A 54,837-nucleotide genomic window follows, 5' to 3' on the forward strand; every position below is an offset into this window, starting at 1 on the left:
CGAAATTCAAACGCCCCTTATTCTTTGTTGAACAGGGAAAGGCCGAGAATGTCAGCCGGCAAGAGGTCGCTAGTAAATTGAATCCGCTGAAACTTGGCCCCCAAGCTACGGGCAATGGCCCGCGCCAATGTCGTCTTGCCCACCCCCGGCACATCCTCCAGCAGGACATGGCCTTCTGCCACCAGGGCCGTCACCACTGTCTGCACCACCTGGGACTTGCCCTGGAACACCGATTCGACATTGGCAATGAACTTGCCAATCTGCTGCTGCAAAGTTTGCCATCGCTCCGCCGGGATCCTCCCTCCCGCCGCCAGGGTACCCCCACCTGCCATAAACCCTCCTCCAAGGGGCCTATTCCACCATATAAGCCCGATCCTGCCCCCCGCCCAGAGCAGGATCCCACAAAACTCCGGCGGAAAACCGGAGTATCATAGACCTGATCCCTGCAGCTAAGGATGGGTATTTTGGAACTGTCCTGTAAAAGCGAGTACGCGCTCCTGGCGCTGTTGGAATTGGCCCAGCACTACCGCGATGGGCGGGTGTTGCAGATCAAGGAAATTGCAGCCCATCAGTCCATTCCCGACCGCTACTTGGAGCAATTGCTAGCCACCCTGCGCCGCCAGGGGCTGGTGCGCAGCCAGCGGGGGGCCAAAGGAGGGTACTTTCTAGCGCGGCCACCTTGGCAGATCTCCCTGTTGGACATCATTCAGGCCATTGAGGGAGAAGAGCTCACCCGTCCCCGCGACTGGCCTGGCGGCGATCTCACCCCCGAGCGTCAGGTGCTCCTGCAAGCTTGGCAAGAGGCCCAAGCAGCAGCAGTGGGCATTCTCCAAAAAACCACCCTGCAGGATCTTTGCGACCGGCAGGCCCAACGGCAACAGGCCAGGCTGATGTACTACATCTAAGCTACAGCCAGTAAAGGCCAACGCGGACAGGAAGGGCCGGGATTTTGACTCCATTTTGGGTTATTCTGGAGCGCGATGCTTCTCATTGAATCCCTACTCTGCCCATGACCTTGCGCTCCCCCCGCTCCCCGGCTGTCGAGACCTTTTCTGTAGAAGACTTTGCCCAGGCTCTAGCGGCACAAAGCCTTGACTTCCGACCGGGCCAGGTGGTGCGAGGTCGTATCTTCCAGTACCAGAGCGACGGCATTTGGGTGGATATTGGCGCCAAGTCGCCAGCCTTTTTGCCCCTCAAAGAAGCGGGGATCGGCTCGGAGGAAGACCTGAGCCAGCTGTTTCCCCTCAAAAGCGAGGCCGAGTTTCTTATCTTGAAAGAAGACGCCGCAGGGCAGATCCTCCTCTCGGCACGGCGGCTGCAGCTGAGGCGGCTTTGGGAGGACCTAGCGGAAAAGCAGGCTAGAGGCGAGGTGGTCACGGCGCCGGTGATCGGCATCAACAAAGGTGGGGTGGTGGTAGATGTGCAGGGCCTGCGCGGCTTTATCCCCCGCTCCCATCTTCTCCAACGCGGATCTCTGGAAGAGCTGGTGGGTCAATTGCTCACCGCCAGCTTGCTGGAAGTCAACCCTGCTGCCAAGAAGCTGGTGCTCTCCGAGCGAGTAGCGCGACAAGCAGAGAGCTTGGGGATCTACACCACTGGCCAGGTGGTGCGGGGCAAGGTCAGCGCCCTGAAGCCCTTTGGCGTTTTCGTGGAACTGGAGGAGGGGGGCAGCGGGCTGTTGCCCATCAAGCAGGTCAGCCAAAGCTTTGTTGCCTCTCTCTCCGACTTGTTTCAGCCAGGGCAGCCCATCAAAGCAGTAGTCATTGATGTGGATGAGGCCAAAGGGCGGATAGCGCTCTCCCTGCGGGTGCTGGAAAGATACCCTGGCGAGGCGTTGGAGCAACTGTCTACCCTTATCGAAGAGGCTGAAGAGCGGGCCCGCAAGCTGAAGGGAAGGATTACCCCCGATGGCAAGGTCATCTAGGCTTGCCAGGCAAGTTAGCTGGCCTCTCCGCCAAGCTGGGCCTCCTCCAGGGTGGGAGGGGCTGGCTATCTCCTTAACCAATCCAAAAGGGTTTTCCCCCCCAACCCCAGGCTGAGCAAAATGGAAGTGGTCAGTAGCCCTGCAGCGACGCAGAGCAGGGATCCCAGGCTGCAGAGGATCCCATCTTCTTCCAGGAGGCCGAAGGCGGTGACGAAGACCCCCATCGCAGGCAGGGTGTTGGTGCCGGGCAGGGGAATGATCATGGAAATGCCCATCAGGCCAATCCAGGTGCCTAGCCAGACCTGGCCGAGGCGACTGGTGCAGACTTGTTTCCAACGGGGGCGGGCCACTTGCTCAATGCGCTGCAACCATGGGATCCCAGCCTGCACCCACTTTTGCAATTGCTTCCGTTCAATGGAGGTCCGCAGCACCCACGGCGGCAGCCAGGGAGTGGCTCGCCCTGCCAGCATTTGGAGAGCTAGCAGCAGAATAACCGCGCCAAAGGGAGTGGAATAGCCAGGAGCCGGCAGAGGCAAAGCCGAGGGAAAGGACAGCACCGCCAAAAACAAGCCAAAGCTGCGCTCACCCGCCAGTTTTAGAATCTCTTCAATGCAGATGGCTGCTTCTAGGGATCCCTCTACTTGGAGCTCAGACTGCTCCGGGCTGTCGGCAAGGCCAGCCAAGCGGGCCAGCTCTTGGGATAAACGCGCCATAGGAGGCACAGAGTTGGGGTAGGAAAAGTTGACCAACGCCAGCCTACTGCAAATTCTGGGTTTGTTGGATATCTTGACTCTTGAGGAAGGGGGTGATTTGGGAGAGGGGAAATGAGCGGCCAGGCCCCTGGTAAGCGGTTGGAGAAGGCGGTGGGCAGCCGTGGCCTTGCCCAAGGACCAAAGCGTTTGCTAGCGCAGGGGATGGCTGGGCTGGTGCTGGGATCCCTACTGCTGGGGAGGAGTAGCCCAACCTTTGCTGAAGCCCAACTGGAAGTGGGCACCTCCGCTACCTTGCCTCCCCAGCCAGAGCCGACCTTACCTCCTCCGCCCCAGGGAGTTCGCCAAATCTCCGAGAAAACCGATCCGGAGGAAACTGCCGACATGCCTCTTTCCCTGCTGGCTGAACAGGTGCTAGAGGCAGTTTGCGAAGGGCAAATTGATGCCCGACGAGCCTTGACCCTCATGCCGGATCTGAGCAAGTCCCACATCCTCGCTGCCTGTCCAAAGCGGCTGTCCCCCAGAAGCTGAAAAGGGAAACCAAGCCAAGCCTAAACGGGAAAAGGGAGGGGAATTTTGCCCTGTCTAAGAGGTCATTTGCTCGCCGGATGCTGCCGAGCACTGGGAACAACTTACCCACAAACAGCGCCACTGCTTTGCGCCCCATAGCCCAGATTTCCCCTGCCGACGACCAGCCCGTTTTACAACTGGGCTAGCTAATTGGGGTGGAGAGCCAGCTACGCCTATTGCCCAGGCTAGCTAGCGTAAATTCTAGAGTGGCCCCCTTCCCTTCAAAAGTCCAAACCTTGCTTTCAAAGCGAGCAAAGCTCTGTGTTCTGGAAAACAGACAAGTGTCACACCAGCAAGCAATAATGAGGGCAAGCACAAGGAGTTCGACGGAGCCAAGTCTTATGAAGCCGGGTCCTATAAACTCCCAGCAAGCGCGTTCATTTATCGCCTAGAGTTCCGTTGTTTCTTATTATCTTCCACTTGCTATCGGCTTGCTCAGGGTACATTCGACTGCGAAGTAGTCTTCCAGCCACTGCTGCCTTTGCCAAAACAGATCAAGCTTTATTATGACGTAAGAGGAGCTAGAACCATAACTGAAACTCCAACAGATTCCGATGGATATGAGATGACTTATCACTACGTCACTCTCACAACTCCTCAAGTAGCAATAATAGCTTGGGAAGCTTACAGTGAGGCCGAGGCTCAGCAACTGGCAGAAAAGATTCAATCATTCCTGATGAGTGCAGAGAGTCAGATCTCGGTGGCCAGCGATAGTTTTGACTTAGGGGATTTGCTTGTTTCGATTACGTGTTCTCTTGTTATACTAGCAGTATTTACAGGGATAATAGTGGCTGGGCTAACGAGGCATCGACCGACCTTTGACCGCTTCCTAGACCAGATCCTGGAGGAATACCTCACTCCCTTTGGGATAAGGGGAGAGAAAACTTATTCCTTCAGAGATGTATAGCAGGTTGTGGTTAGGAAGTCAACAAGTTCCGAGGGCAGTATCTTTTTTTCAGTAGAGGTGGAGTTGCACTCGGGAGAGACTTTGTTGCGCCTGAGTTTTGGTTCTGATGGTAGTAAGGCAATGGTGGAAGCGGAACAATTGGGCCATCTTTTGGGGTGTCCGGTAAAGCTGCCGGAGGCAACGCCTTAGGCTCAACCTATCCTGATAGCTCCTTCCAGCCAACAAGGGAAGGCAAGGTTGGCCAAAGCTGAGACAATAACACCTGTCCACGCGCTCAAAGGGATCCCCTGTGCTGCCGCGGGCTGCTCTGTGGATTTTGGGGTTGGGCCTGCTTCTGCGCTGCTGGGTGGCTGCTCTGTTGCCGCCGGGCTTTGACGAAGCCTACTACTACCTCTACACTCGCCATCTGGACTGGAGCTATTTTGACCATCCACCGCTGGTGGCCTGGACCACAGGCCTGGGACCTCTTCTGACGGGGCAGGTGTCGGCTTTTTCAATTCGATTGGGATCCCTGCTGGTTTACAGCGGCTCTTCCCTATTGCTTTACCTCACAGCGGTACGGCTCTTTTCAGTGCAGGCAGGGCTGATCACTCTAGCAACCATCAGCATCGCGCCCATTTTCTGGATTGGGTTTGGGGTGCTGACCCTGCCGGATAGCCCGCTGATGCTTTTTACGGCAGCAACCCTGTGGGTGGCTGCCCAGGAGTTTTTTCCAGCTCCCTTGGCGGAGGGGAAATTGGGAGCCTATGGGGCAGCTCGCTACCGACCGGGGCCGCGGCTAGCCCTGATGGGGCTATTGGTGGGGCTGGCCTGCCTGGGCAAATACCACGGCCTGGCGGTGGGGTTTGGCCTGGTGCTCTTTTGTCTGCTCAGCTCAGCCCACCGCTGCGCCCTCCGGTCGGGATGGGCGCTCTTGGCAGTGCTGGGGTTCTTGGCGGCCTTCAGCCCGGTGCTGATCTGGAACGCCCAGCAGGATTGGGTCTCCTTTCGCTTCCAGGGGGGGCGAGCGGTGCCGGAGACTGGCTACCGCCTGCAGGATCTGGGGCTGACGGTGCTGGCGGAAATTTTTTATCTTTTCCCAACCTTGGGGATCCCTTTGCTGGGGCTGAGCTTGGCTGAGGGCGGGCGGGTGGGGTTGGCGCTTTTTCAGGGAAGACGCCTCACGGATCGAGAGCTGAAGCATCTTTTGATCTTGGCCTGTGGGCTGCCGCTGGTGCTGGCTTTTACCTTGATGGGGGGCTATCGGCCCATTTTGCCCACCTGGCCGATGCCGGGGTTCTGGGTGCTGAGCTTGCTTTTGGGATCCCGTTGGGAAAGGTGGCCAGAGGCAAGGCGGCTCTTGGCAGGAACGGCGGTGGCGGTGAGCCTGTTGGTGGGGGTGGGGCTGGCCCATGTGCGCTACGGGCTGCTGCAAGCGCCTGGCGGTCTGGGCCTGTGGCCGGTGGAACGGGATCCCTCGACTCAGTTGATTGACATCGAACAGTTGCGGCGGCCATTTCAGGCGGATCCCCGCTTGGCCCAGGCTCTGGCGGAGGCGGATTTCATTTTCACGAACGCTTACTTTTTGGGCGGCCAGATTGGCATGGCCTTGGCACCGCTGACGGAGAAGCCCATCACTTGCCTGGATGAGGATCTGCGCGGCTTTGCCTTTTGGTCACAACCTGAAGATTGGCTGGGGCAGGATGGCCTGCTGATTACCTCCAAACTGTTTCAGCCAAGAGCAGGGATCCCGGCCGCCTACGGCACCTACTTTGAACAAATTGAGCCAGTGGCAGAGATTCCCCTGCGGCGGGCGGGGGCAGTGGCCCAAACCTTTCAGGTGTACCTGGCTCGGCGGATGCGCCAACCCTATCCTCGTCCCTACTCCCGCCGGCGCTGAGGGCTACGGCTTTTTCTGCCCACTAACGCACCCCCCCAGGAACTGCCAAGGGCAGATGGGCCGAGCTTCTGGGCTTGGCTAGCCTAATAGTCTATTGCTTCAAAAGTTGGCGAGGAACTCATGCAGACCATCATCATGACGGTGGGCACCTCTCTGCTTACCAACCTAGACAAAGACCTGCAGCCGCAGCGCCCTTGGGTCGGCCAAAAAACCATCGGCGATCCAGAACGGGCCTTGGCCTGGATGAAAAAAACAGACTTGGAACTAATCAGCGCCGAAACCAACACCTACTACCGGCTGGATCCCACTCCGCAGGATGTCTTGATTTTGCTGTACTCCGAAACCCCTGAAGGACTGGAGTGTGCCCAGATTTTGCAGCTCTTTTTTGAAAAAGCGCTGGGCCAGCAGCAGGTTTCCCTGCTGCCCCTCCCCGGCATCAACTACGAGCTAGAGGGATCCTCGCTGGAGCGGATGGCCAAGCTGTTGCAACAGTTGGCCGAGAGCGCCAAGGGGATCGTCACCTTTGCCGCCACCGGGGGGTTTAAAGCCCAGGCCATGGTCATGGCCGTGGTGGGCAGCCAATTGGGGATCCCGGTTTGCTACATCCACGAGCAATACAAATCTTTGGTGTATTTGCCTTACTTACAGCCGCAAGTTCAGCCGCGGATCCCGCGGGCGAGCTTGCCGGATTCCGGCCGGGATCGCTCCCAGGTCATCCAATTGCGCAGCGACAGCAGCCATCACCGTCCTCGCAGTTGGGTCAAGGTGGAAAAACTCCTGCGCGACCTGCCCTGGGTAGATCTGGTTCGCTACGACCCAAGCGCCTACGCTGCCCCCAAAAACGGCGTCAAGGCCGCCAACCGCAAAACCGCAGACGGCCGCCACATTTTGTGGATCCATCTCCACGAAAGCCAGGACACCCACCTTGCCGTTAGGGTAGAGACCACCGGCTATACTCCCGAACACCTAGAGCAGGCCGCTGCCGAGCTGCGGGAGCGCCTCGGTCGCCTCCTCTAGCTTTTGCTCAACTGCTGGGCCACGAGTTGCACGATGGCCTGAGCCGCACCCGGCTTGCCCCCCAGACGCCGCAATTCCGCCTGCATCTGTTGACGCCGCTCGGGATCAGTCAACAGGGCCCGCATCTGTTCGGCTACCTGGGCCGGGCGCAAGTGTCCTCGCAGCTCCGGCACCACCTCACGTCCTGCCCAGAGGTTTGGCCAAGCCAGGTAACCCAGCCACCGCAGGGCAATTCTGTTGATAAGGCGGGCCAGCCAGGGGCCCAGACCGGGCAGGCGAGCCAACAGGCCAGGGATCCCACCCCAGGCACGCATCGCCTCCAGCTTGTTGGTGGGGATCGCCACCACCATTGGCACCCCCAAGTAAGCCAGCTCGGCAGTGTTGGCGCCGACTGTAGTTAGACACAGGTCGCAATTGGCCAGCACCGAATAGGCGGGGAAGCTGGTCCACAGGTGTACCGTGGTGCCAAAGGGGGTGACGAAGTGGGATCCCAGATTGGTTTGCTCCAGAGTGGCCGAGGTGCCGTAAATCACGGCCATATCGGGGTTGAGCTTGGGATGGGCATAGGCCGCCAGCGATTGTGGCGTCTGGCCGGGAGCCACTGGGATGACGAAGCGGACGTTGGGCAGCAACTGGCGCAACTCATCCGCCACCGCCAGCACCAGCGGCACCCCCAGGGAGAGCTTGGCCGGCTTGGAGCCGGGGAGCAGCCCCACCTGGTAGTGGGTGCGGTTGCTCTCGCTAAGACGTTGCCAGCCGCGCGGCAGCAAAGCTTCGTCGGCGGAGCAGTTCTCCACCTTTGCTGGCGCCGTTTGCTCCTCGAGGGGATCGGAGGAGAGGTGGCCCATTTGCGTCAGAGAGGAAAACCCGGACATGGCCTGAGGGGTAGAAGGCTGGGCGGGAAGGGATCGGCTGCTGAGCCAGCCGGCAAGGGGCACGCCCGGCAAGTAGACAGCACTGGCCACGCCATCGGCCATCAGATCCCCGACCACGTGCATTTTGGCAGCCCAGCAGTGGCCTAGGAGGCGTCCCCCGTCGTAGCGGCGTTTGATCTCCTCTGTGCGCACAGCAAAAGCGTCTACCCAGGGTTGCCAGCGGGGTCGCTGCTCCGCATACACCACCAGGCGGTAGCGCAGACGACGGGCAATCCAGACGGCAAAAAACTGATCCCCTCCTAGAAACAGCACCACCCCCCGCTTGGCCCAATCCCAGGCTTCTTCGGTCTGACCCGTGAGCAGAAAAGCCAGAAAAAAATCCGGATCCTGCACCCGATCGACCTGGATAAATTCCTCCGCTATCTTCATCTCTTGTCCAGAGGCATGCGGACAAGGAGAGAGCACCAGAGAAAGACGGGCCTGGGGCAGTTGCTGGCGCAATTCTAGGACGACTGGCCGCACCCAGGTAAGCAGCTCGCCGGGACCGTTGGAGAGGATGAGAATGTCGTAGAGAGGCTGGCCGCCGTTCACTGAGACGCTCAGGGGGCAAGAACTTTGCCGCTATTGTACAGTTTGCCTTTGGGCGCCAGGAGGCTAGCGGGATCTTGCCCTACTGCGAGGGAGCTTCGCCAGCCCTTTCCCTTGCCCAGGGTTTGTCCAACTGACTTTGCAACCACCCTTGGATATCCCGCAAACTTTCTGGGGAAACCTCGTGGCCCATTGCGTACTCGCGATAGGTCAAGCTTAGGGGCAAAGAGGTAAAGTAGTCGCGGATCTGGCGGCCAAAAGCCACCGGCAAGACGGCATCGGCGGTGCCGTGAACCACCAGGATACTGAGGTGCTGCAGCCGGGCGGGCTCTACCGCCTCAGCTAGGATCTCTGGCGAAAGGCGACCGCTAATTGCCACCACCCCGGCCAGCTTTTCAGGCTGGGTGAGAGCCAGATACAAGCTCATAATTGCCCCCTGGCTAAACCCCAGCAAGTACACCTGCGCCGGATCCAAACCCAGACTCGGGATCCCCTGATCCAGAAAGTGGCTTAAAAGCTCCCGGCTGCGGCGGGCTTGCTCCGGATCCCCCACCAGCCCTTCCGGCGTCCAGGCCATTTCAAACCAGGCAAAGCCGCCCGCCCCCCAGGGAAGCGGCGCCCTTAGGCTAATTACCGCTAGGCGGGGATCCAAGTAAGGGGCCAACTGGAGGAGATCCCCCTCGTGGCTGCCGATCCCGTGCAGCATCACCAGCACCGGCGCCTTTCCAGGCCCAGCTTGGCGGGGGGGTTGAAAGCGGTAGGCAAGGGGCAGAGAGGAAGACACTGCACTCCTCTGGAAGAGGGACGCCTATTGCGGGCCTAGACCCACTCCCGGGGCTGGCGCAGCACTTCGTAGAGCTTGGCTTCCCAGCTATTGGGCGGGGGCTCGTAGCCGTATTCCCAGCGCACCAACGGCGGCAACGACATTAGGATCGACTCGGTGCGGCCCTGGGTCTGCAGCCCAAAGAGCGTGCCCCGGTCGTAGACTAGGTTAAACTCCACATAGCGCCCGCGCCGGTAGAGCTGGAACTGTCGCTCCCGCTCCCCCCATTCCATCCCCTGCCGCCGCTCTACAATCGGCACATAGGCCGGCAAGAACGCCTCAGCACACCCTCGCACCAGCTCAAAAAGATGTTCCCAACTGCGGGATCCCACCCGCACCTGGAGTGGCGGCGGCTCAGAGGCAAGCTGTTCGGGATCCGCTTCTGCCTCCCCCTCAGGACGGTAGAGGAGCCCCGGCCGGTCGTCTTGATAATCAAAGAAAATGCCACCAACGCCGCGGGCTTCACCCCGATGGGGCAAGAAGAAGTAGCGGTCGCACCAGATCTTAAAAGCGGGGTAGTAGGCCGGATCCAGCCGGTCGCAGGCCGCCTTGATGGTGCGGTGAAAATGGGTTGCATCCTCCTCAAACAAGTAGTAGGGGGTGAGATCCATGCCGCCGCCAAACCACCACACCGGCCCCGCCTCGAAATAGCGGTAGTTGAGGTGAACTGTTGGCACATAAGGGTTGCGGGGGTGCAACACCATGGAAGTGCCGGTGGCGTAGAAGGAATGACCTGCTGTCTCTGGACGCTGCTTGAGGATCGAGGGGGGCAGCTGGGATCCGAACACCTCGGAAAAATTAACCCCTCCTTGCTCGAACACCCCTCCCTGCTGGATAACCCGCGAGCGACCGCCGCCACCGCCAGGACGCTCCCAACTGTCCTCGCGAAACTTGGCTTTGCCGTCCAGGGCCTCTAGTCGAGCACAGATCTCATCCTGGAGTTGTCGCATAAACTGGCTTACTCGTTGACGAGCATCCCGCGGCGGTGCTGTCGGGCTTGCGGTCAGCATCATCGTCTTCCCGTCTCTCGAAATGGACGAAACAACTCCCCCCCAAGGGCAGACCCTCGTCTCAAGCCTTGCAGGCGCGGAGAACTCTTCTCAGCGCTCTAGGCCATCTCTAGATTACTCTAGTTTTAAGTGGGAACGACCGCGTGGGGGCGGAGCCTTGCCCACTTGTTCCGCTCCTCGCGAAAACTCTGGCAGGCCACCACATCCCACTCCATCTCGGTGCCGCCGTTGCGGATGTTGACGTTGATCTGGGGTCCTTGCGGCTCAAAATCCGGCGTCAGGGTGAGGTGGGGCTGTTGGTGCTGCGCTTCCACGGCGTGATAGGTGGTGCAGCGATCTACATAGTAGCAGTGGATACAAATACACATCTGCTGCCTACCCGAAAGCGTTTGTGATCTCGACAATAGCATCCTGTCTGCGGAAAGACGGGGGATCCGGCCTGTTCAACCAAGTTCCTGAGACATTTCTTAGGAAAAAGAGGCATTTCCCCTTCTCTCGTCTAAAATCTCAGGATACTCATCCACCCATGAGGCTAAGGCTTGGTTTCTGGTCAGGATCAAGCCAAGCAGGCTATCCCGAGGAATTGCCATGAACACCCACACCCGCTACCGCTTTACCTGCACCCTCTCCTTTGGGGATATCTACGGCCAGATCATCGTTTGGCTAATCGTGGTCTTTGCCGGCCTGGGCGCTGCCCTCTCTTTGATGAACAGCCCCCTCTACGCCTTTCTCACCATCGCGCTGATCTTGGTCATCTCCCTGCCTTTTCTGCTCTTTGCCTTCGTGACGACGCTGCTCAACCACATCGAGTTTGTGGCTGTTCCACCGGAAGAAGAGGAAGAGCCCACTGCGGCAGCCAAGTCGCCGGTGGCCATCAGCTAGCAGCGGTCTAACCTGGCGGCCCCGGGGAGGAGCTGGGGGCGGGGACAGCAGCGCTTTCTCCTTAAGGGTTGTTTAAAGATTTGTCAAACTTTGTTATAGTTGGATCCAGCAGCCTCGCGGCCTGACCCCTTTGCCGTTGGCACTTCCTAGCTGAGGAAGGCGACAGGCGGTCTACGGCTAGCTCAAGAATGGCTGCAAGACCGTTGACGTGCAGGGGTAATGTGAGGTGATGGAAAATCACTCGATCCAGATCGACTACCGAGTGTACCGGTTGGCGCGGCTGTTGAGCGAATACCTCAATGTAGGGGAGTTAATTGCGGTTTCCGCCGGATCCCTGGAGGAGGAGCCGCTGGCTCCCGCCGAGTGCTCTGCCTGCTGAGCTGGATCTGGCGCCAACAAGCGGGATCCCGTAGGCTAGGTAACTTGTCTCCCGTTGTATCTCCTATGCGGATCCCTTCCTGGTGGCCACAGCTCAGCTTTCAGGTCTGGCTAATCTTCGTCGGTCGGTTGCTTTCCCAAACCGGAACCGGCTTTGCCCTCTTCTACGCCCCCCTCTTTTTCGTTGACCAGGTGGGGCTAAGGGCCACTCAAGTGGGGCTGGGGCTAGGCCTCATGGCTTTAAGTGGGGTGCTTGGCCGCATCCTTGGCGGCTCAATGGCTGACGGCGCTTGGGGCCGCCGCTCCACTTTGATCCTCTCGCTGGCCATTTCTGCTGCTGGCTCGTTTGGGTTTGCCCTCTCCCAAGGTTTCTACAGTTTTGCCCTAGCCAGTCTGGTAGCAGGGATGGGTCAAGGTTTGTACTGGCCACCAGTGGAGGCAATTGTAGCCGACCTAACCACGCGCGAGCAGCGCAACGAAGCCTATGCCCTCAACCGCCTGGGGGATAACTTGGGCCTCAGCCTCGGCGTGGCCATGGCCAGTGCCTTGGTAGCCCTAACGAAGAACTACCGCCTCTTGTTTGTGATCGACGGCCTCACCTACTTGATTTTTCTAGCCCTGCTCTGGTGTTGCGTTCAGGAAACTCGGGTCACTCAGTCGGCGGCAGAGCCCCTGTGGGCCGGCTGGAAAGCCGCCCTGAGGGATCGCTCCCTGGTGGTGTTTGCCCTGGCCAACCTTTTCTTCACCACCTACATTGCCCAGCTCAGCAGCAGCTTGCCCCTTTACTTGCGCAAGGGGGCTGGGATCCCTGAGGTACAGATTGGCCCGTTGTTTGCCCTGCACGGCGCCCTCATTGCCCTGCTGCAGCTGCCAGCAGCTCGTTGGCTCAATCGCTGGACGCGGGTCCGCGCCCTCCAGGGATCCGCTCTACTATGGGGGCTGGGTTTTGGGTTGGTTTGGCTTAGCAGCTTGGCAGCCCAGTGGGGAGCGATGCCAGCTAGGGGGATGGCGGCTTTGGCCTTGGCGGTGCTCTCGTTGGCCTTGGTGAGCTACAACCCCTCGGCGTCGGCGTTGGTGGCGGATCTGGCTCCAGCTCATCTGCGAGGGGTGTATTTGTCGGTCAACTCCCTCTGTTGGGCAGCCGGCTTTGCCCTTGGGCCACTAATCGGGGGGATGGCTCTGGATCTGCCGCCCCCCTGGGCAGGAGGGCTGTGGCTCCTCTGGGTGTCTACCGTCGGCCTGGTTTGGGGGATCCTCGGCCTCTTGGATGGCCTCCTACCCTGCAGGGTTAATGCAGCAACCGCCCCTCCCCCTGCCCAAGGCAGAGCCCTAGGGTAGGAGGCGGGATGGTTTGTTAAGCTGATGTTACCTTCAACCCTTGCAGCATGAGTCGTATTGGCATTCTTGGGGGTGGCTTTGGCGGGTTGTACACAGCCCTGGAGCTCATCCGCCGACCTTGGCCGGAGCCGCCGCAGATTACTCTGGTGGATCGGCAGGAGCGCTTTGTCTTTGCTCCGTTGCTCTACGAGCTGCTCACGGGCGAGCTGGAAGACTGGGAGGTAGCCCCCCGCTTTCAGGATCTGCTGCCGCCAGAGTCGGTGCAGTTTTGCCAGGGCTCTGTGCAGTCCATTGACCTGAAAGCCCGCCGCGTCCTGCTGAGAGAGGGGCAAAGCCTGGAGTACGACGCCTTGGTGCTGGCACTGGGAGGGGAGACCCCTCTAGAAGGCGTGCCGGGAGCAGCGGAGTTTGCCTTTCCCTTCCGCACCCTGGCCGACGCCCAACGGCTGCGGGCCCACCTGAAAACTCTAGAGGCGCGGGAGGCGGCTCAGCCGATAACTCTGGCCATTGTTGGGGCGGGAGCAAGCGGTGTGGAGCTAGCCTGCAAATTGGCAGACCGGCTGGGATCCCGAGGGCAGATCTGCCTTGTCGAGCTGGGATCCCAGATTTTGCCAGGGTTTACCCCCTCCACCCGGGAGGCAGCCCAGGCGGCGCTGGCTAGGCGGCAGGTGCGAGTGGAGCTGCAGACCAAGGTGCTTGGGATCGAGGCCGTGGAAGAAAACAGCGCCCCTCCCTTCCGCCTGCGGCTGCAGCGACGGGAAGCCCAAGAGATGGCCACCGCTCTCGTGGATGCGGTGCTGTGGACCGTCGGAACCCGACCGGCAGCAGTGATTGCCGACCTGGATCTGCCCAAAAGTGAGCGGGGGCGGTTGCAGGTTTTGCCCACCCTGCAAACTCCCACCTTTCCAGAAGTGTTTGCCCTGGGAGACGTAGCGGCGGTGGTGGATGCCGAAGGCCAGCCGGTGCCCGCCACCGCCCAAGCAGCTTTTCAACAGGCTGGCTATTGCGCTTGGAACCTGTGGGCCTTGCTCACCCAGGAGCGGCCCCTGCTGCCGTTCCGCTACTTCTCTCTGGGGGAAATGCTTAGCTTGGGGACGGATGCAGCGGTGCTTTCTGGTCTCGGCGGACTCACTCTAACCGGGCCCCTGGGCTACTTGGCGCGGCGAGCCGTCTACCTAGTGCGCCTACCTACCCTGGAGCACCAGCTCAAAGTGGGGTGGAACTGGATCACCCGCCCGCTCTGGCAGGCCCTAGGAGCCCTGTAGCTGGCGGGAGCGCTCGTAGGCTGCCCGCACTGCCCGCATCAAGGCCCCCCGCACTCCCCCCTCTTCCAGGGCCTGGAGCCCGGCGATGGTCGTTCCCCCCGGGCTGGTCACTTGATCCTTGAGGAGGGCGGGGTGGAGCTTCTCTTGCTGTAAAAGGGCAGCAGTGCCCACTAGGGTCTGCATGGCCAGTTGGGTGGCAAGGGGGCGCGGCAACCCCACCCCCACCCCCCCGTCAATTAACGCTTCCAGGATCACCGCTAAATACCCCGGCCCCGACCCCGAGAGAGCGGTCACCGCATCCATTTGGCTTTCGGCCACCGTCACCACCTCGCCCACGGCGCGAAACAGCTTCTCCACCTGCTCTACCTGGCCAGGCGTTACTCCTGGCCCGTAGCAAATAGCGGTGATCCCTGCTCCCACCAGCGCTGGCGTGTTGGGCATGGTGCGCACCACCCTCTGCTGGGGAAAAGCCTGCTGCAACTGCTGCAATGGGATCCCGGCCATAATAGAAACGACCAACTCTGTGGCCGCCGGCTGGCCTATCTCTGCCACCACCTGGGGGAAGACCTGAGGCTTGACGGCCAAAAATAAAATCTCAGACTCCCCCGCCTCAGAGGGATCTGCCAACAGCCGAATGCCCAGCTCCTGCTGTAGACTCTTGGCCCTGGCTGGGTCGGGCTCTCGCAACGCCAGCTGCTCTGGGGGATAAACTCCCGCTGCCACCCAACGCCGCAGCAGGGCGGATCCCATGGCTCCGCCCCCAATGACACATAATAGCGGTTGCTTCATGGTAACTAGTGCTGGCCTACCGCTTGCAGGTGTTCATAGCTGCTAGGCCAGAGGGGGGTGGGGTTTTGCAAAGGGCGCTGCAGCGGCTGCATAACTTGGCTACTAGGGGTAGAGATGGTTACCGTGCTGGGGGTGAATAAAAAAATATTCTCCCCAATCCGCTCCTGATGGCCGTCAATGGCATAGGTGCCGCCAGCAACAAAGTCCACAGAACGCTGGGCTTCGGCGGGATCCATCAGGCTTAGGTTCATGATTACCGTCTTGCGCTCACGCAGGTATTGGATAACCTGGGCCATCTCATCAAAGCTGCGTGGCTCCAGCACCACCACCTCGTTGGTAGGCTGGCTAATGCCAGGCAATCCAATGACGTTGCTTCCCATACCCCCTCCTGAGCGCTCCCGATGGGGCTGACTGCGCCGATGACCACGCGGCTCTTCCCGATGGAGAGGCCCTTCTCCAGCTTCTACTGAGCGCTGCCGCCGTCCCCGCAAGGAGGGCTCTGCTTCTTCCTCGCTAGGAGAAGAAGTAGCTCCTGGAGAACGGCGTCTTTCGTAGAGAAGTTGATAGTCGTCCTGCCCATCCATCTCAGATTCAGAGTACTCCTCCAGGTTATCCGCAGGATCATTTAAGCCTACAAAATCCCTTACCCTGCTCCAGATTCCACTGACATTCATCCCTTGCATCCTCACTACCTACCCTAAGTCTACGGAGAGCGCGGCACTTAAGCCTTAGAGCCTAAGCAGAGACCCAAGTTAAGAGGGCGTTGGCGCAGGAAGCTGCCAACCTGAGGGACTACCCCAAGCAACCCAGCTTTCTCCCTCCAAAGTGCCCTGTGGGGTTCACACAAATTTAATCACAACCCCAGGGCTTCACAATATATCTATCGCCGCTCAGCACCGGCAAACAAAGCGCGCCCCAGTCGAATGAAGTTAGAGCCTGCTGCCACTGCTAGCAGGTAGTCGTCGGACATACCCATTGAGAGAGTATGTAATTGCAGGCGCTCGTAGCCGCTTTGCCGAATGGACTCAGCCAGCTCAGCCAGCTTGCGAAACAGCTCCAAGGCAGCTTCTGCGCTAAGGCCCAGGGGTAGGATCGTCATCAGGCCCACAATTTCCACTTGCAGCAGTTGGTTGAGTTGAGGCAGGCTCTGGAGCAGGTCGGGGATAAGCCAGCCGAATTTGTTGGGATCAGGGGCTAATTTTACTTGCAGGCAGAGCTTGGGGGTAAGCTGAAGCTCCCCCGCTTTCTGGTCTATCAGCTTGGCCAGGCGCAGGCTATCGACGCTGTCAATCCAGGCAAATTGCTTGAGGGCCGGCTTTACTTTATTGGTCTGGAGGTGTCCAATCAGGTGCCAGACAATGTCGGTCAAGTCCTGCAGCTGCGCCTGTTTGCCGGCTGCCTCTTGCACTCGACTTTCGCCGAAGTGGCGGATGCCAGCTCGATAGGCGGCGCGGATGTGGTTGACGCTGTAGCCCTTGCTCACCGCCATGATCTCCACATGGCTGGGGATCTGGGCACGGATGGCCTGAATGCGGCGGTGGATAAGCTCTTCGTCAACAGGGGGCAGTGCCGGTTCAAGCACGCTGGAAGAAGGCAGAGCCATGGCTGGAGCCACCTAGGAAGCTAGCAGAAGATCTCGACCGAGAGGCCAGTCCTCATCTTGTCTAGGTCTAGACGCTTCTGGAGTGGAGGTCTAGAGCCTAGGGGCCAGGAGGCAGCCCTCCGGTAGCGGAAAGAGGGGTAACAGAGGCTCTTCTAGAGCTTAACCCAAGGCCGCAGCCAAGATTTGATAGGCCAGCTTGGCAACGGTAAAAGCGCTGCGGCGATCGGTTTCCTGCTCGCCGGTAACTGCCAGCTCCACCACATCGGCGCCAACAATCTGCCGCTGCTGCCCCAGAGCCCGGATGAGCTCCACTGTTTCCCACCAGCCCAGCCCCCCAGGCTCAGGGGTGCCCGTGGCCGGCACGACTGCGGGATCTAGGCCGTCCACATCCACCGTTAGGTACACTTGGGGGCCCAACGTGGCGATTACCTCGGGGATCCACTCCTGGGCTGGCCTGCCGTGCAGGCTGTGGGCAAAGAAGGTGTGCAGGCGGTGCTTGCGAATGGCCTGGCGGTCTTCGGCACAGAGGGAGCGGATCCCCACCTGGGTAAGGCGGCTGCCCACTTGCTCAACTACCCGCGCCATGGCCGAGGCGTGGGAGTAGCGGGATCCCTCATAGCTATCTCTGAGGTCACAGTGGGCATCAATCTGCAGCACGTGCAGCTCTGGGTAATGCACCAAGTGGGCGGCAATCAAGGGGCCAGTGATGGAGTGCTCGCCGCCAATAGAGAGCAAAAACCGTCCTGGCCTGACCCACTGGGCGGCGCAGCGCTGAATTTTGGCCATGGCCAGCTCGTGGCTGTCTAGCCCCTCGAACTCCACCGGCGGCGCCGTCCAGTAGCGGGAGATGGCTTCGCAGCAGTTGGGGCGGAGGGCCGGCTGGCAGTCCCTCACCTCGTCGTAGATCTCCACATAGGCCGAAGCCTCTAGCAGGGCTTGGGGGCCTTTGGCCGTACCTTTGCCGTAGGAGGTGGTAGCCTCGTAAGGGACGGGCAAGAGAATAGCCTGGGCCACCTCGGGATCCGACTCAGGCAGGCCCAAAAAAGGCAGGGGAGAGCGATACATAGCAAAAGAGCAGGCAGGGATCCCTATTGTAAAGGGTGTTGAAAGGGCGTACTCCAGGGCGGCGCGGAAAAGCCCGTAGGCAACTTTAGTTGCCAACCAACGCTGCAGCCTGCTAGATAATTATAGGTGCGGCTCGCAAGCCAGCTTCTTGGATGCCAACGAGCTGCCTAATTCTGGTGAAAAACCCGACGGGTGGCAAGCATCTGTGCGGGTCTTACGCGAGGGCTGCACCAAACGGCAAAGAGGTTCCAGCCTAATCTCCTTGGGGCTTTGCCTCAAGAAACTGTGGAGGGACAGCTTGACAATGTCTTTACGGGTCCGGTTGTGGACTGCGTAAGGATCCCCCCACCTTAGTCGGCTGGAGTACCAACGGTACTGCCTTAGCCAGGCCCCTTGACTTTCTCTTCCCCGTTCCGTCTTTTTGGACAAGCTGACCTGAGGCTCCTATGACCCCTGCTTCTCAAGCTGCTCTTTTTGACGCTCTTGCCCAGCGCCGTGCCCTCAAGATCATCAGCGGCCTACAAAACTTTGACCGCGAGTCCGTGCTGAAAATTACTCGTGCCGCCCAAGAGGGGGGGGCTACCTGGGTAGATATTGCTGCCAGTCCTGAGTTGGTGCAGGCGGTGCGGGCCCAAGTTGAGCTGCCCATCTGCGTGTCAGCAGTGAATCCGCAGCAATTGGCTGCTGCAGTGCAGGCAGGAGCTGACATGGCCGAAATCGGCAACTACGACAGCTTTTACCCTTCAGGCCGCGTCTTCTCTGCAGAAGAGGTTTTGGAGCTCACCCGTCAAACTCGCGCGCTCCTGCCCCGCACCCTTCTATCGGTTACTGTCCCCCACACGCTGCCCTTAGATCAGCAGGCGGAACTGGCGGAGAAACTGGAGGAGCTGGGGGCTGATTTCATCCAAACCGAGGGCAGCAGCAGTGCCGAACCGCGCCACGGCGGCTCGCTGGGCCTGATCGAGAAGGCTGCTCCCACGCTGGCTGCTGCTTACGAGATTAGCCGGGTGGTCTCGGTGCCGGTCATCTGCGCCTCCGGCCTCTCAACGGTAACGGTGCGCCTGGCCATTGCTGCCGGTGCCTCGGCGGTGGGGGTGGGCAAGGCCGTCAGTCGCCTCCAGGACGAGGTGGCCATGGTGGCCCAGGTGCGGGCCCTCCGAGAAGCCTTGGTCGGATTCCACCTACCTGCTCTGGTCTAACTGGCTTGCGGGCTAAGGTGGCAAGGGGCGCTAGGCGCCATTTCTCCAACGGGGAAGCCTACCCGCTAGGTAGTTAGCCAGGGGATCAAAGCTTCACAAAATTGTAGGGGGCCGTGAGGTTGTTGTAGCGAATGCGCAGGCGACCCTGAAAGGCGTGATCCAGCTCCTCCACTTTTTGGGCAAAGGCGGGCTCATCTTCCCAGTTGATGAGAAAGGCGCTGTTGTAGGCCATGTTCTTGGTCAGCAGCTCTCCTTCAACGCAGTCGCTAGCCAGGGGAGCAAGGGCAGCTGTAAAAGTCTGGGCAATGCGCCGGCGTCGCTGCTCCAAAAGTTGCTCCAAAGCCCGCCCAATTTCCACAACGGCCTCCAGTCCCAGCGGAGTGCCAGCCAGCTCATCACGGCGGGCTTTCAGGGCCGGGTTTTCTTCTAGCTCCAACTGCAGCTCCCGCTCGGGATCCCAGAAAACCTTCACCCCTACTTCCCGTTTGCCCTCCAGGCGCTGCAGCAGGACCAACAGATCGCTCAGGCGCGGTTTAACCAGATCCTGTTCTACCTGATCCCAACTACCCACCACCAGGCCAAACTGCAGCGGCAGCAGGGCGCGGTGACCTTCCTTGATAACGCTTTCCAAAACGGCCTCGTGGGCCAGCAAGTTGGCCCGGCTAGCCAGGTAGCGCTCCTGGCAGGCTTGGGAATAGAGGAAGGCTAGAGATCCCAGCACGTGAACCCGCACCGGCTGCTTGTCCAATCCCACCACCTTTAGGTGGCGCGGGCCGGGGGCAGCGACAATCCCGTAGAGGTAGAGGGCACTAGTAGGGTTGGGACTTACCGTTGGCATAGCTGCGGGCATCTCCAATGAGCCAGGTGAGGTTGGATTCTTCCGTGTCGATGGCCTTGCCATCCGAGGAAATGCAGTAGCGACCCATCACCATCTGGTGGCGCAACGTCACCCCTGCCGCAATCTGGGTGTAGTTGAAGATAAGGCTGCCCTCCAGCGTACACCCCTCGTTTAACACACAGCCGTAGCCAATGGCCGTGGGGCCGATGAGCTTCACCCCGTCTGCCAGGTAGGTACTGGCCCCGATGTATACCGGCGGCTCAATGTGGATGCGATCCCAGTTGGCGCGAATGTTGATCCCTGTCCAGACACCGGGCCGAATTTGGATCCCGGGTACCTTAACACCCTTGATCTCCCCGCGCAGCACCTTTTGCACAGCCAGCCAGTAATCGTGGGTACGGCCAATGTCCACCCACTGGAAGTCAGCTTTGATGCCGTAGAAGGGAGCGCCGACTTTTACCAAAGTAGGGAAGAGATCGCTGCCGATGTCGTAGGGGCGGCCGGGGGGAATATAGTCAAACACCTCTGGCTCAAAGACGTAGATGCCCGCGTTGATGGTGTTGCTAAGCGCCTCTTCCTGCCTTGGCTTTTCTTGGAAAGCAGTAACCCGACCTGTTTCATCAGTTACCACCACCCCATAGCTAGAGACCTGGCTGGGATCCACCTCCCGCAGCACTACTGTGGCCAGCGCCCCCTTAGACTTGTGGAAATTGACCACCTCGGTTAGGTTGAGGTCAACCAGAGCGTCGCCGCAGAGTACCACGAAGGTGCTATCGAAAAAGCCAGAGAAATCCTGGATCTTGCGCATACCGCCAGCAGATCCTAGAGGCTCGGCCACCGGCTGGCCGTTCTCAAAATGGCCCTCGAAGGAAAAGCCAATGTGTACTCCCCACTGCTGGCCATCGCGGAAGTAGTCCTCAATCTGGTGAGCAAGGTGGCTGGTGTTGATCATGATCTGGTCAAAGCCATGTTCCCGCAGCAGCTCCACCAAAAACTCCATAACAGGCTTGTGCAAAATGGGGATCATTGGCTTCGGCATCATGTAGGTGATGGGCCGTACCCGTGTCCCCTTGCCGGCCGCCAGGATCATGGCCTTCATGCCTTTGTCTCTCCTCTAGGCTTCTGTGTTTTTCACCCTACTAGGATTGACTTTACTAAATGAGGGGGAGACTAGCCCTTTAGCTCCTATTCTCACAAGGAGACGACGCTCCAGCTTAGACCTGCCCGGCAGCCCCACCGAAGCCGCCCAGATCCTCCCCTCTCCTTCGGGTAACACTCTGCGGCTAGCCCAATCGGGAAAAGACTTGGCTGCCCTGCAGTGCTGTTTGAGGAGAGCTGGAGCGGGAAGGAGCTTGTGCTTTCTCCCCTACAGAACAAATCCCCCAACAGGGGGAGCTCAGCTTCCGAAGCTGAAAAAGGGAGAGCAGAAGCTACTGAGGGGCAGTGGCCAGAGCTTTGGAAGGCTTCTTCTCTGGTTTCTCGGCTGCAACCTTGGCTAGGAGAGACCGTAAGCTCGGAAAAAGAAAGTGGTTTTCTTCAACGTATTGAGCACCAAATAGCCCTTTCTCTGCCCAGAAGAAGCGGTCGACAGTATGCTCATTGCGTCGAACCAGTATGAGTGCCGGCGGCTGAATAGAGTTTTCCTGAATGTATCTTCTAGCAGCAGTAACGGACTTCTCTTCACCGCTCTCTAGCTTATATTGAGGAATAAGATCTAAAATCTTGCGCCCTTCCAAGCGGCGACGGCTCTTGCGCTTTCTTTTCCTGACCAATGTAAACCTCCTAGGAAAGATTACGAAACAGTCGCAAAGAATATATCAGGTTTGCTTAAGAAAATCAATAGATCCTGCGGCTCTCGTTATCATCGTTAACAGAAACAAAAAGCTAGCACTTATCCTCAATTGATAAAGAAATGCCACTAGCAGAGCAGGTATCCAAGCTCTGCTATAGACACTCTCCACTTCAGAAGGTAAGCAGTTGGCTACCAATATGGCAAACTTAGCCCTGCCAAAAGGAATAATCCTTGGCCAACTCTGCCGAAATTCTACAACCAATTCTCTATTTCTACAAGATACTAGGCCTGCTCTCCTGGATTGGGCTAAACCCTTGGACAGAGGCCAGGCCTCTTGCTACCCTGTCTCCAGGTAGGACTGTGCCAGTGTCGACGACAGGGAATTTTGGCCATGAGGAAATTGGCGTTTCTAGTGGGTCTGGGACTCGGCCTGGTTGCCTTGCCGGTTTGGGCCCAGGGCTCCAAAGGCTCCACCCCGCTCCCCAGTCCTACTGCCGCGGCTACCCCGGCTAGAGGGACAACCCCCAACCCGCAGGCTTCTCCTTCTCTAACTGCAGATCAGGTCACTGATGCCCAGGTGGAGCAGCTGGTGCGCATTTTGTTGGAACTGGATCCTCTAATTCGCAAAGCTAGCGCCCAGTTGCGAGAAACCCAAGACGAGGCTGAGTATGAGAAGATTATGCAGCGTACTGAAGCCGAGGCCAGCCGCATTGTCGAGAAGCAAGGGCTAACGGTGGCTAAATACCGTGAGCTGATGACTTTGGCCAACGAGGATCCCACCTTAAATCAGCGAGTGCGGCTGCGCCTGCAAGAACTCATCCAGGAAAAAGGATCCTCTGCTTCCCCTCAGCCAGCTAACCCAACCCCTACACCCTAAGCTGACATGCTTCCTCCGCCTAAAAAAATCCAAGGTGAATCCCTGCGGGCTGGGTTGAACATTGCCCTGTTCTTCTTTTTGCTGCTGCTGGTTTCCTACTTGAGCCTCAACTTCCTGCTGGCTTTGGTGGACAAGCTCAGCTAGCAGACCCTCGAAGAAGCTCCTTCGCCTCAACTGGCCAAGAGCCCTTTGTCTTTGGAAGGGGGAAAGATACACTGGATTTACAAGGCTTAACGCCTTTTCTCAGGTGTTGCCCATGAGTCCTCTTTCTTGGCTGAGGCTGCCTTCTCAGTGGACAACTTTGCCAAGATCCGCTGGGCCCTATCGGGAGTCTCCTCCTGCCCGCCGAGATTCCGGCTGGGGGCGTTGGCTGCGGTATTGGTATTTGCGCCTGGTGCGCCTGCAATCTTCCCCTGAGGAAATTGCCCGGGGTCTAGCGGCAGGAGTTTTTGCCGGTTGTTTTCCCATCTTTGGTTTTCAAACCTTAGCTGCCCTGCTGCTAGCAGTGCCCCTGCGGGGCAACAAGCTGGTGGCGGCGGCAGGAACCTGGGTGAGCAACCCCCTCACCTACGTGCCCGTCTATGCTTTTAACTACCGGGTCGGGGAATGGCTGCTGGGATCCAGGACGGCCTTGGCCGCGGCGGAACTCGTGGCCGCCCAAAACTGGATGCAGTTGGGCTTGGAGGTGGCGGGCACGCTTTTTGTTGGCTGTGCATTTGTTGGGTTTTGGGGGGCCTTGGCCAGCTATTTTCTCGGCCTATGGCTAGTGCGCCGGATTCGCCAGCGGCGGAGAATGAGCCGCTTGGGGCAGAGTCTGTGAGGGGGCAGAAGGCCGCTAGGGGATCCCTGCCTACCCAAGCCTAGGGATTGTCAGAGAAGGGAAGGGTTTGACGATGGAAGAGATGCGATCGCTACTAACCAACCTGGGCCGCCACTCTCGGCGCTGGGGGAAACAGTTGGGATCCGCCCTCCAGACGGGCATGAGCCAGCTTGCCCAAGCTTCGCAGCCAATTGTGTTGCTTTCGCCACGGGAGCTGGAGAAAATGCGGCGGGCCTGTCGCTTGGCAGCGGATTTGCTTAAGCACCTAGAGCCGATGGTGCAGCCAGGAGTTACCACGCAAGAGCTTAACGACGAAGCAGAGCGCTGGACGCGGGCCCACGGGGCCAGGAGTGCCCCATTGGGCTACCACGGCTTCCCCAAATCCATCTGCACCAGTGTCAACCACGTCGTTTGTCACGGCATTCCCAGCCCTAAGCAGATCCTGCGCGAAGGGGACATTATTAATATCGACGTCACTCCAGTTTTGGATGGCTACCACGGCGATGCCTCCAAGACCTTCTTTGTTGGCAAGCCCTCCGAGCGAGCACGGCGCCTAGTGGAGGTGGCCGAGGAATGCCTGCGGCGGGGCATTGCTGCCGTAAGGCCAGGGGGCCGCGTGGGGGATATTGGGGCTGCCATTCAAGAGTACGCTGAGTCCCAGGGCTACAGTGTGGTGCGGGACTTTGTCGGTCATGGGATAGGACGGCAGTTCCACACTGCTCCCCAGATTCCCCACTACGGCGAGCGAGGGAAGGGGGAAAAGCTTCGTCCCGGCATGGTGTTTACCATCGAGCCAATGATCAACGAAGGCACTTGGGAGGTGAAGGTGCTAGCAGACGGGTGGACAGCTGTAACGGCAGATGGCAAGCTCTCCGCCCAGTTTGAGCATACTGTTGCTGTCACGGAAACCGGCGTGGAGATCCTGACGTTGCCTTCCTCTTAAGCTTTCTATGAAGAGTGTGAGCGTTGCGGATCCCCGCCTACGCCTCTCCTCTGAGAATCTGGTGCTGCTATTGGCAGCAGCAGTGGGCCTGGGCACGGGCCTAGGGGTGGTGGGGTTTCGTTACTTAATTGGCTGGTGTCGCTATCTGTTCCAAGATCTTCTAGTTGACCACCTTGCCAAGACGGCCCAACACCATGGCCTAGAGCAGCTGGGATCCTGGGTGCCAGCTTTAGCACCGATACTGGGAGGTTTATTGATTGGTGTGCTGAGGGTAGCTCTGCCCCTTCCCAACTCCAGCCTCCCCAGCTTGGTCAGCCCCAGCCGACCGTTCCTTCCTCAGCCCAGCTGGATCCCTCTCAAGCTGGTGTACGCTGCCATCTCCTTGGGGGCGGGAGCCTCCCTGGGGCCAGAGGCCCCCAGTGTAGAAAGCGGCGCCCTGCTGGGAGGCTTGCTGGGGCAAAACCTGCGCCTCTCGCGGGAGCGGGTGCAACTGTTGATGGCAGCAGGGGCGGCGGCGGGTCTGGCGGCGGGGTTTAATGCGCCAATTGCCGGGGTGTTTTTGGCACTGGAGCTGGCTTTGGCCCGCACGTTCACTACCTCTGCTGTCAGTGTGGTGGTGTTGGCGGCGGTGGTGTCGGCCTTAATTGCCCAGGTGGGGTTGGGGGCGCAGCCGGCTTTTCTCTTGCCCACCATTACGCAGCCAGCTTTTGTCCTGCCGGACTACGAGATCCACAGTCTCCTGGAGGTGCCTCTCTACTTGGGTTTGGGCCTTCTAGCCAGCTTAGTCTCCATCGCCTTCGGCTACGCGCTGGAATGGGGCAAGCACCTGTTCAGCAGCGGATCCCTGGCAGCTTGGCCGGCCTGGAGCAAGCCCACTTTGGGAGGCGCGATCCTAGGCTGTGCAAGCCTGGGGATCCCGTTGGCGTTGGGAGTGGGCTACGAGACTATTGAGTCGATTCTGCAAGGGGTGCCCTTTTCCCTCAGCCAGTTGGGCTTGCTGTTGCTGGGCAAGGTATTCCTCAGCGCGGTGAGCTTGGGCAGCGGCTTCGTCGGCGGCACCTTTGCCCCGGCTCTGTTTCTGGGGGCAGTGTTGGGGGCAGGCTATGGCCAGGTATTGGGACGGGTTTTGCCTGCTTTTGCCCTCTCTCCCCCTGCCGCCTATGCCATGGTGGGCATGGGGGCAGTATTGGCGGCTAGCGTGCGGGCTCCCCTGACGGCAATTCTCCTGCTGTTTGAGATGACGCGGGACTACCACATTGCCCTACCGGTGATGGCGGCGGTGGGTTTGAGCATTTGGCTAACGGAGCAATCGCACCCACCGGTTATCTACCCTTCCGCCCGACGCAGGCAGGAGCCCAAGGGCGTGACGGTGCAAGAGGTGATGCTGCCCCCTTCTCTGCTCCTGCCGCAGGATATGCCGCTACGGGAGGCGCTGGAGCGTTTGCTGCAACAAAAGTGCCACAGCGCTTTGGTGGTGGACGCCCAGGAGCGGCTGCGGGGCATTCTCACTCTAGAAGACCTGGAGCGAGCTCTGGCTCAGAGGGAGGCCAGGGAACTGGCGGAGCTGACGGTGGAGGAGGTTAGCCAAGCTCCTGTGCTCACCACCTTCCCCGATGAGACTGTGGCGGTGGCTGCCGAGCCAATGTACAAGTACGACTTGCGCCAGTTGCCGGTGGTCTCGCGGGAGGATCCGGAGCAGGTGGTTGGTCTCCTGGACCGGGAGCGGGTGTTGCTTTCCCAAGAGATTGAATCCGTGCGCCAAGTTCTCGAGCCGGAAGTTCCTGCTCCAGAGGGGGGCAACAACGGGATCCCTGCCTCTGCCGCGGCGCCGACAGACTAGGGATCAGCGCTGCCACCGAAAGGTGGAGGGGCATTCCCGACACTCCCCCAACTAAAGTCGAGGGCTTCTTCCGCAGTCCATAAGCAAACTCATCAAGCACTGTCAAGACGCCTCTACACGTTCCCTGCAGCAGCGTCTCCCGGAGGCTTGCCACCGGAAGCCTCAGCAGGACGAGGTTTCCACGACTGGGGCAGGCTTAGGTAGGCGGCGGGCGAATCTCCGCTGTACCACCGCTGGCCCTTTGGGGAAGTTAACAGATCTCCTGGAGCAGGCGGGCAATTGCCTTGCTGGCAGTAGGAAAAGCTGTTGCCCTTAAGTTGGCGGCCATTTGGGCAACCAGCTGGGGCTGGGCCAGCCAGGTTAGCGCCGTTTGCCGCAGCACCTCCAGATTGGCTTCCGATTCTCGCAGGACCACTCCCCCACCGCGTTCCACAAAGGCCAGAGCGTTGTAATACTGGTGGTCTTCGGCGGCAAAAGGATAGGGGATCAAAATGGCAGGGGTGGCAGTGGCCCACAACTCTGCCAGGCTGAGGGCGCCGGCCCGGCTAATGGCAAAGGTGGCCCGCTGCAACAAAGCGGCCACATCGGTGCGGAAGGGAAAGGGGTAGTAGCGGGGATGGGAAGGGATCCCGACCTCCCCCTCGCCAGTCAAATGCACAATCCAGGCCCCGGCCTCCAACCAGGTCGGGATGCAGGCGGCCACCAGGCGGTTGAGGCCCCGCGCTCCCTGGCTTCCCCCCATCACCAGAATCAGAGGATCCCCCTCCGGAATCGGCAGATCCGCGGGCAAGGGCTGAGGCTGATAGAACTCTGACCGTACCGGTGTGCCCACCACCTGGGTGACTACCCCCGGCAAGTGCTCCGCCGTTTCCGCCAGGCCCAAGGCCACTACCTGGCAAAACCTTCCCAGCCAGCGGGTTACCTTGCCCGGGATACGGTTAGACTCGTGCAGCAGCACCGGCACCCCCAGCGAGCGGGCTGCTAAGATGGCTGGGGCGGCAATGTAGCCGCCGGTGGTCAGGACAGCATCAAAGTGTCCTTCCTTAAGGATCCGCCGCACCTGCAGCGTTGCCCGTGCCAACTGAACCAGGGATCCCAGCTTCTGGAGAGGGGATCCCTGCCAGCCAGACAGGGTGACCCGATGCAGCGGATAGCAAGCGGGCACCAGCTTCCCCTCCAGCCGCTGGGGTACCCCCAGCCATTCGATTTGCCAAGTGGGTAACTGCTCAGCAACAGCCAGAGCAGGAAAAATATGCCCCCCTGTCCCGCTAGCTGCCACTAGTAGCCGCGGTGGTGAAGTGGGATCCCTCTTGTCTCTATTCACCGGACGAAGATGGGGAGTTGACACTCCCCAACTTTAGTCGGGGGATGCCTACGCAGTCCACAGTTGGACTCGCAAAGGCGCTGTCAAGACGCCCCTAGACGGTTCCTAGTTCCGCTTACTGACTGGCTTTCGGCACTGTCCAGGTTCTTCAGCGGGGTAGGTGCTAATAGTGGCGGTCGAAGGTTTTTCCGCCCCCCCCTCATCGCGCTAGCGGGACGGAGTCCTTTCGCGCTAGCGGGACGGAGGGTTACCAAGCTACTCTGCTGTGGTGTAGCCGACGTAGCGCAGGAGCGTGCCCCGCTGCCCCAAGATAAATCCTCGGTCAGGGCCAAAGAACTTAATGGAGTAGAAATTGGCGGGAATGTTGCTTAGCTTCTTGGCCTCCTCCCAGGTTTTGCCGCCATCGGGGCTGTGGAGGAGTGTAGCACCCCCTCCTACCACCCACAGGTCATGGTCGTTTTGGTAGGCTGCATCGAGATAGCCAAAGCTAAGGGCCCGTCCAGGTCGCAGCGGCTTAGACCATTCGCCAGAGGTAAAGTCATCTGTAAAGGCAATCTCTGCCCCCTGATTCAGTTTCCAGGCGCTGCCGTTAGGGCCAAAGCCCATGTTCTGGATACGGCGAGAGCTCTCCCGCAGATAGGGCTTCCAAGCGTGGGTTGCGGGCGTGTACAAGAAGTAGAAGCTGCCGCGTGAAGAAACGGCTAGGTACTCCCCTCCAGGACCGCGGGCGATGTTTTTAATTGCCCCAATTGGCTCCTCCACCTGCGCATGCCAGGTCTGCCCCCCGTCCTCTGTGCGGTAGATAGCTCCCACATTGGTTACCATTTCGGCAGCGCCAGCGCCCAGGGCATGGATGAGGAGTGGCTCTCCTGGCAGTTGGTTGCTCAGACGAATCAACGTCCAGTCGGATCCCTCATTCAAGGTGTGAAGCAGGATCTTTGGCTGCCCCACTATCCACCCCTCTGCCCCAGCAAAGCTAATTGATCTCAAGTAAGCCTCGGGCTCGAGGGCCGACAGCTTGCGCACCTGCCAGTGAAGGCCACCGTCTTGAGATTCCAGCAGCGTTGCCTTGTCACCTACCAGCCAGCCACGGGAGGGGTTAGTGCCAGTGAAGGCAATATCCAGCAGGATGTTCTGGGTGGGCACCTCCACCTGTTCCCAGGGCACCACCTTCATCTCTGGCATTCGCGCTGCCATCAGCAGGAGCGAGAAGGCAGCCAACAGCGCCAGTCTCAGGAGCTTCACCATTGTAACTATCACTCGACGAAGTAAAAACTCATTAAAAACAAAAACCCCAGTGCCAAGCCCAGGAAGATGAGTAGGTTTTTTTGCGCAGGGGTCATCACGTTGACCCCAAAGCCATAGCGCAGGTTTTCCTGAAAGCCGGAAGGCTTGCCCTTGGTACCCACCGCTTGGAACAGGCGCTTATCAGCTCGGCACACTGGACATCTCCAGTCAGGAGGCAGCTCCTCAAAGGGTACACCTGCCGGGATGTGATTGAGCTGATCCCCTTGGGTTGGCTCGTAAACATAGCCACAAGAGCGGCATTCATAGCGCTGGAGGCCTCGGGGATCGCCAAGCTGAGCCTCGACCTCATCTTCCGGCAGCTCGATTAGCTTGGGTACCCTGGGGGCTTCGGACTGGTTGGCAAGATGGGAGTGGGCGCCACTCATGGTCAAGGATGGATCTGCATCGTTCAACCCCTATTATGAAGGGATCCGTTACAAAAATCTACTTGCTTTCCCCAGAATACTTCTGTATTCGTCGAGCCAGTTGGAAACTGACGCGACACCCATCTCAACTGGCCAGGGGATCCCGTGCTATGTTTTAGCTACCCTATCTGCGTGGTGTGCCAGTGGGTGCCCTCTATGACCATGCCCCCTCGTCGACCTACCCTCAACCATCTGCTAGTTGTCAAGGATCGCCATGGGCCCAAAGCTTACTGGCTAACGGCTGAGCTCTATTCTCTGGGGCGGGATCCGAGCAACAGCATTCGCATTGACTCCCAGTACGTCTCCCGCCACCACGCCATCTTGGTGAAAACCGAATCTCCCACCTCTCTCGATGGGTTTACCTATCAAATTATCGATGGAGATATCCACGGCACGCCCAGCACCAACGGCCTCTACATTCGGGGGGAGCGGGTAGAGTTTTGGGATCTCGAAGATGGAGATGAAATCCAGTTTGGTAGCGACGCCACCGCCACCTATTTGCGGCAGGCTCAGGATTTGGACAGGATTCTCTCCACCTTTGAAAATACCCAGATCGTGGGCCTGTAAGAGCCGACTCATCAGGCAGGAGGGGAAGGCGGTGGCGGGGTCATTGACTCCTTGCAACGCAGCAGCTCTTGGATGAAAAGGCTGTTGGCCTGCTGGCGCGAACGGTGAGGGAGGCGCTGCCTGCCAACGTGGAATAGAGAGGCTGTTACTGGCTAGCAGGCGCTGCCCAGGTCTGCAAGCTGGCTTCAACTCCAGAGCAGGCGACCAAGAGGGGCCTACGGCTTGCTGCGCGAAAGAGGCCACCCTGCAAGCCCCCGCTGCTACTGGCACCCACACCAACCCATAGGCCAAGCGGGAAAGCGTCAGCCCTGTCTTTATCCAAAACCAGGTGTCAATCCGGCTTGGGAGTGGGAGGGGATGTGGACTCCGACGCGGCCAAGGGGATTTCCCTAGCTGGGGCTGCTACAGGCCAGACTAGAAGTTCGTGGCTAGGTTGCCAAAAGCCCTCCGTTTTAGCTGTGGGCTAGTTGACGTTTGGTGGAGTGCTTTGAAAACTGTTTGGCCAGAGGTGTGAAGAACACAAAGCATGCATCCTCCGGGGATCGCTGGAAATTTACAGCTCTAGGCTCCATGGCGGGGAGCGCTTGGGTAGTGTTTCAAGCGGAAAGGCGAAGAGATGTGATTCGGAAAACCTAACTCAGGTGATCTCAATCAGCACGAGCCTCTGTTCAAGAAGATAGGTTACAGTTAACCAAAGGGATAACAATTTTGACGAAAAAGACATCTTTTCCTTTCTAAGCTGACTTTTTGATAGGCTAATGGATCGAGGCCGACCGGCGCCGATCTCAAACGGTGTCGCCCGTCCTCGGCAAACTGGTTACCATCGGGCGGGATCCCGGCTGCGATGTGGTGCTCAACGACCCAACTCGCTCGGTCTCAGGAGTCCATGCCGGGCTTTATCTCGATCCCAAAACTCTCAAGTTTTACATTCGCAACTTGACCCGGGATCGCTTGCCGCCTAAGCAACCCAACCCCATTTGGGTGAATGGCCGAAAAATCATTCAGGAAGAGCCTGCGCTCGAGGCCAATAGCCAAATTCAATTGGGGCGTATTGTGCTGAGCATAAAATCCATAGAGGTTGCCGGAAAAGATCAAGGGGTTTCTCTGAACCGCGGGACTTTGGGCACCCTCAAGGTTAAGTGCAGCCGCCTGGAAAACCCTCACTATCTGCCGCCAGAATATCAAGGCCAGAACTGCCCCTACTGCGGACATTTGGTCTTAAGTGCTTCGCTGGTGATCCCTCCTCCAGAGGCTGACAGAGTTTATGGTGGCCAAGTACGTGCATTTGGCAACTAGGTACCCGGCCATCAGACTGCTCAACGATCTGCAAGAGTTTCGGGAAAAAACTGGCGATCTAAAGTCGGTGGTACACGGCTACGAGCCCCATGATCATGTTTATGAGCAATTGGAAAAACAAGGCGGCACCGTTTTGATGCGGGGGTTCGGGATCGTCGCTTCTCAGGTGCTGGAGCGCCTCTACGAAGCCCGCAAAGTCAACCCTCGCATCTCGGTGGTGCATCTGAGCCGTGCGCCCAAGAGTGGCAATCGCTTCGGACGGGCCAAACGAGTAGTGGAGAACCATTGGGAGTTTCAGCCCTTCAACTGGCCCAAGGGCACTTGGGGTGGGGTTCTGCGCGCCAAATTGGAAGCAGCAACCCCCCTGGAACGGCGCGAACTACTGGAAGCCTGGGGCGGCACTACAACGGCAAGTCGGCGCAGGTGGCGGCGGATTGTGCGGCAAGGGCTGCAGGAGGGCTGGTACTCTTTGGCAAGGTGGAATCGGTGGCTCTCGGCGACAAGGGCAAGCCGGTAACCTACATTCGAGGTACCCACAACAACACCCAATTGAAGGTGGAAGCCGATTTTGTTATCGACTGCACGGGCTTGGTTTCGGATCCCATGACCAATCCCCTCCTCAATAATCTGCCCCTCAATCCCCACGGACGCCTACATGTTTCCAACGATTTTGAGCTGGTGGAGATGCGCAACGGGGATGGACGGATGTACGCTGCCGGGATCATCACCTTAGGTGGACCCTATGCGCCGGTGGATACGTTTTTGGGCCTGCAGTACTGTGCCCATCGATCGGTGGAGCACTTGGCTCGGCTGGGGGCACCAGGGGTTAAAGGTCTAGAAGGGATCCGATCCCTGTGGCAGTGGTGCAAGTGGGCCTTGAACCTCAGCCCTTAGCCTTTGAACTGAAGCCAAACGAACTAACGATTGGGGCCAACGAAACTGGAGGAAACCATGACACCCACTCTCATTGGCCGTTGGCAAACCCGCATTTTTTTACTGGCTACTGTAGGTGTTTTAGCGACTTTGCCTTTTTACTTTGGACTGACTGGACATAGAGGCAGCCTTACCTATTTTTGGGTGCTGTTCTACGTAGGTTTGTTTGGCTGTCTTTGGGATGTTGTCTATAACTACCTGATGGGGTGGAGGTGGGATCACGATTGGCCTGGGATCCTACAGCTTTTGGCCGGCATTTGGGAAGGGCTTTTCTTGGGCACAGTCCTGAGTCTGGTGGGCCTTCCCCATATCCCAAGCCAACGGTTTGACCTGGGCGACTTTATTCTCCACTACAGCGTGGTCTGGGTTTGCCTTTACCTCAGCGCTTGGGTGGTGATGCGGATTTTGTTTCCCCGCTGGCGCTTTCGCGGCGGAGAGTGGCTGGGGCCATGGCCTCGCTCCGACAACTAGAGAAACCAGAGTTTTGCCCCCCGCAAGCCTGTACTCTGATGGCTCGCACCCAGATCAACCTCTACCTGGAGATCCTTTGCGCCCCTGGGATCCTGCTGAAGCCGGATCCCTGCCGCCTTAGCCCCAGCTAGGGTGCCGGCTGGATTGGCCGGAGGGGGGATCCCCATCTAGGGTGCTCTACCCTTCCGTCTGCTTGCCATAGTAGGATCAGCACCTGCGTAGCCTACCTGCAGAGGCCGCTGGTCTTTAGCGGTCGGGGTTTTTCTAGCCTCAAACGTCCCTCATGCCGCCCATCACCAAGATCCTGATTGCCAACCGAGGCGAGATTGCCCTGCGCATTATCCGCACCTGTCAGGAAATGGGGATCCGCACTGTGGCCGTCTACTCCACTGCGGATCAGAACTCGCTCCATGTCCAACTGGCGGACGAGGCGGTCTGTGTGGGGGAGGCCCCGGTGGCCAAAAGTTACCTCAACATTCCCAACATCATCTCGGCAGCCCTCACCCGCGGTGCCAATGCCATTCATCCGGGCTACGGGTTCTTGGCAGAGAATGCCAAGTTTGCCGAGATGTGTGCCGACCACAACTTAATTTTCATTGGCCCTTCCCCAGAGGCCATGCGCAAGATGGGCGACAAGGCTATGGCGCGCGAAACCATGCAGGCGGTGGGCGTGCCGACAGTACCTGGCAGCCGTGGGTTGATCACCTCTGAGGAAGAGGCGCTGCGGCTAGCTGAGAAAATCGGCTACCCCGTGATCATCAAAGCCACTGCCGGAGGCGGGGGACGGGGTATGCGGGTAGCCCGCGATGCCCAAGAATTGCTGAAGATGATGCGCACCGCCCAGGGGGAAGCCCAGGCAGCCTTTGGCAATGGGGGGATCTACTTGGAGAAATACATTGAGCGGCCCCGTCATGTGGAGTTTCAGATTTTGGCCGACAGCTATGGCAATGTGGTGCACCTCTATGAACGGGATTGTTCAATTCAGCGGCGGCACCAAAAACTGCTGGAAGAAGCCCCTAGCCCTGCTCTCACGCCGAGCTTGCGCGCTCGCATGGGAGCCACGGCGGTGAAGGTAGCCAGGGCAGTAAACTACGTGGGGGCAGGCACGGTAGAGTTCCTGCTGGACAAAAATGGCCAGTTCTACTTCATCGAGATGAACACCCGCATCCAGGTGGAGCACCCCGTAACTGAGATGGTGACTGGCCTGGATCTCATTGCCGAGCAAATTCGCATTGCCCAAGGCCAGCCCCTCACCTTTCGCCAGAAGGATGTGCAACTGCGGGGCCATGCCATCGAGTGCCGCATCAATGCCGAGGATCCCAAACAACAGTTTCGTCCCTGCACGGGCACCATCACCGCCTACTTGCCCCCTGGGGGGCCAGGGGTGCGCATGGACTCCCACATCTACACCGACTACACTATCCCCCCCTACTACGACTCACTGCTAGGCAAGTTGATTGTCTGGGGGCCTAACCGGGCAGCAGCCATCCGCCGCATGCAGCGAGCCTTGGGGGAGTGCGCCATCACGGGTGTGCCCACCACGATCCCTTTTCACCAGCAGATCCTGCGTCACGAGGCTTTTTTGCGGGGTGAGGTGCACACGGATTTCATTGCCCAACACCTGCTGAGCAGTTCCTCCGAGCGCTAGAGCGCGGGACTTCCCATTGCCGTCTGCTAAACCCTAGCCACCACCACCTGCTGCGGCTGATCCTGGTACTTGCCTTGGCGGTCGGCATAGGTAATTTGACAGGGATCCCCCTCCAAAAACAGCAGCTGCACTACCCCTTCGTTGGCATACACCCGGCAGTCAGCGCTGGAGGCATTGGAAAACTCCAGCGTCAGGTAGCCCCGCCACCCTGCTTCAGCTGGAGTTAGGTTGGCAATCAACCCCACCCGTGCGTAGGAAGACTTGCCGATGCAGATGACAGTAATATTGTCGGGCACGTGGAGCCGCTCGAGGGACACCCCCAGCCCATAGGAATGGGCAGGGATGATGAAGTAGTCTCCCATTTCGTCGTGGTGGAGCTCCACAGGTTCTAGGTTCTTGGGGTTAAACCGCTTGGGATCCACCACGGTACCGGGCACATGGCGGAAGATCTTAAATTCCACAGGGGAAAGGCGAATGTCGTAGCCATAGGAGGAAAGTCCGTAGCTCAAAACAGGCCGCATCTGTCCATTCCACTCCACGGCCCGCACCAATTCGGGGCAAAACGGCTCGATCATCCCTCGCTGCGCTTGCTCCCGGATCCAGCGGTCGCTTTTTAGCATGGCTACAGGACATAGGGACCAGAGAATTGGGGGAAAGAGCGTATAGCTGCGGAGCACAAAACTATCAACTGCTGACCCGCGAGGGAGCCAAGCAACTCCCCAGGCCCCGGGAGGGCTCCTGCCGTGGGCGCAGTTGGGTGATGAGATCGGCGCGTTCCAGGAGAGAAGCCGGCATTTCGGGCCCGGTGATGATCATGTCCATCCAGACCGGACGCTGATCGACCAGGTCTAGCACCTGTTCTTCTGGAATCAAGCCCAACTTGATGGCCAAGCTCAACTCATCCAGCACCACCAAGCCATAGCGGCCACTCCTGACGGCCTCCTGGGTAAATTGCCACAACTCGTCCAGAGCTGCTCGCTCCTCCGGCTCCAGATGCGGTGTATCGATGCAGCGGTGTAGACGGCAACGAACCCACTCCAGCGAACTGCCCAGCAAAATCCGGTTCTCCGGGCCTTGCTTAATCCCACCTTTGAGAAACTGCACAATCAACACCCGCGTTCCCTGACCCGCCAAGCGCAGCGCCTGCGCCATCACGGGGGTGAACATGCCCCGACCGGGATGGGTGTAGAGTTGCAGGGATCCCTGGGGGATGAGATGGGCGGGAAAGGCTCCATACCCTTGGAGAAAGGAGTCGCCAGCAGTAGAGCTAGCCTGGGCAGCAGGCTGTTTGACAGGGGCAACAGGAACAGCATCCTTGGGGGAAGGCATAGGGTTAAGGGAGGCAGTGCAAACCATGGTTTTATCTTGGGAGTGGGCAAAAGGACAATACCCCGCGAACTAGGGATTGCCCACAACCCAAAAACAGAAGCGTCACCCACAGCCGGCACCAGGACCTATCCTTTACCGAGGTGGGCGACAGCCGCTAGGCTGCAGAGCCTGGAAGTGGCGCAAGGCGCCAGCCACGGATTCCATGAAACACCACCTATGGCTATCCGTCAACGAGCGAGGGCTTTCAGCAGCCGACGCCCAAAGTTTGCCCCTCCTAGGCGGTTTTTCGAGCTCCGCCGACTTTCTTAGAAGGCCAGGAGCTTGTCGCGGCTAGCTGAGGCCTCTTGCCTTGCTGGGTATAAAGGGAGCAGAGCAGAGGAGAGGGTATGGCTGGCTCTCTTTCCCAAACGCCAAGTGTGTACCTACAAGACAATGGCTGCCCCCTAGGTGCCTCCGTTCTACTCTGTGGCTACAACGATTTGGCAGAGTTGACGCTAGAGATTCTAGAAGAATTTGGACAGCGGGCAGTGGTGGTGGCTCCCTGCCCGCCGCCCTCTCGGAAAGGGGGATGGCAATACCTGCAGGGGGATCCGCACCGGGCGGAAGTGTTGCGCCAGGCGGGGATTGAGCAGATTAAGGTGGCCTTGCTTTTGGAGGACAACGACCAAGCCAACTTCGAGCTGGCCCTCTTGATTCGAGATCTCAACCCGCAGGCGCGTATTGTCTCTCGTCTGTTTAACCCTAGCCTTGCCCGCTACTTGGACTCAATTTTGCCGCAGCATTTTTCCCTCTCAGTTGCCGGCTTAGCGGCCCCTGCCTTCGCCCTCAAGGCCGTCTCGGACGAATTTGTTGGCTACTTCGAGCTGCCTCAGCTAGAGGCTCAGCCGGCTACGCTGCCACCGGAGCTGGCGGATCCGGTCCACTTTGGTGCTGAGCAAGAGACCACCCTCTGGAACGTGGTGGAGCTGACCATTGGCTACAACTCCCGTCTGCTGCACATGCCCCTTGAGGAACTGGAAGAAACTTTCCGGGCGCGGGTGCTGTTTCACTACCCTGGAGATGGACTGTCCAACTTTTCCGAGTCTCGGGTTTTCGAGGATTTCGACCCCAAGGCAGAGCTGCTGGAGGGGGATCGCATTTTGGTCGTCTGCGACCCGCGGGCCTATTTGCAACTGTTGGAGCGCAACGGGCGGCGAGGTTCTTCGCGGGCGCAGCGCTGGGCTCATGCGAAAAACCAAAAACGGGGGCAGCGACGCCAATCCCCCAGCTGGGAATCTTTTTTGTCTTGGCTAGACAAGGGACTGCGGCAGCTGCTCCAGGTCAAGCCCCTCGTCCGCACCCTCGTCTTCACCCTAGGAGGAATGCTGGTGCTGGGGGTGATCAACTTCAGGAGGATTGGCAAGCCGGTCGTCGACGCGCTGCTGCTGACCATTGTGGTGCTGACGGGGGGCTACGGAGATATCGAAGCTTTTCAGCAAGCGGAGACCCCTCTAGGGGTGAAGGTGGTGGCGGTGGCCATGACCTTGGTGGGGGCTGCTCTGGTGGGGTTAATCTACGGATTGGTGACCGACAAGTTGGTGAGCAGCCGCTTTGGGCTGGGTGGGGCCGCCCGCATGCCCAAAGCGGATCACGTGGTGATCGCGGGGTTGGGACGGCTGAGCTACTTGGTGCTGCAATTGTTGCGGCAGATGGGCTATGAGGTGGTGGTGGTAGAGCCCGACAGCGACAATCCCCTGCTGAAGGCCGCGGAACGGGAGGGGGCGGTGGTGATCCGAGGCAACTACGCCTTGGCCAGCACGCTGCACCAGGCCCGCATCCAAAGCAGCCGCTCTTTGATCTGCACGACGCCTGACGATCTCACCAACCTCGAGACCGCCCTGACCGCCCACAGCCTGCAACCTGGGATCCGCACCATTTTGCGGGTCACGGATCCTGCGCTGGCGGCGCGGATGCAGCGGCATCTGCAGACGCTGGGAACCAGCTACAGCACCACGGCCCTGGGGGCGCGGGCTTTTGCTACGGCAGCGTTGGTGGGATCCGTTTACGGCACCTTGACTTGGGACGGGAAAACGCTGCTGGTGACGCTGCTGGAGGTCTCGGCCCATGACCCTTACCTGGGGCTATCCCTACGGCAACTGGCCCAGGATTACGACCTGGCGATCTTGCTGCATCACTCCCGGCCGGGCCGGCCCTGTGTTTTTCCCAAGATCTGGCAGAAAGAGGGCGAGACCCTGTTGAAGCGGGGGGATCGCCTATACGTGATGGGGACGGTGGGATCCCTGCTTCGCCTGGCCCAGGGACGCCCCCTGCCGCCGGAACTCTATCAAGTGCGGCTTTTGGAATACCGCAACCCCTACTTTGAAGACGAGATCCTCTCCACCTTATCGTTTTATGCGGGGCTGCCCAAGACGGCCCTGAAGCCGCTGTTGCGCTGCCTGCCGGCGGTGGTGAGCCCCCCTCTCCCCCGCGACAAGGCCATTAAGTTGGCCCGCCAACTGCGCAAGATGAACACCGAGGTGGAGGTGTTTGCCCAGGCACAGGCCGAGCGGCGGATCCCTGAAGTCCTCTAGGGCTTTTCCGCCACAAGTCGCACAAAGCGATTCTTCCCGTAGAGCTCTTGCGCCACCACTCTCAAGCCAACCTTCTCCAACAGCCAGGCTAGGTCCTCAGCGCTGAAGCGGTTGTGCTCGTAGAAGTGGGTAAACTGATCCACCAAGGTGTCTAGGGGTGTTTCCGGCTGAAACAGTTGGGCTTCTGTGGCAGCATCGAAGTAGAGACTAAGCGGGGCGCGCACCCAGTCCACTAGCAAAAACCGTCCTCCTGGCTTGAGCAGGCGTCGCACCGCTTGCAACAGGCGCACCGGCTGCACCATCTCGTGGATCACCACCACTGCCTGGGCTGCATCAACGCTGCCATCTGGCAGGGGCAAGTGGGGATCGTGCAGGTCGTCCTGCAGCAGGTGGATGCCAGGGATGTCTTTCAAGTCTGCCGCTGCCCGCTCCAACATGTAGGGCATTAAATCTACGCCAATGAAATGTCCGCCGGGGTAGCGCTGGGCCCACTGCCGGAGGACATACCCCGGCCCCGTTCCCAAATCCAGCAGGCAGGGCGCAGCGGGCAAGCAGGGCTCAACATGCTGCTGCCAAAACTGCCAAAAAGCCTCATTGAAGCGCCCAGGAGCGGTAGCCAGCATCTGCTCGCAAAAGCTAGGGCCACGGTGGTGCTGGTAAAGGAGCTGAAAGGTATCGAGGCCAGCTTGGGGCATGGCTAAGCCTCCTCAACGGATCCTGGGAACAAAGTCAGAGGCGTAGGCAGGGCATCGCAGCAACTCAGTTGGCCTAGCGGGCGGCGGAAGCAGTGGAGAAATTGGCAACAGCCGTCTCCAGGTCGTCAAAACAGGTCAAGACCTTCTCCATTGAGGTGAGCCTGAGGACAAGGGCGACGCTTTCGGGAACGCAACAGAGGCTGAGGTTGCCACCGGCAGCCCGGCACTTGCGCAGGGCCGAGATCAGCACCCCTAGGCCAGAGCTATCCATAAAAGTAACTGCCGACATGTCAATCAACAGGTTGTGGTAGCCAAAATCCAAAACCTGCTGCAGCAACTGCCGCACTTCGGAAGCGGCCCTGGCGTCAAAGCGACCCTCCAGGGGCACAATCGCCAGTTCTTGCCCTTGCGGAGTTTTGGCAGTCCGGATGCGTAGCTTAAGATCCATTGTTTCTGGTCAAGACTTCATGCCCTACCTTAGCACTATCGGTTGCTGCCATGAACCCCTCAGCAGAAAATTCCCCTTCTGCCGCTTCTTTGGCAGGACAATTTCCAGCTGGCTGAGATTATCTGCCAAAGGGAAGGGGGAGCTGGCGACTACCCCGTAGAGAGGGATCCCACCTTGGCTTCCCATCTCAGATCCGGGCCGTCGGGCGTGGGAAGGGACATATGTAGGCGGGGACGGTGCATAGCAAGCAATTGGGCCAAGCGCTTGCGCAGTTCAGTCCGCGGCACGATTGCATCGATGAGCCCATGGGCTAGCAAGTACTCAGCCGTCTGGAAGCCCTCCGGGAGTTTGCCCTTGCCAATGGTTTGCTCGATAACATTGGGCCCGGCAAACCCTATCTGGGCGCCGGGTTCGGCCAGGATCAAGTCTCCCAGCATGGCAAAGCTGGCGGTCACTCCCCCATAGGTGGGATGGGTAAGCACGGAGATAAACAACTGCCCGGCTTCGCGGTGCCTTTGCAGAGCGGCTGCTGTTTTGGCCATCTGCATCAGGCTGAGGATCCCTTCCTGCATACGGGCTCCCCCCGAGGCCGAAAAAAGGATCAGGGGCAGGTGATCGCAGGTGGCGCGTTCGGTGAGACGGGTAATCTTCTCGCCTACAACCGAGCCCATGCTGCCGCCCATGAAGCGGAAATCCATGACGCCAATGGCCACCCTCATCCCTTCCAGAGTGCCCAGCCCGGTCAAGACGGCATCCTTGAGCTGGGTGCGCTCCTGGTAGGCGGCCAGGCGCTCGGCGTAGGGCTTTTGGTCAAAAAAATGCAGCGGATCGGTGGGGGCCAGGTGCTCGTCGAGGGGCTGCCAGGAGCCGGGATCCAAAAGCTGCTCCAGCCGCTGCGGGGCTGTGATGCGATGGTGGTAGCCACAGCTAGGGCAGACCTGCCAGTTCTGCTGCAGATCCTTGGTGTAGGTGAGCGCATCACAAGCTGGACACTTCTGCCACAGGCCGTCGGCAATCTCTCGCACTTGCCGCTCTTTGTCAAAGGGGCTGCTGCCTGTCAAGTTGAGAGAAGTCTGTTTGCGCCGCTCGGCAAACCAATCCAGTAAAGACATAGCCGCTGAGGTACCCCCCTAGCTAGGGATGGCCAGAGCTGAATCTACAAGCCCTGCCGGTGAGCCGCGAAACTCATCTTAACGTTCTCAAGCTATCAAAGAATCGCCAAGCTGGAAATAGAGACTTGCAGTAGACCATGACCGCAGAAACCCAGTGGCAGGTGCTGACCACAGGGGATGGATCCCTGACTTTTTTCTCCCAGGAGTTCGGGCAGGCTTTTCACAACCTCAGCGGCGCTGCCCAGGAGGCACTGGAGAAGTTCGTCCGCCCTTGCCGGCTGGATCGGCTGCCGTTGGAGCGGGATCCGGAGGATCCTATTTGCCTTTTGGATATTTGCTTTGGCCTTGGCTACAACTCCGGCCTAGCCTTGGAGACAATCTGGCAGGTGCGGCCCAATTGCCGTGTGGAAGTCATTGGCCTAGAGCGATCCCCAGAGGTGCCCCGCCAGGCCTGGCAGGTGGGGGTGGGATCCACTTGGAGCTTTAGCCAGGAGTGGCAACGTTTTATCCACGAGGGATCCTGGCAATCACCGCGCTGGCGCGGAAGGCTGCTGTGGGGAGATGCCCGCCAAACTCTGTTGCAGGTGCCGCTGGGATGGGCGGATGCGGTGTTTTTGGATCCCTTCTCCCCTTCCGTTTGCCCAGAGCTGTGGACGGTGGACTTTTTGCGGGCAGTGGCGGCGCGAATGCGCCCCGGCGGGATTCTGGCCACCTATTCCTGTGCGGCAGCAGTGCGGGCAGCTCTGCTGGAGGCAGGCCTGTTTATCGGCTCGACACCACCGGTGGGTCGCCCCTGGCCAGGCACGGTGGCCTCACCTCAACCGGATCACCTGCCGCCCCTCTCCCCCGTCGAGTGGGAGCACCTGAAAACCCGCGCCGCGGTGCCCTACCGGGATCCCACCTTGCGAGGGGATAGAGCCCAGATTCGGCTGCAGCGCCAGCAGGAACAGCAAACTTCACCCCTTGAGCCCACTTCCGCCTGGAAACGCCGCTGGCTTGTGCAAGCCTAGCAACCGGAGGGCAGCTTTTGCCGGGATTGCTGTTGGGGTGTAGCCAAGACACCTGCACCAGTCCCGTACCCTTACGCAAGCTGCCCTTTCTTGACAAAGTTAAGCTAGTCCGGTGAACTGCCATGTCTACACTGGTTGCCCTTTGGGCCGAGCAGCACCGTGTTATCCTGCAGCTCTTGGCTCGTCTCTCTCGGGCCTCGGAGTTGGATCTGGAGCAGCGGCGTCTCTGGGTGCAAAGGTTGCGGCAGCGCCTCTCCCGCCATATCCAACTGGAGCGCCACGCCCTCTACCCGCTGCTCAGGGCAGCCCTGGCGGCGGAGCCTCGGCTTAGCAGCCAGGTTGAGGGGTTGGAGCAGCGGATGCGGGATCAGATCCCGGAGCTGACCCGCTTTTTGCACCAGGCGGAGCGTGAGCCGCAGCAGTTGGATCCCTCTGCTGCCCTTCATTTTTATCAGCAGTTGCGGGCCCAGTTTGAGCAGGAAGAGAAGCTCTTGCATCCCCTCTTTGCCCAGCGTGTTTCTCCCGCCGCCGAGCAACAGCAGTTGCGCCTGTTCCGCAAGCGCCTGCAGGCCAGTGCCCCCAGTTCTGCTGCCGGTCGTCGCTCCGGTTTGGAGGAATGGGAGCGGCAGGCAGTGACTCGCCCTGTCTTGCCCCGCGAACGCCTTTGGCCCCCGCCAGGTAGCACGGCGTCGATGACCACCCCATAGCCGAGGACGGTCTTGTCATTGGATTCTGCCTTGGGTGGCCTTCAGGAGCGCCGGCGGGTTCGCAATGGCCAGAGCTGTCCGCCGGGGATCTGTGAGTGCCCATGTTTGGAGCAGATTCGCTGGCGGGATCCCCGGGCCCCTGCCCTCCTCATCCACGGATCGCCCCACCGCCCCCTGGCCTGCCCCTTTGCTTGACCAAGAGAAGTCACTGGGGTGGAAGTCCTCACCCGGCCCAACCTCGGCCTCTACACCCAGCCCCTCTCGTTTGTCGGCCTGCCGGTGCTGTCGGTGCCGCTGCGCGAGGGCGGATCCCTGCCCTTTGGCGTGCAACTGGTGGCTGCCCCCTACCAAGAGGCCAACCTGTTGCGGGCCGCCGCCCATCTGGAAGCGCTGGGGATCCCGGATGCGCGGCCTGCCTGAGCCAGCAGAAGCCCCCTTTTGAACTATATCTAGTGTTTCAATTTTGAATCTTTTGCTCCAGACGCTAAATGTGTGATCCCCTCGATGGGAGTAAAAATGTGCTACTCTTAAGGGCCGTTTTTGCCAGAGAGTTTGAATCCTGCCGGGGCAGGACGTGAGCTGCTTGCCTAGAGAGAGGAAAATCTTAAAGTAAAATTAATCCCCCAGTTGTTGTAGCGAATCACCTCTTTTCCGAGTTGGGTCGATAGAATGAACGGCATAAAATAGACACGGTACCCCCACCTGGACTCTATATCATGGATCACCCCACTTCTCTGGCCCAGCGCTACATGGAGGTATGCAAGGCTTACCTTGCGCTCAACGAAGCCTTTGCCAAATTGGATTACTCCTACAGCCGCCTGCAGGAGAGCTTCAGGGAAATTCTCGGCCTAGCCAAGAAGGCTTTGGTTCAACTGCCTATTCTACGACAGCAGGTCGAACAGTTACAGCAGTGCGTCGAACAGAGGGATCGCTTGATTTGTTCCCTGCGAGAAGAACTGCAGGAGAAAGAAGCTCGACTATTGGAACAGGTGAGTCGCGTCACCAGTTTGGAGGATGAATTGGCAAGCTTAACAGAACGGCTGAACCAAGCAGAGGCAGCCCACCAAGCGTTGGAGGCCCGCAACCGTGAGCTGGAAGCAGCTCTGGGAGAGCGAGATCGGCAAATGGATAGCCTGCAAAGGCGGTTGGCGGAATTGGAGCAAGAGAACGCCTCGCTGAAGGCGCAACTGTCTCCGGTGGCTGACCTGCTTACCGGGGACTCAATAAATCTCCTGCAAGAAACGGAGAGGGCTGTTGAGGCCGATAAGGAGGTGCTGCCGCAGGTGCTGGCTTCGCTGCCAGAGACTGAGCGCCTTGTGCAAGAGGCCAAGCAGCTCAGTCCCTCTTCCTCAGAGCTGGACCAGCCGCAGGCAGCTTAATTCAGCCTTCCAGCCAAGGTTGACAACTGCACACCAGGTGACGATCTCCGTAGGCGTTGTCGATGCGGCTGACACTGGGCCAGAACTTGCGCTCCTTGACCCACGGGAGGGGATAGGCGGCTAGGGAGCGAGGGTAGGGGCGATCCCAGTGATCGGCGGCCACTACCTCGGCGGTGTGGGGGGCAAGTTTAAGGGGATTGCGCACGGGATCCATCTCGCCCCGCTCAATGGCAGCAATCTCCTGGCGAATGGCAATCATTGCCTCACAGAAGCGATCCAGCTCTTCTAGGGATTCGCTCTCGGTGGGCTCCACCATCAGTGTCCCCGGCACTGGCCAGGAGATGGTGGGGGCGTGGAAGCCGTAGTCCATTAGCCGCTTGGCTACATCCTCAACCTCAATGCCGACGCTTTTCTTGAGGGGGCGCAGGTCCAGGATGCACTCGTGGGCCACCCATCCCCCCGGCCCTTTGTAGAGCACCGGGTAGTAGGGATCCAACCGCCTGGCGATGTAATTGGCATTGAGGAGGGCCACCTGGGTAGCTAGGGTAAGGCCGGCGGATCCCATGAGGCGGATGTAGGCCCAGGCAATGGGCAGGATGCTGGCACTGCCCCAGGGGGCGGCGCTAACCGGGCCGTTGCAGCCAGGCAAAAAGGGGTGGCCGGGCAAATAGGGCAGGAGATGACGGGCAACGGCAATGGGCCCCACCCCTGGCCCGCCCCCGCCGTGGGGGATGCAGAAGGTCTTGTGCAGGTTGAGGTGGCAGACATCAGCCCCTAACTCCGCCGGACGGCAGAGGCCCACCTGGGCGTTGAGGTTGGCCCCATCCATGTACACCTGCCCTCCGGCCTCGTGGATCATCTGGCAAATCTCGCGGATCCCTTCCTCAAACACCCCATGGGTGGAGGGGTAGGTAATCATCAGGGCAGCCAGGCGTTCCCGGTGCTGCTCCACCTTGGCCCGCAGGTCTTCGAGGTCGATGTTGCCGGCCCTGTCGCAGGCCACGCTCACCACCTGCATCCCGGCCATGACAGCGCTGGCGGGGTTGGTGCCATGGGCAGAGGTGGGGATCAGGCATACCTGGCGCTGGCTTTCCCCGCGGGCCTGGTGGTAGCGACGAATGGCCAGCAAGCCGGCATATTCCCCCTGGGATCCAGCGTTGGGCTGGAGGGAGACGCCGGCAAAGCCGGTGATCTCCGCCAGCATTCGCTCCAACTGGGCAAAGAGGGTTTGATAGCCGCGAGCTTGTTCCAGGGGCACAAAAGGATGGAGCTGGGCAAACTCCGGCCAGGTCATCGGCAGCATTTCTGCCGTGGCATTCAGCTTCATGGTGCAGGAGCCCAAGGGGATCATGGAGTGGACAAGGGAGAGATCCCGGCTCTGCAGGCGGTGGATATAGCGCAGCAGCTCCGTTTCCGAGTGGTAGCGGTTAAACACCGGATGGGTGAGGTAGGGGGTGGTGCGCAAGAGCTGAGGCGGCAAGCTTTGGTGGGGATCCGAACTCAGGCCCTCGGGATCCCAGGCTGGCTCCCTGGAGCCGGCGAAGATTCCCCAGAGATCCCGCAGATCTTGAGAGGTGGTGGCCTCGTCCAGGCTGATCCCTAGAGTTGTCTCGTCGATCCGCCGCAGGTTGATGCGCCGCTGGGCGGCCCGCTCTTGGATCTGCTGCACCTGCTCTGGAGAGGCTGCCCTTACCCAAAAGGTGTCGAAGAAATACTCTGGCCCCACTCTGTAGCCCAGGCCCTGGATCCCGGCGGCCAGGTGATGGGCCTGGCGATGGATGCGTTCGGCAATTTGCCGCAGGCCGCGCGGGCCGTGATAGACGGCATACATGGAGGCCACCACCGCCAAGAGCACCTGGGCGGTGCAGATGTTGCTGGTGGCCTTGTCGCGGCGGATGTGCTGCTCCCGCGTTTGCAGGGCTAGGCGCAGGGCCGGCCTGCCCTGGGCATCTTGGGAGATCCCCACTAGGCGCCCCGGCAGCAGCCGTTTGTGGGCCTCGCGAGTGGCAAAGTAGGCGGCGTGGGGGCCGCCGTAGCCCAGGGGCACCCCGAAGCGCTGAGTGGTTCCCACCACAATGTCCGCTCCCCACTCCCCTGGCGGTTGCAAGAGAGTCAGGCTGAGCAAGTCGGCGGCTACGGCCACCACCATCCCTCTTTGGTGAGCCTGCTCCACCAGGTCGCGGTAATCCCGGATCTCTCCATAGGTGTTGGGATACTGTAAGAGCACACCAAAGCCGTTCCCAAGCTCAAACTGGGAAGGATCGGCCACGCGCACCTGGATCCCCAAGGGTTCTGCCCGTGTCTGCACGACGGCAATGGTCTGGGGATGGCAGCCGCGATCCACCCAAAAAACTGGGGATTGCTTGCCCGCTAAGGTGTAGGCCAGGTTCATGGCTTCGGCAGCAGCAGTGGCTTCGTCCAGTAGGGAAGCATTGGCAATCTCCATCCCTGTTAGATCAATCACCATCGTCTGGAAATTGAGCAGGGCTTCTAGCCGCCCCTGGGCAATCTCCGCCTGATAGGGGGTGTAGGGGGTGTACCAGGCAGGGTTTTCCAGGATGTTGCGCTGAATTACCGGCGGCGTCAGGCAGTTGGAATAGCCCATGCCCAAAAAGGAGCGCCACACCTGGTTTTGGGACGCCATTGCCCTCAGCTCCGCCAACACTTGAGACTCAGGGCACGGGGATCCCAGTTGCAAGGGCCGGTTGCTGCGAATTGCTGCTGGCACTGCCTTTTCCACCAGCTCTCGGAGGGAGCCCAATCCCAAGGCCTGCAACATCTGGCGGATCTGCCGGGCATCCGGCCCGATGTGCCGCCAGACGAAGAGTTCCCGCTGCTCTAGCAGCTCTAGGTCGGGATCTGGGTCAGGGGGAGCTTGAAGAGCCTCCTGCCTAGAGGAGCGGAGGGAAGAAGGGTAGAGCTGGGCTAAGTCGGACATAGGACAAGCCAAACGCAAGGGCAAGTTAGCCAGTTGCAAGCGGACTGTTTCCCCATCATAGTTGTTAAAAATTATTTCTGCCGGTATCTCAACCCGAATTTGGGTCTCGATGCGAGGTAGCGAGGATGAGACACTAAATGGTCGGAAAACGTTAGCAACCTATCCCGTGAGCGCGGTTATGGCTGCTTTCAATCCCGTTTGCAGAGGTGGTACTATGCGTCGGCTGCTGTCTACCTGCTTGCCTGTCTTATTGATGCTTTGCCTGGGCTTGGCCTCGCTTGGGATCCCTGCTGCGGCGGCAGAGCTGCCGCCGGTAAAACACCTCGACACTCCGATTGACGTCAACAACACTATCCTGCGCAACTACCGCCAGTTGCCTGGTTTCTACCCCACTCTGGCCCGCATCCTGGTGAAAAACGCTCCTTACAAAAGCCTAGAGGACATGCTGAAGATCCCGGAGCTAACGGAGCAGCAAAAGGCGCTGATCAAGGCCAACGCGGAGAACTTCGTGTTTGGCGAGTATCGCGAAGGGGCTAGCCAGCTAGAAAACCGCATCAACCAGGGTTACTACGGCTGATTCCCGCATCCCATAGCCCAGGGCAATGTCTGCAAGTATCCCGCCTCCTTTGCCGGCTGGCTGCTGGGATCCCCCTCCACTTGACCCGGATCCCGCTCTCCCTTTTCCCATGACCAACTGCCGCCTCTAAGTTCACTAGTAGAGTTGGCTGGGGGGGGGAAGCTACCCCCCTAGATTTGGCAGGCAGAGGCAAGAGGAAGGCGGGCGATGCAACAGGGCTGGCACCAGAGGGCAGCCTCGCTAACTTCAAGTCCCCTGCAGCGCAAGCAGCTGGGGTCCTTGTCTCCTGGGAACTGGAAGCGCTGGCAACATCGTTATTGGAGCTTTTCCCAACTTTATCGGAGAGAGTGGGGAAATGCAGCGCTGATGGAGCTCCCCACGCAAGTGGTTCGAGGTGATCTCTCCCAGGCCAGCTTCTTTCAGTCAAGGGGGCTCATGAAGCAGCCACAGATTTTGGGGCCACAGATTTTGATCTGTGGCTACTACGGCTACGGCAATGCCGGCGACGAGGCCCTGTTGCTGGCTCTCTTGCAGCAGCTGCGGCAGTTGCCCAATCCCGTGCAGCCAGTGGTGCTTTCTCCCCGCCCTGAGGCAACGGCTGCCACCTATGGGGTGCTGGCCTGTCCGCGCTTTGACGGCTGGGCTTTGCGGCGCTATCTGGGGCAGTCTCAAGCTTTCATCTGGGGTGGGGGCAGCCTGCTACAGGATCGCACCAGTTGGCGCAGCCCGCTTTACTACCTGGGTCTAATGCTCTGGGCCCAGCGGCGGGGGCTGAAGACCTTGGCGTGGGCGCAAGGGATCGGGCCTTTGCAGCGGGGCTGGATCCGCGAGCTGGCCCGCCGGTCTCTAGCAGGTTGTACGGCCATCAGTGTGCGCGACGCCGTTGCCTCCCAATGGCTGCGAGATTGGGGGATCCCCCACCAGGTGGCCCCGGATCCGGTTTGGGGCCTGCCCGCCAAAACCCTGCTGGAGTGGGAAAGATGGCCTCAGCCCCGCATTGCCGTGGTCTTGCGGCAGCATCCCCAGCTCACTCCAGCGCGACTTGAGACTTTGGCGGAAGGCTTGAGGCGCCTCCAGGCTGCCACAGGGGCTTATCTGCTTTTGCTACCCTTCCAACTCGCTCCTCCCGGATCCCTGGACCTCGGCCCAGACTACCGCCTAGCGCAACAGCTGCAACAGCGCCTGCCCGGCCCCAGCCAGGTGTTGGAGATTCGGGATCCCTGTCTTTTAAAGGGGGTCTTCCGGGGGGTGAGATTGGCAATTGTGATGCGCTACCACGGCTTGGTGATGGCGGCGGCTGAGGGTTGTGCCTGCTTTGGCCTCAGCTACGATCCCAAAGTAAAAACGCTGCTCGGGGAATTGGGCATGCCCGGCTGGGATCTCGAGGCGATCCCAGAAGATCCTGAAGCCTTGTGCCAGGCTTGGCTGGCCTGCTATGCCGACGGGCCAGCCCTCAGCCCTGACCAAGTGGCTGTTTGGGTGGAGCGATCGGCCCAGCACGCCCAGTTGCTAAGGCAGCACTTGCCTTGAAAGGAGAGGGGGATCCCAAGCTCCTACCCCCTTGACCGAGACAAGGGCGGCGCAAACCCCGCTCTCTAGGACTGGGGAGAGCATCAACTGAGAGTCTTCCCCGCTGCCAGTGTGATTCGGGCAGCCGTTCTTGTCGGGATTCGCTCTACGCTGGGAATAGGCTCCTCCCATGAGTGCCAAGATGCAGCCCTGTACCCGCCAACAGATCCTGATCGGAATGGGCCTGACCAGCCTGATCCTGGCGCTTATTGCCGGTCTCTGGATCTGGCTGGGATCCCTCCGCGTGCCCTTCCGTTGGGATCCGCTGGCCGTCGCCTGGGGAGCGGCGCTGGGGCTGGGGGTGGCGCTGCTGAGCGGCGGGGCTTACTGGCTTTGGCCAGCCTATCGCCGGGTAGCTTCCGCCTACTTGCACCTGGTGGCGGATCCCTTGCAATGGGGAGACGTCTTCTGGGTGGGGGTGCTGCCGGGGTGGAGCGAGGAGTGGCTGTTTCGCGGCGTGCTGATGACAGCCCTGGTGGCCAGCCCCTTGGGGTGGACGGGCGGGATCCTCCTGAGCGGGCTCTTGTTTGGGGTTTTACACTGGCTAGAGTGGCAGGGTTGGCCCTATGCCGTCTGGGCCAGTGCCGTAGGTATTCTCCTAGGGATGGGCGTGTGGCTGTCGGGAAACCTGTTGGTAACCATCGTCGCTCATACTTTGGTTAACTGGATTGGAGTTTGCCTTTGGAAAGGTTCTGCCCTGCTAGCCAAATCCTAAGGCGCCCAACGTCGCTGCCCAATCCCTCCCAGCGGGAGAGAGGCCGGGGGTGAGGGGAAGGAGCAATGAGTAAGCCCTTTCTGGGACTGCGGCTGGGGCCATCCTTGCTGCTCATTGGCCTGGGGGTGTACGGCTACCTGCTCTGGCTGGGCTGGTTTCAATCGGAGCGGCTGATCTTTTTGCCCCGCCCCGCCAGCTACCAGGATGGGGACGCCATTCTCAAACTCACCACCGCCGATGGCCTGCAGATTTCAGCGGTCTACCTGCCCAATCCCGCAGCCACCTATACCCTCCTCTACAGCCACGGCAACGCTGAGGACTTGGGGGATATCCTGCCGCGCCTGAGGAAGCTGCAGCAGGGGGGGTTTAGCGTCTTGGCCTACGACTACCGCGGCTACGGCACCAGCGAAGGGATCCCTTCCGAGGCCGGTGCCTACAAAGACATTGAAGCGGCCTACGCTTACCTACGAGATCAGGGGATCCCGCCGGGGCGGATTCTGCTTTATGGACGCTCGGTGGGAGGTGGGCCCTCAGTTTACCTAGCAGCCCACAAGCCAGTGGGGGGCTTGATCCTGGAATCCACCTTTGTAACCGCTTTTCGCGTTTTGACCCGCATCCCGCTGCTGCCTTTTGATCGCTTCGACAACCTCAGCCGCATTGCCCAGATCAATTGCCCGCTGCTGATTTTGCACGGCACTCAGGATCGCTTGATCCCCTTCTGGCATGCCGAAGCCCTTTACCAAGCAGCACGGGATCCCAAGCGTTTGATCCCCATCGAGGGAGCCGATCACAACAATCTGCTACAGGTAGCCGGGGAGCGCTACCTACCCATCCTGCACCAATTTGTGGCCGAGCTGGTGGAGCCCAGCCCCTTCCTGGACACTCCGTAGATCCCGGCGGGTTTGAATAGCGCTAGCCTAACAGCCCTTCTGCTGCAAAGACGGAGATGGACAAGCGTGAGGATTTTTAAGTGACTTCCTGACTGACCAGTTCTTGCAGCAGCTTCCGCGCCGTTCCCATATAGCGCAGTACGTCGGGATGATGGCTCCAGATCGGGTCGCTTTCGGGGAAAACCTCCAGAGAGAACATCCCTTGTACAGCTTGCAGGTAAGGCAGGAGGAAAGTGTAGCTAGCCGGGCTAAGACGAGAGTGCAAAGCCTCATCCAACAGCTCCAGCATCTGCCGCACCAGTTTCCACTCCACCTTCAGAGGGGGGTACAGCATCACGCAAAGGGGAAACAGCTCCTGCTGCACAGCCACCACGCTGCCTTCCAAGGCACAGAGGCCCAGGTACACCTGGAACATCTCCACATCGCGGATGCTGGAAATCCGCACCTCCAGATCCGTCAAGGGGCCGCTTTCGCAGCGATAGTCCGGGAAACGCTGAGCCACTTCGGCACAGATAAACTCCGCCACACTGGTTACGATGGGCAGCAGTTCCTGAACAGCCAGCAAAGAGGCAGAAGAAGTGCTATCGCCGGCGTGAACAGCGGCACCCTCGTACATCCTCTGCAGGGGCATGTACAGGTGGTCGTCCATGACCTTCAAGTAGGGGTGGAAGAGGCTGCGCTCCTGAGGGGATAGAGCTTGCAAGACCATCTGCCCCGTGTACTGGAATTGCATGCATGAACTACCCCACCGCGCAGGCGGGTGGGGTTTCCTCACCCGCTTGACAGCAGAGCTTTTGTCTCTTCTTCTGCCCTAGTTGCTTCATAGATCCCGTGTACCGGGTCTCTGAAGTAGAGCTGAAGCATCCAAGACTAACGAGGCTGGTTCCCAACCCCGGTTGCCTATTGAGGGCAACGTTGTACAGCACCATTACCGTCCCCCTGTCCCTCTCTATCGCAAAACCACAGGCAGGGCAGACATGGTAACGGTTACTCAGGTCTGCCCACTCCTTGTGAACAGCACCGCACTTGGGACAGCGCTGAGACGGCTTGAGGGTTTGTGTAGGAAGAAACAAGACCAGACCACCTTTCTGCTCAATCTTGTAGGTCAGCATTTGGTTCAGCGTACCAAACCCCACCGACAAAATAGACTTGTTTAGTCCGGCCTTACGCTTCTTCCCTTTACCCTCGGCTTTACGGGTCATGCCCCTAACGTTGAGTTTCTCGGTCACCCCGATGTCATAACGACGCGCAATCTCTGAGGTAACCTTGTGTTGCCAATCTCTACGCTGGCGAGCAACCTTGGCTTTGAGCTTAGCTTCCAGCCGGTTGATTTTCTTCCATCTCCTAGAAGCTTTCACTCCCTTCCCAGGAGCACGCTTCCGCCGCTTGAGCTTGGCGACCTTGCGAACTTTCTCCTCACTCCTCTGCGTAAACCGAGGATTAGCAACTTCATGGAACTCACTCCCGTCGTACAGAGTTATGGCGGTCTCGGTGCCCAAATCGTAGGCGACGATGGACTCATACTTCAAGTCTGACTGGGAACCAAACTTAGGCCGAGGTACTTCCACCTCTACGGTGAAGGAAGCATACCACTGCCGCAAAGTTGGTTTGTAGACAATAGTAAGCGTGGTAGGCTTCCCCCAGTTCTTTGCTTTGCCCCGCATCCTCAGGGTAATGCCCAAGTCCCTGAGAGTAACGGTGCCGTGCTTACCATTAGTATTGACCTTCCACCCCGTAGCGCTAGGATATGTCCAGCCGGAGTACCGCTTGATTGACTTGAACTTGGGCTTTTTGCTTAGCCCCTGAAAGAAGCGCTGATAGGCAAAATCTACCCGCTTGACTGTAGCTTGCAGAGACTGGGCGTTGAGCTGAGCAAACTCCGGCCAAGCTTTCTTGAACTCCGGCAAGATGTTTTGTTGCTCAAGGTAAGTAACCGTCCGACGGTTGCGCCGGTACTCATAGCGTCGGTGAGCAACACAAGCATTGTAGAGGTAACAGTGCAAACGGCGGGCATCCAACAAAGCCCGCTTTTGGGTTTTGTTGGGGTACAGCCGAAAGGTCTGCCGCCTGATTACCAGTCCAGTTTCAGTCACCTTTTGTGACTTAGTCGAAGCCACAGCAAGTGTAGCATCGAGAATGGCAGACCAAGAAGCGACGCTGACGCAGTTTTTAGAATTCACTTGCACGTAGTGTTTGTAACGAAATACTGGTCACTAAAGTGTATTGGGAAGGGCTAGGCTTTGGCATGATTTGCTCCCTAGAACCAGAATCAGTCAGAGGGTGCTATCCCTCCCCACCGTATAGACCGTGGGGAATTCCGCACCTTACGTTAAAAAGCCCAGCACCGCGGATCCTGTTCGCTGTAGCGGGCCCGCAGCTGGCCACAGAGCGGCGCGATCTTTACCGAAAAGCGGGCCGGCGAGAAGCCCTCCCCCCAACTTTCCGCTGCTTTTTCAAATAACTCGCGGGAGTCCTCGGCAATTTGCCAGGGATCGATCAAGTCCGGATCCAGCCGCTACCGCGGGATTTCGGCAGCCAAGAGCCGCTCCGTTTTTGCCCAGGCCTGGGAGCTGGCAAAGCGCAGGGATCCCTTCACTTTGTCGGCTAATTGGGTACCCGGCAGCTCGCCCAAGGCCGCCTGTGCCCGCAGCTTGTCTACATATTTTTGGGCCCACAGGGTGGCGAGGCTGTAAGGTGTAACTGCTTCTAGGCTTTCCATCGATCCCATGACCTCAGCAGAGGAGCTAGACCCCTAGCACGCCGCCGTTGCAGCCTGTAAGGAAGCTACAGAATGTTAAGACCTCCCACAACAATTGTTTACATTAGGAAAGGGCTTCTCGCCTTGCGGCCAGGTTGGCGATGATCTAAAAATCTCCTAAAATCCGCTCGGGAAAGTAGAGTTTTTGTGGCAAAATAGGGGGCGGATGGATCAAATCCTACCCTCAGCGGACTGACTGAACCCTTTACTGAGGAGAAAGAGTGTATGTCTCTCCGACTTGGCGATACGGCTCCCAATTTTACGCAAAAGTCCACCCACGGCGAAATCGACTTCTATTCCTGGGCCGGGGATAGCTGGGTAGTGTTGTTCTCCCACCCCGCCGACTACACGCCAGTCTGCACCACCGAGCTGGGTACTGTTGCCAAGCTGATGCCTGAGTTCGAGAAGCGAGGGGTGAAGGTGCTAGCCCTCAGCGTGGACGATGTAGACTCCCACCTTGGTTGGGTAAAAGACATCGAGGAAACCCAGAATGCCCGGGTGACTTATCCCATCTTGGCAGACGTTGACCGCAAGGTCTCCCAGCTCTACGGCATGCTGGATCAGACCAACCTCAATCAAGAAGGACTGCCTTTGACGGTGCGCTCAGTGTTCGTTATTGATCCCAACAAGAAAATCCGCCTTATCCTCACCTATCCAGCTAGCACGGGGCGCAACTTCGACGAGCTGCTGCGGGCAATCGATGCTCTGCAGTTGACGGATAAGTACAACGTTGTCACTCCCGCCGACTGGAAAGATGGCGATGATGTCATCATTCCACCTTCGCTGCAAGATCCTGAAGTGCTGAAGGAGAAGTTCCCGAAAGGCTACAAGGAGCTCAAGCCCTACTTGCGGATCACTCCTCAGCCCAATAAGTAAGTCCAACCTCTTTGGGAGGAGGGAAGGGATCCCTTCTTGGCAGAGTCGAGCTTCAAGAATCACCCGCCGCCACTGGCAGTTAATGGACAGGGCTCCCCCCAATCGCAGAGGGTAGGAGCCCTTTTTCTGCCCCCCAGCCCCAGGGCAGGAGCGCCCTAGTTTTCCCTCAGTAGCAGCACCGTTGCAGCTGCAGCCGGCCAAGCTAGCCAGCGTCGACGCCACCAACGGCCCCCAGGCTAGAGCCCAACCCTGGCAAGCACCACCATCACCACTACTGCCGCAAAGATGATCAGGGCGTAGAACTGCGCCTTGCCGTTCTCCAGGTATTTCATCACCTCGCCGCCGACCATGGCCACTAGCCCCGTCAGGTTGACCACCCCATCCACAATGCGGCTGTCCACCTCCAGCGCCTCCCGCGCTACAAAGCGAGTACCCTGCACAAAGACCCGCTCGTAGAGATCGTCGATATACCACTTGTTGAGGGAGAAGTAGTAGAGCGGCTGCAGGCTTTGGGGGAAGGTGCCGGGGTCAATGCGCTTTTGCCAGTAGATGAGACCCGCCAAGGCAATGCCAAGCAGCCCAATGCCCACCGAGCTGCCTGCCATGATCACAAACTCCCGCCAGTCGAAGCGGCCCGCCAGCACTGCTTGCCACTCGGCTGCCACCTGGGCCCAACCAGCTTCTGCTGCAGCCTCACTAGGCGGATGGATGAACGCCTCGAAGAAGTTGGCAAAGGGAGTGCCCACCAACCCAATCAGCAGCGAGGGAACGGCCAGCGCCACCAGCGGAATTGTCATCGATAGCGGCGACTCATGCGGTTCAGCGGCCTGCCCATGCCCTTCGTGCCCCTCTTTCCCAGCTTCGGGATGGCTGCTGGGCTGGGGCTTTTCGTAAATGTTCATGGCTCCAGGCCCAAAGGCGGCCTCTTTCCCGGCAAACGCATAGGCAAAAGCCGGCACCGGTCGGCCCTGGCTGACAGCTACCTCCTGGCGCAGCTTGAGGTTGGTGCCGCGAAACTCCCCTTCAAAGGTAAGGAAGTAGATGCGGAACATGTAGAAGGCGGTGATCCCTGCCGTGAGGAAGCCCACCCCCCAGAGAGCGGGGTTGTGCTCAAAAACCGCAGCCAAGATCTCGTCCTTGGACCAGAAGCCGGCAAAGGGCGGGATCCCACAGATGGCCAGCGTGCCAATCAAAAACGTGAGGGCCGTAACTGGCATGTATTTGCGCAGCCCTCCCATCAGGCGCATGTCCTGGGCCAAAACTGGGTCGTGGCCCACCACCGCCTCCATGCCGTGGATGACCGAGCCGGATCCCAAAAAGAGCAGCGCCTTGAAGTAGGCGTGGGTCATCAGGTGAAACAGGCTGGCCCCATAGGCACCGC

At 59.4% G+C, this 54,837-nt stretch carries 59 protein-coding genes (1 of these 59 only partly in view); 32 read left to right on the plus strand and 27 right to left on the minus strand.

The window, feature by feature from the left end:
- Positions 1-17 precede the first annotated feature (17 nt).
- Complete coding sequence (locus NW822_RS08095) at positions 18-332, minus strand: AAA family ATPase (RefSeq protein ID WP_414404099.1); 315 nt, start codon at positions 330-332, stop codon at positions 18-20.
- Between the two features lie 132 nt (positions 333-464).
- On the opposite strand from NW822_RS08095, the gene NW822_RS08100 reads away from it, so the two are divergent.
- Together NW822_RS08100 and NW822_RS08105 are read left to right on the plus strand one after the other, a co-directional pair.
- Positions 465-905, plus strand: coding sequence for an RrF2 family transcriptional regulator (locus NW822_RS08100; RefSeq protein WP_414404181.1), 441 nt, complete (start codon positions 465-467; stop codon positions 903-905).
- Positions 906-1,009: 104 nt separating this feature from the next.
- The gene (locus NW822_RS08105) at positions 1,010-1,924 is read left to right on the plus strand and encodes a S1 RNA-binding domain-containing protein (protein ID WP_414404100.1); all 915 of its coding nucleotides are present in this window, start codon (positions 1,010-1,012) and stop codon (positions 1,922-1,924) included.
- Positions 1,925-1,989: 65 nt separating this feature from the next.
- Here NW822_RS08105 and NW822_RS08110 read toward each other — a convergent pair whose 3' ends face one another.
- A complete protein-coding gene (locus NW822_RS08110) occupies positions 1,990-2,637 on the minus strand; it encodes an exopolysaccharide biosynthesis protein (protein ID WP_414404101.1) in 648 nt (215 codons plus the stop codon).
- 111 nt (positions 2,638-2,748) lie between these two features.
- Here NW822_RS08110 and NW822_RS08115 point away from each other — a divergent pair, with 111 nt between their 5' ends.
- The 4 genes from NW822_RS08115 (at position 2,749) to NW822_RS08130 (ending at position 7,007) form a co-directional block, all read left to right on the plus strand.
- Complete coding sequence (locus NW822_RS08115) at positions 2,749-3,165, plus strand: hypothetical protein (protein WP_414404102.1); 417 nt, start codon at positions 2,749-2,751, stop codon at positions 3,163-3,165.
- Between the two features lie 520 nt (positions 3,166-3,685).
- Positions 3,686-4,111 (plus strand): hypothetical protein, encoded by a 426-nt coding sequence (locus NW822_RS08120; RefSeq protein ID WP_414404103.1) that lies wholly within the window; start codon positions 3,686-3,688, stop codon positions 4,109-4,111.
- Positions 4,112-4,400: 289 nt separating this feature from the next.
- On the plus strand, positions 4,401-5,990 hold the full coding sequence (locus NW822_RS08125) for an ArnT family glycosyltransferase (protein ID WP_414404104.1): 1,590 nt from the start codon (positions 4,401-4,403) through the stop codon (positions 5,988-5,990).
- A 120-nt stretch (positions 5,991-6,110) separates the two neighbouring features.
- Positions 6,111-7,007, plus strand: a complete 897-nt coding sequence (locus NW822_RS08130) for a putative CRISPR-associated protein (protein WP_414404105.1) — start codon at positions 6,111-6,113, stop codon at positions 7,005-7,007.
- Here NW822_RS08130 and NW822_RS08135 read toward each other — a convergent pair.
- The 4 genes from NW822_RS08135 to NW822_RS08150 form a co-directional block, all read right to left on the minus strand.
- A complete protein-coding gene (locus NW822_RS08135) occupies positions 7,004-8,473 on the minus strand; it encodes a hypothetical protein (RefSeq protein ID WP_414404106.1) in 1,470 nt (489 codons plus the stop codon). The genes NW822_RS08130 and NW822_RS08135 overlap by 4 nt on opposite strands.
- Positions 8,474-8,552: 79 nt before the next feature.
- Complete coding sequence (locus NW822_RS08140; protein WP_414404107.1) at positions 8,553-9,254, minus strand: alpha/beta hydrolase; 702 nt, start codon at positions 9,252-9,254, stop codon at positions 8,553-8,555.
- A 35-nt stretch (positions 9,255-9,289) separates the two neighbouring features.
- The gene (gene hemF / locus NW822_RS08145) at positions 9,290-10,303 is read right to left on the minus strand and encodes an oxygen-dependent coproporphyrinogen oxidase (RefSeq protein ID WP_414404108.1); all 1,014 of its coding nucleotides are present in this window, start codon (positions 10,301-10,303) and stop codon (positions 9,290-9,292) included.
- 125 nt (positions 10,304-10,428) lie between these two features.
- Complete coding sequence (locus NW822_RS08150; RefSeq protein WP_414362132.1) at positions 10,429-10,671, minus strand: Ycf34 family protein; 243 nt, start codon at positions 10,669-10,671, stop codon at positions 10,429-10,431.
- 220 nt (positions 10,672-10,891) lie between these two features.
- Between NW822_RS08150 and NW822_RS08155 the strand changes: the two genes are divergently transcribed.
- From NW822_RS08155 to NW822_RS08170, 4 genes are all read left to right on the plus strand, one after another.
- Positions 10,892-11,185: a hypothetical protein gene (locus NW822_RS08155; protein WP_414404109.1), complete on the plus strand. Its 294-nt coding sequence runs from the start codon at positions 10,892-10,894 to the stop codon at positions 11,183-11,185.
- A gap of 229 nt (positions 11,186-11,414) precedes the next feature.
- The gene (locus NW822_RS08160) at positions 11,415-11,564 is read left to right on the plus strand and encodes a hypothetical protein (protein WP_414362136.1); all 150 of its coding nucleotides are present in this window, start codon (positions 11,415-11,417) and stop codon (positions 11,562-11,564) included.
- A 65-nt stretch (positions 11,565-11,629) separates the two neighbouring features.
- Complete coding sequence (locus NW822_RS08165) at positions 11,630-12,901, plus strand: MDR family MFS transporter (RefSeq protein WP_414404110.1); 1,272 nt, start codon at positions 11,630-11,632, stop codon at positions 12,899-12,901.
- Positions 12,902-12,948: 47 nt separating this feature from the next.
- Positions 12,949-14,166, plus strand: a complete 1,218-nt coding sequence (locus tag NW822_RS08170; RefSeq protein ID WP_414362139.1) for an NAD(P)/FAD-dependent oxidoreductase — start codon at positions 12,949-12,951, stop codon at positions 14,164-14,166.
- Here NW822_RS08170 and proC read toward each other — a convergent pair.
- From proC to speB, 4 genes are all read right to left on the minus strand, one after another.
- The gene (gene proC, locus NW822_RS08175) at positions 14,152-14,955 is read right to left on the minus strand and encodes a pyrroline-5-carboxylate reductase (RefSeq protein ID WP_414404111.1); all 804 of its coding nucleotides are present in this window, start codon (positions 14,953-14,955) and stop codon (positions 14,152-14,154) included. The genes NW822_RS08170 and proC overlap by 15 nt on opposite strands.
- Positions 14,956-14,960: 5 nt before the next feature.
- Positions 14,961-15,539 carry a cell division protein SepF gene (locus NW822_RS08180; RefSeq protein ID WP_414404112.1) on the minus strand — a complete coding sequence of 193 codons (579 nt, stop codon included), beginning with the start codon at positions 15,537-15,539 and terminating at the stop codon, positions 14,961-14,963.
- A 296-nt stretch (positions 15,540-15,835) separates the two neighbouring features.
- On the minus strand, positions 15,836-16,558 hold the full coding sequence (locus NW822_RS08185) for a YggS family pyridoxal phosphate-dependent enzyme (protein ID WP_414362143.1): 723 nt from the start codon (positions 16,556-16,558) through the stop codon (positions 15,836-15,838).
- 159 nt (positions 16,559-16,717) lie between these two features.
- Positions 16,718-17,719: an agmatinase gene (gene speB, locus NW822_RS08190; RefSeq protein WP_414362145.1), complete on the minus strand. Its 1,002-nt coding sequence runs from the start codon at positions 17,717-17,719 to the stop codon at positions 16,718-16,720.
- 350 nt (positions 17,720-18,069) lie between these two features.
- Between speB and NW822_RS08195 the strand changes: the two genes are divergently transcribed.
- Positions 18,070-18,822, plus strand: coding sequence for a DUF561 domain-containing protein (locus NW822_RS08195; protein WP_414404113.1), 753 nt, complete (start codon positions 18,070-18,072; stop codon positions 18,820-18,822).
- Between the two features lie 85 nt (positions 18,823-18,907).
- Here NW822_RS08195 and NW822_RS08200 read toward each other — a convergent pair whose 3' ends face one another.
- The 3 genes from NW822_RS08200 to NW822_RS08210 all read right to left on the minus strand — a co-directional run bounded on the left by NW822_RS08200 (position 18,908) and on the right by NW822_RS08210 (position 21,432).
- Positions 18,908-19,660 carry a GvpL/GvpF family gas vesicle protein gene (locus tag NW822_RS08200; protein ID WP_414404114.1) on the minus strand — a complete coding sequence of 251 codons (753 nt, stop codon included), beginning with the start codon at positions 19,658-19,660 and terminating at the stop codon, positions 18,908-18,910.
- Positions 19,632-20,759: a sugar phosphate nucleotidyltransferase gene (locus NW822_RS08205; protein ID WP_414362151.1), complete on the minus strand. Its 1,128-nt coding sequence runs from the start codon at positions 20,757-20,759 to the stop codon at positions 19,632-19,634. The genes NW822_RS08200 and NW822_RS08205 overlap by 29 nt, the downstream gene beginning before the upstream one ends.
- A 331-nt stretch (positions 20,760-21,090) precedes the next feature.
- Positions 21,091-21,432 carry a DUF3155 domain-containing protein gene (locus NW822_RS08210; RefSeq protein ID WP_414404115.1) on the minus strand — a complete coding sequence of 114 codons (342 nt, stop codon included), beginning with the start codon at positions 21,430-21,432 and terminating at the stop codon, positions 21,091-21,093.
- Between the two features lie 411 nt (positions 21,433-21,843).
- Between NW822_RS08210 and NW822_RS08215 the strand changes: the two genes are divergently transcribed.
- The 5 genes from NW822_RS08215 (at position 21,844) to NW822_RS08235 (ending at position 25,932) form a co-directional block, all read left to right on the plus strand.
- The gene (locus NW822_RS08215; RefSeq protein WP_414404116.1) at positions 21,844-22,329 is read left to right on the plus strand and encodes a DUF4168 domain-containing protein; all 486 of its coding nucleotides are present in this window, start codon (positions 21,844-21,846) and stop codon (positions 22,327-22,329) included.
- Positions 22,330-22,335: 6 nt separating this feature from the next.
- Positions 22,336-22,473 carry a hypothetical protein gene (locus NW822_RS08220; protein WP_414362157.1) on the plus strand — a complete coding sequence of 46 codons (138 nt, stop codon included), beginning with the start codon at positions 22,336-22,338 and terminating at the stop codon, positions 22,471-22,473.
- Positions 22,474-22,585: 112 nt separating this feature from the next.
- Positions 22,586-23,149 carry a DUF2062 domain-containing protein gene (locus NW822_RS08225; RefSeq protein ID WP_414404117.1) on the plus strand — a complete coding sequence of 188 codons (564 nt, stop codon included), beginning with the start codon at positions 22,586-22,588 and terminating at the stop codon, positions 23,147-23,149.
- Positions 23,150-23,309: 160 nt separating this feature from the next.
- Complete coding sequence (gene map, locus NW822_RS08230; RefSeq protein ID WP_414362292.1) at positions 23,310-24,092, plus strand: type I methionyl aminopeptidase; 783 nt, start codon at positions 23,310-23,312, stop codon at positions 24,090-24,092.
- Positions 24,093-24,099: 7 nt separating this feature from the next.
- A complete protein-coding gene (locus NW822_RS08235; RefSeq protein ID WP_414404118.1) occupies positions 24,100-25,932 on the plus strand; it encodes a chloride channel protein in 1,833 nt (610 codons plus the stop codon).
- A 250-nt stretch (positions 25,933-26,182) separates the two neighbouring features.
- Here the strand turns inward: NW822_RS08235 and murG are convergent, their stop codons facing one another.
- The 3 genes from murG to NW822_RS08250 form a co-directional block, all read right to left on the minus strand.
- Entirely contained in the window at positions 26,183-27,256 is a 1,074-nt protein-coding gene (murG, locus tag NW822_RS08240; RefSeq protein ID WP_414404119.1) for an undecaprenyldiphospho-muramoylpentapeptide beta-N-acetylglucosaminyltransferase, read from the minus strand.
- A 255-nt stretch (positions 27,257-27,511) separates the two neighbouring features.
- A complete protein-coding gene (locus tag NW822_RS08245) occupies positions 27,512-28,504 on the minus strand; it encodes a photosynthesis system II assembly factor Ycf48 (RefSeq protein WP_414404120.1) in 993 nt (330 codons plus the stop codon).
- 8 nt (positions 28,505-28,512) lie between these two features.
- On the minus strand, positions 28,513-28,929 hold the full coding sequence (locus NW822_RS08250) for a rubredoxin (protein WP_414362163.1): 417 nt from the start codon (positions 28,927-28,929) through the stop codon (positions 28,513-28,515).
- A gap of 195 nt (positions 28,930-29,124) precedes the next feature.
- Between NW822_RS08250 and NW822_RS08255 the strand changes: the two genes are divergently transcribed.
- The 6 genes from NW822_RS08255 to accC all read left to right on the plus strand — a co-directional run bounded on the left by NW822_RS08255 (position 29,125) and on the right by accC (position 33,883).
- A complete protein-coding gene (locus tag NW822_RS08255; RefSeq protein ID WP_414404121.1) occupies positions 29,125-29,535 on the plus strand; it encodes an FHA domain-containing protein in 411 nt (136 codons plus the stop codon).
- Between the two features lie 792 nt (positions 29,536-30,327).
- Positions 30,328-30,831: an FHA domain-containing protein gene (locus NW822_RS08260; RefSeq protein WP_414404122.1), complete on the plus strand. Its 504-nt coding sequence runs from the start codon at positions 30,328-30,330 to the stop codon at positions 30,829-30,831.
- Positions 30,821-31,348, plus strand: coding sequence for a hypothetical protein (locus NW822_RS08265; protein ID WP_414404123.1), 528 nt, complete (start codon positions 30,821-30,823; stop codon positions 31,346-31,348). Before NW822_RS08260 ends, NW822_RS08265 begins: the two co-directional genes overlap by 11 nt.
- Positions 31,318-31,725, plus strand: a complete 408-nt coding sequence (locus tag NW822_RS08270) for a hypothetical protein (RefSeq protein WP_414404124.1) — start codon at positions 31,318-31,320, stop codon at positions 31,723-31,725. Before NW822_RS08265 ends, NW822_RS08270 begins: the two co-directional genes overlap by 31 nt.
- Positions 31,726-31,782: 57 nt before the next feature.
- Positions 31,783-32,235 (plus strand): hypothetical protein, encoded by a 453-nt coding sequence (locus NW822_RS08275; protein ID WP_414404125.1) that lies wholly within the window; start codon positions 31,783-31,785, stop codon positions 32,233-32,235.
- 283 nt (positions 32,236-32,518) lie between these two features.
- Positions 32,519-33,883, plus strand: a complete 1,365-nt coding sequence (gene accC / locus NW822_RS08280; RefSeq protein ID WP_414404126.1) for an acetyl-CoA carboxylase biotin carboxylase subunit — start codon at positions 32,519-32,521, stop codon at positions 33,881-33,883.
- 26 nt (positions 33,884-33,909) lie between these two features.
- Here the strand turns inward: accC and dcd are convergent, their stop codons facing one another.
- Together dcd and NW822_RS08290 are read right to left on the minus strand one after the other, a co-directional pair.
- A complete protein-coding gene (dcd, locus tag NW822_RS08285) occupies positions 33,910-34,503 on the minus strand; it encodes a dCTP deaminase (protein WP_414362173.1) in 594 nt (197 codons plus the stop codon).
- Between the two features lie 64 nt (positions 34,504-34,567).
- Positions 34,568-35,239, minus strand: coding sequence for a cob(I)yrinic acid a,c-diamide adenosyltransferase (locus NW822_RS08290; RefSeq protein WP_414404127.1), 672 nt, complete (start codon positions 35,237-35,239; stop codon positions 34,568-34,570).
- Between the two features lie 359 nt (positions 35,240-35,598).
- On the opposite strand from NW822_RS08290, the gene NW822_RS08295 reads away from it, so the two are divergent.
- The gene (locus NW822_RS08295) at positions 35,599-37,782 is read left to right on the plus strand and encodes an NAD-binding protein (protein WP_414404128.1); all 2,184 of its coding nucleotides are present in this window, start codon (positions 35,599-35,601) and stop codon (positions 37,780-37,782) included.
- Here the strand turns inward: NW822_RS08295 and NW822_RS08300 are convergent.
- The 3 genes from NW822_RS08300 to accD form a co-directional block, all read right to left on the minus strand.
- Positions 37,779-38,477 (minus strand): class I SAM-dependent methyltransferase, encoded by a 699-nt coding sequence (locus NW822_RS08300; RefSeq protein ID WP_414404129.1) that lies wholly within the window; start codon positions 38,475-38,477, stop codon positions 37,779-37,781. The genes NW822_RS08295 and NW822_RS08300 overlap by 4 nt on opposite strands.
- A gap of 73 nt (positions 38,478-38,550) precedes the next feature.
- A complete protein-coding gene (locus tag NW822_RS08305; protein ID WP_414362180.1) occupies positions 38,551-38,925 on the minus strand; it encodes an STAS domain-containing protein in 375 nt (124 codons plus the stop codon).
- A gap of 149 nt (positions 38,926-39,074) precedes the next feature.
- Entirely contained in the window at positions 39,075-40,037 is a 963-nt protein-coding gene (gene accD, locus NW822_RS08310) for an acetyl-CoA carboxylase, carboxyltransferase subunit beta (protein ID WP_414362182.1), read from the minus strand.
- 137 nt (positions 40,038-40,174) lie between these two features.
- Here accD and NW822_RS08315 point away from each other — a divergent pair, with 137 nt between their 5' ends.
- The 4 genes from NW822_RS08315 to NW822_RS08330 all read left to right on the plus strand — a co-directional run bounded on the left by NW822_RS08315 (position 40,175) and on the right by NW822_RS08330 (position 43,133).
- On the plus strand, positions 40,175-41,047 hold the full coding sequence (locus tag NW822_RS08315; protein WP_414404130.1) for a tRNA (5-methylaminomethyl-2-thiouridine)(34)-methyltransferase MnmD: 873 nt from the start codon (positions 40,175-40,177) through the stop codon (positions 41,045-41,047).
- 122 nt (positions 41,048-41,169) lie between these two features.
- Positions 41,170-41,754 (plus strand): hemerythrin domain-containing protein, encoded by a 585-nt coding sequence (locus NW822_RS08320; RefSeq protein WP_414404131.1) that lies wholly within the window; start codon positions 41,170-41,172, stop codon positions 41,752-41,754.
- 213 nt (positions 41,755-41,967) lie between these two features.
- Entirely contained in the window at positions 41,968-42,174 is a 207-nt protein-coding gene (locus NW822_RS08325) for a hypothetical protein (RefSeq protein WP_414404132.1), read from the plus strand.
- A gap of 296 nt (positions 42,175-42,470) precedes the next feature.
- On the plus strand, positions 42,471-43,133 hold the full coding sequence (locus NW822_RS08330; protein WP_414404133.1) for a hypothetical protein: 663 nt from the start codon (positions 42,471-42,473) through the stop codon (positions 43,131-43,133).
- A gap of 1 nt (position 43,134) precedes the next feature.
- Here NW822_RS08330 and gcvP read toward each other — a convergent pair whose 3' ends face one another.
- Positions 43,135-46,071 carry an aminomethyl-transferring glycine dehydrogenase gene (gene gcvP, locus NW822_RS08335; protein WP_414404134.1) on the minus strand — a complete coding sequence of 979 codons (2,937 nt, stop codon included), beginning with the start codon at positions 46,069-46,071 and terminating at the stop codon, positions 43,135-43,137.
- Between the two features lie 214 nt (positions 46,072-46,285).
- Between gcvP and psbU the strand changes: the two genes are divergently transcribed.
- From psbU to NW822_RS08355, 4 genes are all read left to right on the plus strand, one after another.
- Complete coding sequence (psbU, locus tag NW822_RS08340; RefSeq protein WP_414404135.1) at positions 46,286-46,648, plus strand: photosystem II complex extrinsic protein PsbU; 363 nt, start codon at positions 46,286-46,288, stop codon at positions 46,646-46,648.
- A 435-nt stretch (positions 46,649-47,083) separates the two neighbouring features.
- A complete protein-coding gene (gene csaB, locus NW822_RS08345; protein ID WP_414404136.1) occupies positions 47,084-48,178 on the plus strand; it encodes a polysaccharide pyruvyl transferase CsaB in 1,095 nt (364 codons plus the stop codon).
- Positions 48,179-48,347: 169 nt separating this feature from the next.
- The gene (locus NW822_RS08350; RefSeq protein WP_414404137.1) at positions 48,348-48,932 is read left to right on the plus strand and encodes a type II CAAX prenyl endopeptidase Rce1 family protein; all 585 of its coding nucleotides are present in this window, start codon (positions 48,348-48,350) and stop codon (positions 48,930-48,932) included.
- 65 nt (positions 48,933-48,997) lie between these two features.
- Entirely contained in the window at positions 48,998-49,822 is an 825-nt protein-coding gene (locus NW822_RS08355) for an alpha/beta hydrolase (protein WP_414404138.1), read from the plus strand.
- Between the two features lie 76 nt (positions 49,823-49,898).
- Here the strand turns inward: NW822_RS08355 and NW822_RS08360 are convergent, their stop codons facing one another.
- The 4 genes from NW822_RS08360 to NW822_RS08375 all read right to left on the minus strand — a co-directional run bounded on the left by NW822_RS08360 (position 49,899) and on the right by NW822_RS08375 (position 52,550).
- Positions 49,899-50,555, minus strand: coding sequence for a hypothetical protein (locus NW822_RS08360; protein ID WP_414404139.1), 657 nt, complete (start codon positions 50,553-50,555; stop codon positions 49,899-49,901).
- Between the two features lie 7 nt (positions 50,556-50,562).
- Entirely contained in the window at positions 50,563-51,915 is a 1,353-nt protein-coding gene (locus NW822_RS08365) for an RNA-guided endonuclease InsQ/TnpB family protein (RefSeq protein WP_414404140.1), read from the minus strand.
- Between the two features lie 236 nt (positions 51,916-52,151).
- Positions 52,152-52,322, minus strand: coding sequence for a hypothetical protein (locus NW822_RS08370; RefSeq protein WP_414404141.1), 171 nt, complete (start codon positions 52,320-52,322; stop codon positions 52,152-52,154).
- A 15-nt stretch (positions 52,323-52,337) separates the two neighbouring features.
- Positions 52,338-52,550 carry a hypothetical protein gene (locus NW822_RS08375; RefSeq protein WP_414404142.1) on the minus strand — a complete coding sequence of 71 codons (213 nt, stop codon included), beginning with the start codon at positions 52,548-52,550 and terminating at the stop codon, positions 52,338-52,340.
- Positions 52,551-52,805: 255 nt separating this feature from the next.
- Between NW822_RS08375 and NW822_RS08380 the strand changes: the two genes are divergently transcribed.
- Positions 52,806-53,456 (plus strand): peroxiredoxin, encoded by a 651-nt coding sequence (locus tag NW822_RS08380; protein WP_414362196.1) that lies wholly within the window; start codon positions 52,806-52,808, stop codon positions 53,454-53,456.
- Positions 53,457-53,692: 236 nt separating this feature from the next.
- On the opposite strand, the gene NW822_RS08385 is transcribed toward NW822_RS08380, so the two are convergent.
- On the minus strand, positions 53,693-54,837 hold the 3' portion of the coding sequence (locus NW822_RS08385; RefSeq protein WP_414404143.1) for an NAD(P)H-quinone oxidoreductase subunit 5. It continues 1,006 nt past the right edge of the window; the window shows 1,145 of its 2,151 coding nt (coding positions 1,007-2,151); the start codon falls outside the window, past its right edge; its stop codon occupies positions 53,693-53,695.

The sequence above is a fragment of the Synechococcus sp. H70.2 genome (assembly GCF_047462275.1).
Lineage (GTDB): Bacteria > Cyanobacteriota > Cyanobacteriia > Thermostichales > Thermostichaceae > Thermostichus.

Excerpts from the sequence above, each read along its gene's own strand:
- NW822_RS08255 (WP_414404121.1), top strand. The coding sequence starts at position 29,125 with ATGACCATGCCCCCTCGTCGACCTACCCTCAACCATCTGCTAGTTGTC.
- NW822_RS08235 (WP_414404118.1), top strand. The coding sequence starts at position 24,100 with ATGAAGAGTGTGAGCGTTGCGGATCCCCGCCTACGCCTCTCCTCTGAG.
- hemF (WP_414404108.1), bottom strand. The coding sequence starts at position 10,303 with ATGCTGACCGCAAGCCCGACAGCACCGCCGCGGGATGCTCGTCAACGA.
- NW822_RS08205 (WP_414362151.1), bottom strand. The coding sequence starts at position 20,759 with ATGAAGGCCATGATCCTGGCGGCCGGCAAGGGGACACGGGTACGGCCC.
- NW822_RS08275 (WP_414404125.1), top strand. The coding sequence starts at position 31,783 with ATGACACCCACTCTCATTGGCCGTTGGCAAACCCGCATTTTTTTACTG.
- dcd (WP_414362173.1), bottom strand. The coding sequence starts at position 34,503 with ATGCTAAAAAGCGACCGCTGGATCCGGGAGCAAGCGCAGCGAGGGATG.
- NW822_RS08375 (WP_414404142.1), bottom strand. The coding sequence starts at position 52,550 with ATGGGATCGATGGAAAGCCTAGAAGCAGTTACACCTTACAGCCTCGCC.
- NW822_RS08220 (WP_414362157.1), top strand. The coding sequence starts at position 22,336 with ATGCTTCCTCCGCCTAAAAAAATCCAAGGTGAATCCCTGCGGGCTGGG.
- csaB (WP_414404136.1), top strand. The coding sequence starts at position 47,084 with ATGAAGCAGCCACAGATTTTGGGGCCACAGATTTTGATCTGTGGCTAC.
- NW822_RS08295 (WP_414404128.1), top strand. The coding sequence starts at position 35,599 with ATGGCTGGCTCTCTTTCCCAAACGCCAAGTGTGTACCTACAAGACAAT.
- gcvP (WP_414404134.1), bottom strand. The coding sequence starts at position 46,071 with ATGTCCGACTTAGCCCAGCTCTACCCTTCTTCCCTCCGCTCCTCTAGG.
- NW822_RS08380 (WP_414362196.1), top strand. The coding sequence starts at position 52,806 with ATGTCTCTCCGACTTGGCGATACGGCTCCCAATTTTACGCAAAAGTCC.
- NW822_RS08170 (WP_414362139.1), top strand. The coding sequence starts at position 12,949 with ATGAGTCGTATTGGCATTCTTGGGGGTGGCTTTGGCGGGTTGTACACA.
- map (WP_414362292.1), top strand. The coding sequence starts at position 23,310 with ATGAGCCAGCTTGCCCAAGCTTCGCAGCCAATTGTGTTGCTTTCGCCA.
- NW822_RS08215 (WP_414404116.1), top strand. The coding sequence starts at position 21,844 with ATGAGGAAATTGGCGTTTCTAGTGGGTCTGGGACTCGGCCTGGTTGCC.
- NW822_RS08110 (WP_414404101.1), bottom strand. The coding sequence starts at position 2,637 with ATGGCGCGTTTATCCCAAGAGCTGGCCCGCTTGGCTGGCCTTGCCGAC.
- NW822_RS08250 (WP_414362163.1), bottom strand. The coding sequence starts at position 28,929 with ATGAGTGGCGCCCACTCCCATCTTGCCAACCAGTCCGAAGCCCCCAGG.
- NW822_RS08165 (WP_414404110.1), top strand. The coding sequence starts at position 11,630 with ATGCGGATCCCTTCCTGGTGGCCACAGCTCAGCTTTCAGGTCTGGCTA.
- NW822_RS08300 (WP_414404129.1), bottom strand. The coding sequence starts at position 38,477 with ATGCCCCAAGCTGGCCTCGATACCTTTCAGCTCCTTTACCAGCACCAC.
- NW822_RS08160 (WP_414362136.1), top strand. The coding sequence starts at position 11,415 with ATGGAAAATCACTCGATCCAGATCGACTACCGAGTGTACCGGTTGGCG.
- NW822_RS08195 (WP_414404113.1), top strand. The coding sequence starts at position 18,070 with ATGACCCCTGCTTCTCAAGCTGCTCTTTTTGACGCTCTTGCCCAGCGC.
- NW822_RS08115 (WP_414404102.1), top strand. The coding sequence starts at position 2,749 with ATGAGCGGCCAGGCCCCTGGTAAGCGGTTGGAGAAGGCGGTGGGCAGC.
- psbU (WP_414404135.1), top strand. The coding sequence starts at position 46,286 with ATGCGTCGGCTGCTGTCTACCTGCTTGCCTGTCTTATTGATGCTTTGC.
- accC (WP_414404126.1), top strand. The coding sequence starts at position 32,519 with ATGCCGCCCATCACCAAGATCCTGATTGCCAACCGAGGCGAGATTGCC.
- NW822_RS08130 (WP_414404105.1), top strand. The coding sequence starts at position 6,111 with ATGCAGACCATCATCATGACGGTGGGCACCTCTCTGCTTACCAACCTA.
- accD (WP_414362182.1), bottom strand. The coding sequence starts at position 40,037 with ATGTCTTTACTGGATTGGTTTGCCGAGCGGCGCAAACAGACTTCTCTC.
- NW822_RS08350 (WP_414404137.1), top strand. The coding sequence starts at position 48,348 with ATGAGTGCCAAGATGCAGCCCTGTACCCGCCAACAGATCCTGATCGGA.
- NW822_RS08185 (WP_414362143.1), bottom strand. The coding sequence starts at position 16,558 with ATGGCTCTGCCTTCTTCCAGCGTGCTTGAACCGGCACTGCCCCCTGTT.
- NW822_RS08355 (WP_414404138.1), top strand. The coding sequence starts at position 48,998 with ATGAGTAAGCCCTTTCTGGGACTGCGGCTGGGGCCATCCTTGCTGCTC.
- NW822_RS08225 (WP_414404117.1), top strand. The coding sequence starts at position 22,586 with ATGAGTCCTCTTTCTTGGCTGAGGCTGCCTTCTCAGTGGACAACTTTG.
- NW822_RS08180 (WP_414404112.1), bottom strand. The coding sequence starts at position 15,539 with ATGGATGGGCAGGACGACTATCAACTTCTCTACGAAAGACGCCGTTCT.
- NW822_RS08155 (WP_414404109.1), top strand. The coding sequence starts at position 10,892 with ATGAACACCCACACCCGCTACCGCTTTACCTGCACCCTCTCCTTTGGG.
- NW822_RS08290 (WP_414404127.1), bottom strand. The coding sequence starts at position 35,239 with ATGGTTTGCACTGCCTCCCTTAACCCTATGCCTTCCCCCAAGGATGCT.
- NW822_RS08105 (WP_414404100.1), top strand. The coding sequence starts at position 1,010 with ATGACCTTGCGCTCCCCCCGCTCCCCGGCTGTCGAGACCTTTTCTGTA.
- NW822_RS08245 (WP_414404120.1), bottom strand. The coding sequence starts at position 28,504 with ATGGTGAAGCTCCTGAGACTGGCGCTGTTGGCTGCCTTCTCGCTCCTG.
- NW822_RS08320 (WP_414404131.1), top strand. The coding sequence starts at position 41,170 with ATGTCTACACTGGTTGCCCTTTGGGCCGAGCAGCACCGTGTTATCCTG.
- NW822_RS08200 (WP_414404114.1), bottom strand. The coding sequence starts at position 19,660 with ATGCCAACGGTAAGTCCCAACCCTACTAGTGCCCTCTACCTCTACGGG.
- NW822_RS08095 (WP_414404099.1), bottom strand. The coding sequence starts at position 332 with ATGGCAGGTGGGGGTACCCTGGCGGCGGGAGGGAGGATCCCGGCGGAG.
- NW822_RS08150 (WP_414362132.1), bottom strand. The coding sequence starts at position 10,671 with ATGTGTATTTGTATCCACTGCTACTATGTAGATCGCTGCACCACCTAT.
- NW822_RS08305 (WP_414362180.1), bottom strand. The coding sequence starts at position 38,925 with ATGGATCTTAAGCTACGCATCCGGACTGCCAAAACTCCGCAAGGGCAA.
- NW822_RS08315 (WP_414404130.1), top strand. The coding sequence starts at position 40,175 with ATGACCGCAGAAACCCAGTGGCAGGTGCTGACCACAGGGGATGGATCC.
- NW822_RS08330 (WP_414404133.1), top strand. The coding sequence starts at position 42,471 with ATGGATCACCCCACTTCTCTGGCCCAGCGCTACATGGAGGTATGCAAG.
- NW822_RS08360 (WP_414404139.1), bottom strand. The coding sequence starts at position 50,555 with ATGCAATTCCAGTACACGGGGCAGATGGTCTTGCAAGCTCTATCCCCT.
- proC (WP_414404111.1), bottom strand. The coding sequence starts at position 14,955 with ATGAAGCAACCGCTATTATGTGTCATTGGGGGCGGAGCCATGGGATCC.